This window comes from Pseudarthrobacter ribosi (genome assembly GCF_055412865.1).
In genome coordinates this window covers 1-56835 of record NZ_JBVAYZ010000026.1, presented here as the reverse complement: position 1 = coordinate 56835, position 56835 = coordinate 1, and the positions used below count along the sequence as shown (strand labels likewise).

49 protein-coding genes and 1 pseudogene (1 of these 50 only partly in view) are annotated in these 56835 nt (G+C 62.9%); 25 read left to right on the top strand and 25 right to left on the bottom strand.

Annotation, left to right across the window (positions count from 1 at the left end; all coding sequences use genetic code 11):
• Positions 1–965, bottom strand: partial view of a coiled-coil domain-containing protein gene (locus ACZYZ5_RS18690; protein ID WP_463903749.1) — the 5' portion only. It extends 106 nt beyond the left edge of the window; only the first 965 of its 1071 coding nucleotides appear in the window; it begins with the start codon at positions 963–965; its stop codon lies beyond the left edge, outside the window.
• Between the two features lie 177 nt (positions 966–1142).
• On the opposite strand from ACZYZ5_RS18690, the gene ACZYZ5_RS18685 reads away from it, so the two are divergent.
• Together ACZYZ5_RS18685 and ACZYZ5_RS18680 are read left to right on the top strand one after the other, a co-directional pair.
• On the top strand, positions 1143–1427 hold the full coding sequence (locus ACZYZ5_RS18685) for a hypothetical protein (RefSeq protein WP_463903748.1): 285 nt from the start codon (positions 1143–1145) through the stop codon (positions 1425–1427).
• Complete coding sequence (locus ACZYZ5_RS18680) at positions 1414–2481, top strand: ATP-dependent DNA ligase (protein WP_463903746.1); 1068 nt, start codon at positions 1414–1416, stop codon at positions 2479–2481. The genes ACZYZ5_RS18685 and ACZYZ5_RS18680 overlap by 14 nt, the downstream gene beginning before the upstream one ends.
• On the opposite strand, the gene ACZYZ5_RS18675 is transcribed toward ACZYZ5_RS18680, so the two are convergent.
• Positions 2482–3186: an SOS response-associated peptidase gene (locus ACZYZ5_RS18675; RefSeq protein WP_463903745.1), complete on the bottom strand. Its 705-nt coding sequence runs from the start codon at positions 3184–3186 to the stop codon at positions 2482–2484.
• A 469-nt stretch (positions 3187–3655) separates the two neighbouring features.
• Between ACZYZ5_RS18675 and ACZYZ5_RS18670 the strand changes: the two genes are divergently transcribed.
• Entirely contained in the window at positions 3656–3967 is a 312-nt protein-coding gene (locus ACZYZ5_RS18670; protein WP_463883233.1) for a histone-like nucleoid-structuring protein Lsr2, read from the top strand.
• 134 nt (positions 3968–4101) lie between these two features.
• Here ACZYZ5_RS18670 and ACZYZ5_RS18665 read toward each other — a convergent pair whose 3' ends face one another.
• The 6 genes from ACZYZ5_RS18665 to ACZYZ5_RS18640 form a co-directional block, all read right to left on the bottom strand.
• Complete coding sequence (locus tag ACZYZ5_RS18665; protein ID WP_463883235.1) at positions 4102–4314, bottom strand: ParB family protein; 213 nt, start codon at positions 4312–4314, stop codon at positions 4102–4104.
• 155 nt (positions 4315–4469) lie between these two features.
• A complete protein-coding gene (locus ACZYZ5_RS18660; protein ID WP_463883236.1) occupies positions 4470–5384 on the bottom strand; it encodes a ParA family protein in 915 nt (304 codons plus the stop codon).
• A complete protein-coding gene (locus ACZYZ5_RS18655) occupies positions 5381–5587 on the bottom strand; it encodes a hypothetical protein (protein ID WP_463903743.1) in 207 nt (68 codons plus the stop codon). Before ACZYZ5_RS18655 ends, ACZYZ5_RS18660 begins: the two co-directional genes overlap by 4 nt.
• 40 nt (positions 5588–5627) lie before the next feature.
• A complete protein-coding gene (locus tag ACZYZ5_RS18650; RefSeq protein ID WP_463903742.1) occupies positions 5628–7244 on the bottom strand; it encodes a hypothetical protein in 1617 nt (538 codons plus the stop codon).
• Between the two features lie 375 nt (positions 7245–7619).
• Positions 7620–7847, bottom strand: a complete 228-nt coding sequence (locus tag ACZYZ5_RS18645; RefSeq protein ID WP_226761981.1) for a hypothetical protein — start codon at positions 7845–7847, stop codon at positions 7620–7622.
• An 86-nt stretch (positions 7848–7933) separates the two neighbouring features.
• On the bottom strand, positions 7934–8137 hold the full coding sequence (locus ACZYZ5_RS18640; protein ID WP_282360739.1) for a hypothetical protein: 204 nt from the start codon (positions 8135–8137) through the stop codon (positions 7934–7936).
• A gap of 239 nt (positions 8138–8376) precedes the next feature.
• Here ACZYZ5_RS18640 and ACZYZ5_RS18635 point away from each other — a divergent pair, with 239 nt between their 5' ends.
• Genes ACZYZ5_RS18635 through ACZYZ5_RS18625 form a run of 3 tightly spaced genes read left to right on the top strand, consistent with a single transcriptional unit; the run spans position 8377 to position 10203 of the window.
• On the top strand, positions 8377–8835 hold the full coding sequence (locus ACZYZ5_RS18635; protein WP_463903739.1) for a hypothetical protein: 459 nt from the start codon (positions 8377–8379) through the stop codon (positions 8833–8835).
• Positions 8836–9285, top strand: coding sequence for a hypothetical protein (locus ACZYZ5_RS18630; RefSeq protein WP_282383891.1), 450 nt, complete (start codon positions 8836–8838; stop codon positions 9283–9285).
• A 3-nt stretch (positions 9286–9288) separates the two neighbouring features.
• Positions 9289–10203 carry a hypothetical protein gene (locus ACZYZ5_RS18625; protein WP_463903738.1) on the top strand — a complete coding sequence of 305 codons (915 nt, stop codon included), beginning with the start codon at positions 9289–9291 and terminating at the stop codon, positions 10201–10203.
• On the opposite strand, the gene ACZYZ5_RS18620 is transcribed toward ACZYZ5_RS18625, so the two are convergent.
• The gene (locus ACZYZ5_RS18620) at positions 10200–11351 is read right to left on the bottom strand and encodes an alpha/beta hydrolase family protein (RefSeq protein WP_463903736.1); all 1152 of its coding nucleotides are present in this window, start codon (positions 11349–11351) and stop codon (positions 10200–10202) included. The genes ACZYZ5_RS18625 and ACZYZ5_RS18620 overlap by 4 nt on opposite strands.
• Before the next feature lie 177 nt (positions 11352–11528).
• On the opposite strand from ACZYZ5_RS18620, the gene ACZYZ5_RS18615 reads away from it, so the two are divergent.
• Genes ACZYZ5_RS18615 through ACZYZ5_RS18560 form a run of 12 tightly spaced genes read left to right on the top strand, consistent with a single transcriptional unit; the run spans position 11529 to position 23658 of the window.
• The gene (locus ACZYZ5_RS18615; RefSeq protein ID WP_463903734.1) at positions 11529–12608 is read left to right on the top strand and encodes a CHAP domain-containing protein; all 1080 of its coding nucleotides are present in this window, start codon (positions 11529–11531) and stop codon (positions 12606–12608) included.
• Positions 12605–13120, top strand: coding sequence for a hypothetical protein (locus ACZYZ5_RS18610; RefSeq protein WP_463903733.1), 516 nt, complete (start codon positions 12605–12607; stop codon positions 13118–13120). The genes ACZYZ5_RS18615 and ACZYZ5_RS18610 overlap by 4 nt, the downstream gene beginning before the upstream one ends.
• A 41-nt stretch (positions 13121–13161) precedes the next feature.
• Positions 13162–14640: a MinD/ParA family ATP-binding protein gene (locus ACZYZ5_RS18605; RefSeq protein WP_463903732.1), complete on the top strand. Its 1479-nt coding sequence runs from the start codon at positions 13162–13164 to the stop codon at positions 14638–14640.
• A gap of 33 nt (positions 14641–14673) precedes the next feature.
• On the top strand, positions 14674–15288 hold the full coding sequence (locus ACZYZ5_RS18600) for a DUF6668 family protein (protein WP_463903731.1): 615 nt from the start codon (positions 14674–14676) through the stop codon (positions 15286–15288).
• Positions 15289–15299: 11 nt separating this feature from the next.
• Entirely contained in the window at positions 15300–15569 is a 270-nt protein-coding gene (locus tag ACZYZ5_RS18595) for a hypothetical protein (protein WP_123256262.1), read from the top strand.
• Positions 15570–15599: 30 nt separating this feature from the next.
• Positions 15600–16346, top strand: a complete 747-nt coding sequence (locus ACZYZ5_RS18590; protein ID WP_463903730.1) for a DUF8175 domain-containg protein — start codon at positions 15600–15602, stop codon at positions 16344–16346.
• A gap of 1 nt (position 16347) precedes the next feature.
• Positions 16348–17643, top strand: a complete 1296-nt coding sequence (locus ACZYZ5_RS18585; RefSeq protein WP_463903728.1) for a TrbL/VirB6 family protein — start codon at positions 16348–16350, stop codon at positions 17641–17643.
• Positions 17630–19138, top strand: a complete 1509-nt coding sequence (locus ACZYZ5_RS18580; protein ID WP_463903727.1) for an SCO6880 family protein — start codon at positions 17630–17632, stop codon at positions 19136–19138. Before ACZYZ5_RS18585 ends, ACZYZ5_RS18580 begins: the two co-directional genes overlap by 14 nt.
• Positions 19138–20736, top strand: a complete 1599-nt coding sequence (locus ACZYZ5_RS18575) for a putative type IV secretion/conjugal transfer ATPase (RefSeq protein ID WP_463903726.1) — start codon at positions 19138–19140, stop codon at positions 20734–20736. The genes ACZYZ5_RS18580 and ACZYZ5_RS18575 overlap by 1 nt, the downstream gene beginning before the upstream one ends.
• Positions 20733–22505, top strand: a complete 1773-nt coding sequence (locus ACZYZ5_RS18570; protein ID WP_463903725.1) for a type IV secretory system conjugative DNA transfer family protein — start codon at positions 20733–20735, stop codon at positions 22503–22505. The genes ACZYZ5_RS18575 and ACZYZ5_RS18570 overlap by 4 nt, the downstream gene beginning before the upstream one ends.
• A gap of 14 nt (positions 22506–22519) precedes the next feature.
• Entirely contained in the window at positions 22520–22957 is a 438-nt protein-coding gene (locus ACZYZ5_RS18565) for a DUF4913 domain-containing protein (RefSeq protein ID WP_463903724.1), read from the top strand.
• Positions 22958–22974: 17 nt separating this feature from the next.
• Positions 22975–23658: a hypothetical protein gene (locus ACZYZ5_RS18560; protein ID WP_463903723.1), complete on the top strand. Its 684-nt coding sequence runs from the start codon at positions 22975–22977 to the stop codon at positions 23656–23658.
• A gap of 170 nt (positions 23659–23828) precedes the next feature.
• Here the strand turns inward: ACZYZ5_RS18560 and ACZYZ5_RS18555 are convergent, their stop codons facing one another.
• From ACZYZ5_RS18555 to mobC, 3 genes are read right to left on the bottom strand one after another with little or no spacing between them, the layout of a single operon-like run.
• Complete coding sequence (locus ACZYZ5_RS18555) at positions 23829–25061, bottom strand: hypothetical protein (protein ID WP_463903722.1); 1233 nt, start codon at positions 25059–25061, stop codon at positions 23829–23831.
• Between the two features lie 29 nt (positions 25062–25090).
• Entirely contained in the window at positions 25091–26707 is a 1617-nt protein-coding gene (locus tag ACZYZ5_RS18550) for a relaxase/mobilization nuclease domain-containing protein (RefSeq protein WP_463903721.1), read from the bottom strand.
• A 2-nt stretch (positions 26708–26709) separates the two neighbouring features.
• The gene (mobC, locus tag ACZYZ5_RS18545) at positions 26710–27102 is read right to left on the bottom strand and encodes a plasmid mobilization relaxosome protein MobC (RefSeq protein WP_463903720.1); all 393 of its coding nucleotides are present in this window, start codon (positions 27100–27102) and stop codon (positions 26710–26712) included.
• Between the two features lie 222 nt (positions 27103–27324).
• On the opposite strand from mobC, the gene ACZYZ5_RS18540 reads away from it, so the two are divergent.
• Positions 27325–27624: a hypothetical protein gene (locus tag ACZYZ5_RS18540; protein ID WP_463903717.1), complete on the top strand. Its 300-nt coding sequence runs from the start codon at positions 27325–27327 to the stop codon at positions 27622–27624.
• Positions 27625–27958: 334 nt separating this feature from the next.
• Here ACZYZ5_RS18540 and ACZYZ5_RS18535 read toward each other — a convergent pair whose 3' ends face one another.
• The 11 genes from ACZYZ5_RS18535 to ACZYZ5_RS18485 form a co-directional block, all read right to left on the bottom strand.
• Positions 27959–28249: a helix-turn-helix domain-containing protein gene (locus tag ACZYZ5_RS18535; RefSeq protein WP_083266733.1), complete on the bottom strand. Its 291-nt coding sequence runs from the start codon at positions 28247–28249 to the stop codon at positions 27959–27961.
• Positions 28250–28369: 120 nt separating this feature from the next.
• Positions 28370–33265, bottom strand: coding sequence for a helicase-like domain-containing protein (locus tag ACZYZ5_RS18530; protein WP_463903714.1), 4896 nt, complete (start codon positions 33263–33265; stop codon positions 28370–28372).
• A 203-nt stretch (positions 33266–33468) separates the two neighbouring features.
• Positions 33469–33780: a hypothetical protein gene (locus ACZYZ5_RS18525; RefSeq protein ID WP_463903712.1), complete on the bottom strand. Its 312-nt coding sequence runs from the start codon at positions 33778–33780 to the stop codon at positions 33469–33471.
• A gap of 188 nt (positions 33781–33968) precedes the next feature.
• On the bottom strand, positions 33969–34733 hold the full coding sequence (locus tag ACZYZ5_RS18520; RefSeq protein ID WP_463903710.1) for a YfbU family protein: 765 nt from the start codon (positions 34731–34733) through the stop codon (positions 33969–33971).
• Positions 34734–35682: 949 nt separating this feature from the next.
• On the bottom strand, positions 35683–36414 hold the full coding sequence (locus tag ACZYZ5_RS18515; RefSeq protein ID WP_463903708.1) for a hypothetical protein: 732 nt from the start codon (positions 36412–36414) through the stop codon (positions 35683–35685).
• Between the two features lie 863 nt (positions 36415–37277).
• Complete coding sequence (locus tag ACZYZ5_RS18510) at positions 37278–38288, bottom strand: hypothetical protein (RefSeq protein ID WP_463903706.1); 1011 nt, start codon at positions 38286–38288, stop codon at positions 37278–37280.
• Positions 38285–38896: an RNA polymerase sigma factor gene (locus ACZYZ5_RS18505; protein WP_463903704.1), complete on the bottom strand. Its 612-nt coding sequence runs from the start codon at positions 38894–38896 to the stop codon at positions 38285–38287. The genes ACZYZ5_RS18510 and ACZYZ5_RS18505 overlap by 4 nt, the downstream gene beginning before the upstream one ends.
• Positions 38897–39263: 367 nt before the next feature.
• On the bottom strand, positions 39264–39875 hold the full coding sequence (locus ACZYZ5_RS18500; RefSeq protein WP_463885810.1) for a recombinase family protein: 612 nt from the start codon (positions 39873–39875) through the stop codon (positions 39264–39266).
• 376 nt (positions 39876–40251) lie between these two features.
• Positions 40252–41667 carry a DUF2130 domain-containing protein gene (locus ACZYZ5_RS18495; protein ID WP_463903702.1) on the bottom strand — a complete coding sequence of 472 codons (1416 nt, stop codon included), beginning with the start codon at positions 41665–41667 and terminating at the stop codon, positions 40252–40254.
• A gap of 193 nt (positions 41668–41860) precedes the next feature.
• A complete protein-coding gene (locus ACZYZ5_RS18490; RefSeq protein WP_463903699.1) occupies positions 41861–42514 on the bottom strand; it encodes a DUF4352 domain-containing protein in 654 nt (217 codons plus the stop codon).
• A 42-nt stretch (positions 42515–42556) separates the two neighbouring features.
• Positions 42557–43216, bottom strand: coding sequence for an Rv1352/Rv1906c domain-containing protein (locus tag ACZYZ5_RS18485; protein WP_463903698.1), 660 nt, complete (start codon positions 43214–43216; stop codon positions 42557–42559).
• Positions 43217–43453: 237 nt separating this feature from the next.
• On the opposite strand from ACZYZ5_RS18485, the gene ACZYZ5_RS18480 reads away from it, so the two are divergent.
• From ACZYZ5_RS18480 to ACZYZ5_RS18455, 6 genes and pseudogenes are all read left to right on the top strand, one after another.
• On the top strand, positions 43454–45517 hold the full coding sequence (locus tag ACZYZ5_RS18480; protein ID WP_463903696.1) for a hypothetical protein: 2064 nt from the start codon (positions 43454–43456) through the stop codon (positions 45515–45517).
• On the top strand, positions 45517–47145 hold the full coding sequence (locus ACZYZ5_RS18475; RefSeq protein WP_463903695.1) for a class I SAM-dependent DNA methyltransferase: 1629 nt from the start codon (positions 45517–45519) through the stop codon (positions 47143–47145). The genes ACZYZ5_RS18480 and ACZYZ5_RS18475 overlap by 1 nt, the downstream gene beginning before the upstream one ends.
• Positions 47142–48359 (top strand): restriction endonuclease subunit S, encoded by a 1218-nt coding sequence (locus ACZYZ5_RS18470; protein ID WP_463903694.1) that lies wholly within the window; start codon positions 47142–47144, stop codon positions 48357–48359. The genes ACZYZ5_RS18475 and ACZYZ5_RS18470 overlap by 4 nt, the downstream gene beginning before the upstream one ends.
• 235 nt (positions 48360–48594) lie before the next feature.
• Positions 48595–51804, top strand: a pseudogene (locus ACZYZ5_RS18465) (type I restriction endonuclease subunit R); the annotation flags it as partial.
• Positions 51805–51879: 75 nt separating this feature from the next.
• A complete protein-coding gene (locus tag ACZYZ5_RS18460) occupies positions 51880–52698 on the top strand; it encodes a hypothetical protein (RefSeq protein WP_463903692.1) in 819 nt (272 codons plus the stop codon).
• 112 nt (positions 52699–52810) lie between these two features.
• Entirely contained in the window at positions 52811–53593 is a 783-nt protein-coding gene (locus ACZYZ5_RS18455) for a hypothetical protein (RefSeq protein ID WP_463903690.1), read from the top strand.
• Between the two features lie 682 nt (positions 53594–54275).
• Here the strand turns inward: ACZYZ5_RS18455 and ACZYZ5_RS18450 are convergent.
• Positions 54276–55619 (bottom strand): ParB/RepB/Spo0J family partition protein, encoded by a 1344-nt coding sequence (locus tag ACZYZ5_RS18450; RefSeq protein WP_463903688.1) that lies wholly within the window; start codon positions 55617–55619, stop codon positions 54276–54278.
• 640 nt (positions 55620–56259) lie between these two features.
• Complete coding sequence (locus ACZYZ5_RS18445) at positions 56260–56688, bottom strand: hypothetical protein (RefSeq protein WP_463903687.1); 429 nt, start codon at positions 56686–56688, stop codon at positions 56260–56262.
• Positions 56689–56835 lie beyond the last annotated feature (147 nt).

Below are 56835 nucleotides of genomic sequence, written 5' to 3'. Positions count from 1 at the left end.
AGGTCCTTGACGCGCTGATCGCCATGGATGCGCTCCCGCTCGACGTCTGCCCGTGCTGCTTCACGCTCCGCCGTCAGCGTTGCCACGGTGCTGCGCATATCGGACACCGCCTCGCGGGCGGCCTCAAGGTCGGCACGGACACCCGCCAGCTGACCCCGTACCTCTTCGGCCGCGGACTCCTCGCGGTCAGCGCGCGCAGTTTCCGCCTCAACCCGGCTCTCGGCCGCTCCCGTGCGCCGCTCCGCCGCCACCCGAGCCTGTTCCTCTGTCCCGGCCCGTTCGGCGGCGGCGTCACGTTCGCGTTCGGTCAGTGTCAGTTGCGCACGTACCCCTTCAAGGTCGGCCCGCAGGCCGGCACTCTCGGCTTGCGCCAGCTCCCGTTCGGTAGCGGCCGAGGAATTGGCCTGCTCAAGTTCCATGGTGAGCCGCTCCCCCTCGGCCCGTGCCGCATCCAGCTCCTCCTGGATGCCTGATAGGTTCCGGGCAAGTTCTTCACTCGTTCGCGTTGCTTCTTCAGCTGCCGCGTCGGCCTCAGCCTTCTCGGCCTCAGCCCGGCGCTGGGCCTGCTCGGCGCGGCTTGCCCGCGCGTTCGCACCCGCGACCTGCTCGGCCGCCTCGCTGGCTACCGATTCAATTTGAGCTTCTGCCGCTTCGGGATCACCCACCGTGCGCAGTTCCTCAACCAGGACCGCCAGCTGCTGACCCAGGTGCTCAATCATCCCGCTCACCTGGCCGCTGATCTCACTGGCCCGCTGACGTGCGGAATCCACCGGCCGGGCCTCCGCAACCCGGGCAGCGTTCTCGCTGGTGCGCTGGCGTGCCCGCCACGCCGACGCGCGTGTATGGGCCGGGTCGTCACAGTACTCCGGAGGCCGGCCGGTGCCGGCCTCGGCGGCCATCGCCGGGCGCTGACAGCCCGGGAACCTGCACGTACGCTCATCAACCTCAACGGTGTTCTCGCTCATAGAGTCATCATAGCGTCTTTCGTGTAATAACGAAAGACGTAACGGAATACGTAACGAAATACGGAACTTTTCGGACAAAAAGACGAATCTACTCCCCCCGCTGCGGGCGTTGGAATCCTGCCGGTGGCCGCTAGCGGCTGCTCTTGACCGCGCCAGCGGGGTGCGTAGCGTTGATCCATGGGACTCATCTACGACAACCCGGAGCTGGCAGCCCTGACACTGACGCGGCTCGCCGCGGAAGAATCCGAAGGCCCCGGCGCGCTGGAAGGGCGCATGCTCGACTATCTGAATGGCCTGGGACAGCGCAACGGCACCGCCTACCTCGAGCTGGTGGCCATCACCCTCGCCCGGGTCCACTTCAAATCCCTGGACGACCTGGCCCGGGCCACCGGCGCCGATTCTCATGCGTTGTTGGATGCCGCCGAGGTAGAGGCGCTGGAAGGCCTCGATGGCCGGTGCTAGAACGCCGCCCGGATCGGGGCTGCCGGCGGGCCTTGTCCCGCCGCTGAAGGTGGCGCTGGCCCGGGTCGTCACGAGGCTGCCACGGGCTGGTGCGTTGCCCGGGAGTCTGGTCTATGAGCCCAAGTGGGATGGATACCGCTGCGTCGTGGTCCATGACGATGCCGGGGTGAGCCTGTGGTCCCGGCAGGGCAAGGAGCTCACCGGGTACTTCCCCGAACTCACGGCAGCCCTCGCATCAGAGGTGCCGCCCGGGTGCGTGGTCGACGGCGAAGCCGTGATCTGGGCCGGGGGCAGGCTGGACTTCTCCGCCTTGCAGCAACGCCTGGGCGCCGGCCCGAAGACTCTCCCCGGAATTGTTCGGCAGGCGCCGGCCAGTTACGTCGCCTTCGATGTTCTGGCCGTGGCCGGACAAGATGCAAGGGCACTGCCGCTCAGTCAGCGGCGGGCGCTCCTGGAAGAACTGGCCCGCGGGTGGGCGCCGCCGCTCTCCCTCTCCCCCGCCACCACCGATCCGGACGAGGCAGCCAGGTGGTTTGAAGAGCTGCCCCACACCGGGATCGAGGGACTGGTCATCAAAGGCACCGACCAGCCCTACACCCCAGGTGCCCGTTCCTGGCTGAAACTCAAGCACCGCGAAACCGTGGAAATCATCTGCGGAGCAGTCATCGGCCCGATCACCGAACCCCGAGAGGTCGTGGCCGGGCTGGTTCTGGACGGGGAGCTGCGGATCGTCGGCAGATCCACACCCTTGAAGACGACAGCCGCGCGGGAACTGGCGCGGTGGCTGCAACCGCCCCGCGGCGCCCACCCCTGGCCGGCGACGGTGAAGGGCACCACCCTGGACCGGTTCAACCGCGACAAGGACCCCGTTGCCCTGACGCTGGTCGAACCTGTGGCGGTGGAAGTCTCCGCTGACACGGCCTGGTCCGGCAGGTCCTTCCGTCACCCGCTCCGCGTCCTCCGAGCCAGGCCGGAACTGTCCCCCGCGGACATCACCCTGCCCGACATGCTGCGCCCGGTTGGCCGGGCGCCGGCGAACACAGAAAAGCCGTGATCAGGGGGCCGGCTCGATGAGTTCCGGGCCGTTGTTGCGCACGCTGTTGACCCGGTCGGTGACCACCCTGGGTGTCAGGACCGGTTCAGGAATGGCGTCGAGCATCTCCTGCACCTTTTCCCTGTCCGTGGTGTCCGGGTCCAACCACCGGGCGTACATGCCGGGCGGAATGATGACCGGAGCCCGGTCATGGACGTGGCCCAGGGAATCGTGCGCCGTCGTCGTCAGCACGGTGCAGCTGAGCAGCCACCGGTGGGGGTCATCCTCGGGCAGAGTCGGGTCCGGCCACCACTCGTACAGCCCGGCGAAGGCCAGCACATCATCCATTTCGGAGTAGAGGTAATTCGGGATCTTCTTCCCGTCCTCGGTCTTCTGCCACTCGTAATAACCCTCCGCCGGGACCAGCGCCCGGCGTTTGAAAGCGGCCCTGCGGAACGAGGGCTTGTCCAGGATCGACTCGCTGCGGGCGTTGATCAGCCTCGAACCGATCTTGATGTCCTTGGCCCAGGACGGAACCAGGCCCCACCGGGCAATCAATAGCCGCCGGTCCACTGAGTCCTCGTCCAGGCGCTCCGCGATGATGGGCACGTCCTGGGTCGGAGCGACGTTCCAGCTGGGCGGCGGCGGGCTGCCCTCGACTTCTCTGGCCTCGAACTGGCTGAGGAGATCCCCGGTGGCCTTGGACATCACGTATCTGCCGCACATGGCTTTATTGTGCCCCACGTCGCCTTCACCGGAGGGCGAAACCGGGGGCGGCAAGACACGCTGCACCTCTACTGGACGATCCGCGGATCATTTATTACAGTCTTGCGGTATCGAATGCAGACAGACGGACACGACGTCCGGGAAGGGGGCGCACATCACCGCTGACCAACACCACCGACCCACTGTTTCATCCGCGAAAGCCCCTCTCCCGAGGGGCTTTCCTATGTGCCCGGAGTCCCGCGGCCGGGGCGGCGTGCACAGGCCACCTGACGATGGGTCCCGCGACCCTGGACCAGGGTGATCCAATCACACTGGGGTTCCCCGACCAGGGCCCGGTCCAACTCCGCAAAGGCGCGATGACCGAGGCATCAAGTTCGCCAGCGGAGAACACTGAACTCCTGGAATTCGCCAGCCTTCGTCAACAACGAACTGGCATCCGACACGAGTACGAAAGCCCTAAGCTTTTCTTATGGCACAAAGAGTAGTAACCCTTTTAGAAGATGACTTCGACGGCTCCAAGGCAAGCGAAACACTTTCGTTTGCCCTTGACGGCGTCGAATATGCAATCGATCTCAATGCTGCTCACGCACAAGAAATGCGTGAAGTATTCAGCTACTACACCAAAGCAGCCCGTAAGACCGGCGGGCGAGCTCGGACAGCTCGTCCAGCTCCCTCCAATGCCCGCGAAGTCCGGCTGTGGGCGGCCGACCAAGGCTTGCCAGTCAATACCCGCGGCCGTATCCAGGCTGACATCATGGAAAAGTACGAAGCCGCGCACTAAGGGAAGTACTTTCCAGATTTTAAGTTCAGCCAGCTGATATCGGCTGGGCAAACGCGGAAACCACCATCTGAGCATCGCTCAGGATACGTATCCGAGGCCAGAACTTATTCAAGTTCTGGCCTCGGATTGTTGCTTCAGCTGTCTTTGAGCCGCCGGCCCCCGGGAAGATTTTCACCCCAGGACGGGTACATGGAACCCTCATTGTGTTCGACTTCGCGTCGGGCCGTCTCGGCTTCGATGGCTTTCGCCACGAAGTGACTCCAGGTGATATCCCCTTCGATGTAGCTGGTCGCCCGGTAGGCCGCCCGCGCACGGTTCCGCAGCGCGGCGGGGATACTCACCGTCATATTCGCTGTTTCGGCTTCTTTGGGTTCCGCCTTCTTTGGCGTCTCCGGGCGGTGTCCGGGAAGCATCCGTGCCAGCGGCGCTTCTGCGGCCGGCGCTGCCGTGCGCCGCGGGGGCAATCCAAGTGCGGGGCGACTGCTGGGTGTAGGTTCGGCGCTCACGCGTTGACCTCCAGGGATTCTGCGACGGCAATACGACGTGTCACTTCCATGGCGACCGCGTGGAGGTCTTCAGCCACGCTCGAAGCCGATTTTGGCCCGGCGTTGCCGGCCTTCGCTTCACCGCGCAGGACCTCCCACCATTTCGGCCCCTTGCTGAGCTCCCGCTCAAGCTCGTGGGCCAGCAAACCACGCTCACGACATGCCTGGGCCGTGGCCTCCGCGTGGCGAATGCTCATCGGAAACAACACTTCGTCTGTGCCGAAATCAGCGGTGAGGTGGTCGCGGGTGACCTTGTGAACCTGCTTGGAGTTCGTACCGGTTCCTACGAGTACAACGCCCAGCAGATCCAGCGAGGGGTTGAGACCGACGACGCTGTCCATGCGTGCCGCGACCGCGGCGACACCCTTCCGGCTGGACATGTCGGTCTTCAGAGGCACCAGTGCGTAGCGGGCGGCAGCTACCGCGGCGGCCTGCAGGGGTTCATTTCCGGGCGGGCAGTCCAGCAGGACCAGATCGTACTCCCCCGCAACGCTGGCAAGCAGTTTGGCCAGGGCCAACTGCGCAGCGTCACGGTCCTTCTGGGCCTTGGCTCCAAGGAATGCCGCGGCATCGTCGAGATGGGGTCCGCCGGCAATGACATCTAGGTTGGCTCGGACGCCTGTCAGCAGGTCGGGTTCTCCCCCGAAACACAGCGAAGCCGCCAGACTCCTGCCACCGTCGCCCTGGTCGGCATAGCCGAGATCCTCGGCGAGGTTTCCTTGAGGGTCGAGATCCACGAGGAGCACACGCGATCCGCCTTCGGCGAGGAGTCCGCCTACGTTGGCCACCAGGCTGGTCTTAAATACCCCGCCTTTGCCATTGATTACCGCGATGACGCGGCTTAGGGCACCGCGGTCCAGATCGTGTTTCATCGAATCCCCTTCCAGAGTGATCCAAGCGTAACCAGTAACACTGGTTTTACTTGTGAAGCTTGTTTCCGTGTCTTCGCTTTTTTCACTTGTAAAACCGGCGAAACAAGCAGAACCTTTTTCACATGGTTTCCCGGGTTCACCGGTTTTTCCGTATACGCTTTTTTCACTTGTGAAACCAGCGAAGCAAGCAGAAACTTACTCACTTGATCTGTTGGAGCCATCGTCTACCAACGACGGGGCGCTTTAAGCAGCTCGCCACAGCGTCCCGATCAAGTCCACTTCGGTTTCCGAGGGTGGGATCCAGTAGAGATCAGAGTCAGGTTCGTCCACTTCGTGTTCCGCGAGTTCGGGCGCGAGGTTCCTGTCCAGCCATGCGTGCCAGGCTGCGCGTTGCTTTCGGTGGGTGCTGATCTGCTCAGCGGCATCGTCAAGTGCACCGAGCCGCCGGGCCAGGGCTGTCAGGCTGGTCCCGGCCGTGATGCTCCAGTGCCCGTGCCGGCGTCCGATCATGTTGTAGCTGCTCATGGCGGCCAGCGCCGTTTCAACGGCTGTGCGGCTGAGTCCTGTGGACCGGACAATTGCTGCTGTGGTGGGGGAGAGGCGTCCGCGTTCGATGGATTCGTAAACGAGGGCAGCGACGTCGCCCAGGACCCGGAATACAGGGCGGATGCCGTGGATCTTTCCACTGCGCCAGGACAGTTCCCGGGCAAGTTGTTCAAAGTGCTGGGGGAGTTGGATCACGTACGTGTCAGCATTGCGGCCGCGGGCATCGGCAATTTTGATCAGGATGCCGTCTGAGGCTCGTTCAAGCGTTGGGAGCAACCTGGAGATGGTGCCATGGTGCTTGCCCAGTGCAGTAGCGAAGGTACGGCAGCCTACGTCCAGCACGTCGGTTTCCATGGTTCGCATGTAGCCGAGTACTGCGCGCAGCAGCAGGCGCAGGCTGAGGCCTTCACGGCCGCGTTCTTTGAGTCTGTGATCCAAGACTGCGTAGAGGACATTTTCAAGATCGTTTACGAGCTGGTGTGCACCAGCTTTGCTGCTGGTTCTGCTGGCCCCCCCTGTGGGTATTGGGGGGCTTGTGTCGTTAATACGGGCATTCCTTTGGCCCGTTGCCGGGGTTCCCGGTTTTTGGATCCAGCGGCAGGCCTCGGCCCACTCTTTATCAAGGAGGCGTTCCTGCCGGTCGGTGTTGGTGTAGAGGGCTGCGAGGCCGGGGAACTGGCCGCCCAGCTCGAGGCGGACCTGATCCAGAGTCCAGCCACAGGCCGCGAAGTGGTTCAGTACCGCCATGCGGGCCTCCGACGGGCTGGCGTACCTGGCCGTGTCGTACAGGCCGGTTCGGGCCGCCAGGCGCAGGGGGGACTGGCTCCCGCCAAAGGGAACCGGACTAACACCAGTCGCCGTCGCCTGTACTGCCATCTTGGCGGCGCGGGCCTTTAGCTCGCGTTCACGTTTGAGCTCCGGTGCCAGAGCTCGTCGAAGGGACGCCACAACCTGGACAGGGTTACGGCGGCGCAGCACGTCGTATGCCTCGTTCAGGGGCGTGACGAGTGTCTGGTGGCCACCGCGTTTGTGGGCACTTCCCGGGACCCGAATACAGCCGTCCGTGACGTTCTGGTGCGGGCTGGGGTCAAGGCTGGCTGCTATCCGTGCGAGGGCTTCGACCAGCTCACGAGCCGCTGGTGCTTCCATGCGCTCGGCCAGGGGAATGTAGAGGTGGCGTCCGCCACTGGGGGAGTAGTCCTCGATGTAGCGGACACCGCAGCTTTCCAGAAGGACTCCGAGGCGTCGGGCATCGTCATCGACGACGCCTTGCAGCGCCTTGGACGTGTCAAGGTCAAGGCAGAGAGTCGCCACGGAGCCATCTGCTCCGTGAATGGGAACGGCCGCCGGCTGCCTTGGCACGGAAGCGGTGATCCGGGGCGGGTTTAGCGGCCGGGGGTACTGAAACCGACCTTTTATCCAACGTCCCATGCGATACGTCGGGGCGCCTGCGATCAGCGGGGCCAGGTTCCACGCCATGGACGGCGTGACTTGACACGCGGATGGGGGTGCGTCAGTTATTGACGGCACGGCCGCGACAGGTACCATAGACAACAGCTAGTCCTCTCGGGGTATAGCGAATGGAGCGCCCCTCGCGGGGAGCTTGGATAAGTTCAGATCGCTGATCCGCCAAGAAGAGGATCTGAACGCATACTTTTTGAAGGCCCGCCTAGTGCGGGCCTTCAGTCCTTAACTGGCCTTTGGTATAGGCAAAATCTCCTGGTTGCGCAGTTCATCAAGGTTGATGGAATCTATGTGGGCGGCAACCAGCGGAGTCAGGTAGTCGACTGCGTTCGTACCAAGAATCTCCATGATTGCTCGCAGTTTCTCGGCCCGTGCAAGATCGGGCTTCACCACGAACGTGTGCCGCGGTCCCTTTGACGGGCGGCCCCCTTGAGCAAGCTTCTGAATTGCCATAGTGCCATCTAAGCGGTTTTGATAAACGAAACCGCGCAGGTCATCGCGGCGTGTCGCTCTTTGGCTTTTTGGTGTCCTAAGACTCTTCAATTGCCGATGCCCCCTCGTTGCATCCCATCAAGCTTGTTGGGACGCCCTTCCGCGCGGTCTATCAAAGCGCCCACATACTCACCGAAGGACATGTTGTACCGCTGCATCGCCTTCCAGGCGGTGTAATGCTGATCTGGGAGCACAAGGCAGTTCAGGGGTGCCTTCTTACCGATCAGTTTGGGTGGGCGGTATTCCTCCATGTCGTCACCCTCACTTCGGGTTAAGAGAACCTGTAGGTCTACAGGTCCTGTCGCGGTGGCGCCTAGTGCTCCTTCAAAAAGACCAAGCCAACGAAACACTACATACATGCTCCGCACATGCACAACTCACTGCCTGCACCCTGCGGTAGGCATCGGGTAATATCTCTTGTGTCAGCTGCCCGCCCGCCCTGTGTGGCCGGCCTACACAAGTGGCTGAGCTTGGCTAAGGAGCTGTATAGATGGCAAATGGGGGCCGCAGCGTGTTTCTTACGCAGCAACAGAAGAAAGAGCGGCTAGCGGATCGCATGGGCATCCTGGTGGATATCTGGGAGGCAGATAACAACACTGCGCTCACTTACCCTCATGTCGAAGAAGCACTTTCCGCCCACGGAATCCACCTGTCGCGGACACGGTGGTCCTACTTGATCAATGGCACTGGCAGCCTGGTGACGGATCAGGAACTGCTGAAGGGCATAGCAGAGTTCGTTTTTGCCGTACCACCCAGTTATCTGTGTGATCTCAACAGCGAGACTCCTCCCGAGGTAGAAGCGCGCATGGAATTCCTTGTGCAGATGCGGAAGCTCAAGGTGAAGAACTTTGCCGCGAGAAACCTGGGGGCCACCTCGCCAGAAACACTGAGGACGATCACCAGGATCATAGATGCATCGATGAAAGACGACGAGAAAGACGACAAGTGAATGGCTCTCCCGCCGGTCCCGGAAAAGGTTCGGGAGTTATGCGGAGACGGCACGACATCGATGAAGGAAGTTGTCGACCGCTTGACCGTGATCTGTGAGAAGCCGATCAATCTGATCGAGTACAAGGAGTCCTGGGGTGCGCTGACGGCCTTCAAAGCCGAATTTGAAGATCGCATCAACGTCTATTTCCCCCCGCAGAAGTCGCGGCAATACAAACTTCACTGCATCTATCACGAGCTCGGACACATCTACTTGGAGAGCTTTCGGATTTCCTTGGCTCTGCCGGATCTCTCTGAAGAGATGCTGAGGGAAACCGCGGACGCGATTAGCGTTACCTGCCGGTCCGTTCCGAATCATCCTGTCGAACGGTGGGTGGAGGATTTCGCTTTCGAGATGTCGAAGAAGACCCGTGGACGCGGCTCGTCCGATCCTGATCCTTTCCTCAGCTAGACCATGAAACTTCTGCTCTTTGCGCTCCTGAGTGCCCTGTGCCTCCTTCGGATCCCCTCGGTGGTGAAGGTGGCGGAATCCCGGGCGTCGTGGCTGGCATCGATGTTCGGTCTGACGGCGCTCTATGTCCTGGGGACGGTTACACCGCTAGAGGTCATCGACAGCTACCTCGGTGGCATCAACGTGACGAACCTGCTTCAAGCCATCTTCGCGCTGCTGGCGATCTTCTTCTTCAACGACAGCGTGCGGCGTTTAGCGAACGTACCCATTGTCAGATGGACCTACTACGCCCCGTTGCTGAGTATTCCCATCATGGTTGTCAGCTTCGCCCTGATTAAGGACAAAGCTCCAACATCTGCGGACTTCATTGATACCCGCATGGACCAGCTCGCAACTGCCACGTACAGCGGCACGTACATGCTCGCGTTGTTGTTCACCGTGCTCAGGATCATCTACATGCTTCGGCACAAGGCGCGGGGCCCGTATGCAACATTCTCAGCGGGCCTGCTCGTGGTTGCGGCGGCTTGTTCGTGCCACATTATGTACGTGGTGCTGTTCCATTTCTCGCCCTGGGATGCCTTCGCCCAAGCGATCGGATCCTGGTTTGACCGCCTTTTCTATGTAGGACTCTCGGTGACGGCGGCGGGGTGGCTGATTCTATTCCTGTCCAAGCAGCTCCCGAAATTGCGACTCTGGATGATCGATGCACTCTGGCTTACGGCGTTGAGGATCCGGGTAAATGCAGATCAATCCCGAGTCAGTCCGGCGTGGGACCTTTTCAATGAAACGCTCGAAAACGGGGTCTACAAAAGCCTCATCGTTCTGCACAACTACCAGCGGGGGAACATGACGATGTTCCCGGAGTCTGTTGAGGGCAGAATCAGCAAAATTGAGGCCAAGCTAGACGCACAGACCTAGCCCTGCTCAGCCAAGATCGTCTTGCTGACCCAAGCCGTCAGTTCGTTGGAGAAGGTACAAGGCGAGGCATTCCACTCCTGGGTATGATGCGCCTCAGGTAGGGGAATCAGGGTGACGGTGTCAGGATTCGCGCGTTGGAACGCCGCTGAGATCTCCCAGGGAACCTCTTGATCTGTGTAGGAGTGCAGGACCAGCGTCGGGACTGCCACCCGGTTAGGTACATCGACCCATTCAAGTGCATCGAAATCGATCGGTTCCTCCAACCCGAGCATCCTCGCGAACGGGGGAGCCTGCAACAGGCACATGACAAGGCCGGCACCAATCGCCGGCACGCCAGCCCGCACCGCCCCCGCCGTGATGGTCTTGCGCCAGCTCGTGACCGGCCCTACCAGGACGACTCCGACGATCCGGTCCCGATGGGCGCTGCGCTCCGCTGTCAGCAGCGCAATGGTCCCACCCATTGACCAGCCGGAGAGGATGATGCGTCTGGCTCCACGAGCGACGGCGTAGGACACAGCGCTTTCCACATCACGCCACTCCGTTTGCCCAAGGTGGCTCGATTCGGCCTGTGGTGGGCTGACCTCCGGGTCGCTGCGAAATGTGGGGACCAAGGAGGTGAATCCTAAAGAACTGAATGCGTGGACGTCCCGGAACATGATCGAGCGGTCGGTCCAGCTGCCATGGATATGGATCACCCATACGTCCGTGTTCTCAGCTTCAAATAGCCATGCAGGCGCCGCACCGTACGCGGTGGGGACGTCCACCTCTTCGAACCGTCCGCCGACAGCAGAGGGCTCGAAAAACACGTCCGGAGTCCAATCGACGATTGGCCCCAGACGTCCCGGCGCGGACCCAAGAGGATCAATCCGCCGTTCTACGTACTTTTGATCCTCATTGATCAGCGTGACCTCGCCGACTCTCGTGTACTTCTCTGTCGCGGGGTCGAACACGCCAAAGTCGCCCGGGGCTTTGGTGTAGTCGTCCAAGTCGATGCGGACTCTACGGCCATCATCTGTCAGTTCGGCACGACGGTAGTCCTTTGGTCCCCGTTTAACGATCTTGCGGGCCATGACAACCGCGAATCCAGATAGTGCGGCCGCCGGTACAAGGAACGCGAGGCAGGCCAGGCCGCGCCGTGTCGTCAGCATTAGGTCTCACCCTCCAGCGCCGAACCAGGAAGAGGAACGGCACTCAATCATCGTAACGTCGCCTGAATCCCTCATATCTGAACAATTCATGCCCACTACAGGCGTTGTACATGTTCACTACAGGCGTGTAATCTTTTGGTTGAGCCAGTCGACGTCCAAGGGGGAGGGGCGAATCTAATGCAGCGCACATCGCTTGGTCTAGTGGCCATCATTGCCATCCCCGGGCTGTTCTTCGGACTGATCTTCTCCATGCTTCTGCTTCTCGCCCCCGCGAAGCCAGCTGCCGCCACCTGCGGTCCGGCCGTCTCTGTTGTCATCGATGATGACGCCAAGGTCGAGGGCTACACCGAGGAGCAGTTGAAGAACGCCGCGGCGATCATGGGTGCCGGTAAGGCACTGGACCTGTCCGTGAAAGGGCAGATGATCAGCGTCATGGTTTCCCTGGGGGAGTCGGGGTTGCGGGTCCTGGATACCGGCGACGGCGCCGGCCCGGACTCGCGGGGGTTGTTCCAGCAGCGCGACAACGGCGCGTGGGGTTCCTACGCAGACCGCATGAACCCCACCACGAGCGCAACCAACTTCATCAAAGCCCTGAAAGGCGTGGCCGGCTGGGAGCTGTTGGAACCGACCATTGCCGGCAACAGGGTCCAGCGCAACGCGGACCCGTACCACTACCAGAGGTACTGGCCCGAGGCAGTGAAGCTCGTCCAGGCGCTCTCGAACTCGAAGTTCTCCCTGCAGGGCAGCGACTGCGCCATCCCGGGACAGTCGGGCGCGGGGAATGACTACCCGTGGAAGAACTCCCCGACCTGGTTGCAGGTCGGCGCAAACTCGGCTAGCACCTCACCTCTCGGCATGTACTACCGCGAGTGCGTGGACTTCGCCCTGTGGCGGGTGAACCAGCAGATGGGTTCGACCAGCACACCGTTCAAGTTCCTCAACGGCACCTTCCGTCCCGACGGGCAGGGCCTCGGCTCGGCCCTGACGTGGAAGGCCGGCTGGGATGCCAAGGGCTGGGACTCCGGCAACACACCCCGGGTCGGCGCCGTTGTCTGGTACGCGCCCGGCGCCGGGGGAGCGGACCCGAGCTTCGGCCACGTCGCCGTGGTCAAAGAGGTCAAGGACAACGGGACCTACGTCGAAGAGGGCTACAACGGCAACCCGGCACCGGCGGACCACAGCTACTACACCCGGACAGTGGCCAACACTGTCCCCTCAGCTTTCCTGTACCTGCCCACCCAAGAGGAGAAGAAGTGAAAAAGCCCCTGACCCTGCTCGCCGTGGCACTGTTCTGCGTTTCCTGCGCACCGGTGGCGAACACGACGCCGGCACCGACGGCATCAACCGGCCAGCCCACAGCATCAGCACCCGTCTCACTGAGCGCCAACAGCGGACCCCAGGCGCCAGGGGGAACTGTCCCGGCCACGATCGGCATCACCTGGGATCAGGCCAGCAAGGACAACGCCGTGGAAGTCGCCGGGAAGGCAATGGCGGACTTCGCCCGCCCCACGGTGGAGGAAAAGCAGTGGGCCAATGACCTGGCCCGCTGGCTGACCCCGCAGGCCACAGCCGACTACTCGGCAGTGGACCCGGCCAACATCCCGGCAAGCCGCGTAACCGGCCCCGCCACCCTCAGCGTCGATGAAGCCAACGGCTTCGGCGTCATGGCAGCGGTCCCCACCAACGCCGGGACCTACACGGTGCAGCTGCTCCGCACGGGCAAGGACGCCCCGTGGAAGGTCAACCGGCTCACCCCGCCCTCGTCCTAAGCGCCGCACCCCTCCATCCCACACACGTAAGGAAGAAGCTCATGGGTACTACACCAACCGAAGTCATGGCCTTTCCCAACATCAGGGCCATCGTCCGCGACAACGGCACCGCCGAGGTCGTCGTCGCGGGCAACTCCCGCATCGTCCCTGCCGGAGACTCCGTGCAGGAACTGCGCAACAACGCTCTGGCCCTCATCGTGGGCGAGGCACAGACCCTCCAGCGCCCCGTCCGGGTCCAGATCGAAGACCCCGAAGGCCACGGCGAACTCATCGTCCACCCGGACAACAAGATCGAATCCGTTTCCTATGACCCCCGGCAGACCCGCCGCCGGGCAGAAGCCCTCGAAGCCACACCCAAGACAGTCGCCCCGGCGATCATTGAGACCGTCCCCGCACCCGCACCGGAGCCCTTGGCCACTCCGGCAGAATCCGCTCCAGCTCCTGCCCCTGCAGCACCCGTGGACGCCCAGCCATGGCCACCCGCCACAGTCGCAGCCGATACCGTTCCGGTGCCGGCCACCCCGGAACCGCAGACGGCCGTCGTTGCCGGGGAAGCTGCGCCGACCCGGCGCAGCCTGAAGGAAACTTCGTTCCTGGTCAGCGCCCCGGTGCTGGAACCGGCCACCCAGGGCTGGCGCGGAACCCTCACGCGCCTGGGACTCCGGATGGACCCCTCCGAGGAAGAACTCACCGAACGCGAGGATATCCGCACGGTTAGCCAGCACTGGCCCGGCCCCCGGACCATTGCGGTAGTGAATCGCAAGGGCGGGGCCAACAAGACCCCCACCGTGGTCATGCTCTCGGCCATCCTTGCCCGTTACAGCGGCGCGGCCACGGTCGCGTGGGACAACAACGAGTCCCAGGGCACTCTCGGGTGGCGGACGGAAAAGGGCTCCCACGACCGGAGCGTCCTGGATTTGATCGACGCCTCCACGGAACTGCTGTCCCCGTCAACGAACGCGGCCGAAATCGCGAAGTTCGTTCATCACCAGACCGGCGACAAGTTCGATGTCCTGCGTTCGGATGAAAACGAGGAAGGCGATCACGAAGTCACCGCTGAGGAAGTCGACATCGCCCACCAGGTGCTCACCCGCTATTACCGTCTCGTGGTCATGGACTCCGGCAACACCGCCCGGGCCGCGAACTGGCGCCGGATGATCGACCACACCAACCAGCTCGTCGTCCCGGTCACGGCCATCGAGGACCGCGCCGAAGCTGCACGGCTGACGCTGCAGACCCTGGAGTCCCGGGGCGGCCACGACGCGGAGCTGGCCCGCAACGCCGTCGTGATCGTCTCTGAGTCCACGGACGCCAAGCGCAGCATGAGCGGGGATGCCCTGAAGCGGGCCAAGGACGAGGCCCAGCGGATCGCTGACGGCTTCGCACCCTTCGTCCGCGCGGTCGTCCGGATTCCTTACGACCCTGCCCTGGTCAACGGCCCCATCCGATATGAAGCCCTCCAGCCCGCCACCCAGCGGGCATGGCTGGCAGCCGCGGCCGCCGTCGCTGCCGGCTTCTAAACCACCCACCAAAGGACTCTGAGAGGAGGAACCATGCAGCAGTCCCTGAACCCCTGGATCACCCGCCCGGCCACCGCCGACGGCGCGGAGACAGCAACCCCGGAGGCGCACGTGCCGGCGGGGGCCGTTATTAGTGAGCCGCTGAGGGGAATGGTTGAACCGGACGCCGCAGACCGTCTGGCCAGCCGCACCGTCTCCGGCTCCGCAGCGCTGTGGGTCACCGGTGCTCATGGGGGATCCGGTGAAAGCCGCATCGCTGATCTGATCGACGGGGCACGCATCGCCGATCACTGCTGGCCCGTCCTCCAGGACGGCAGCAAGCCCCGGGTGCTGCTGGTCTGCCGCGCAGACATGCGCGGTCTGACAGCTGCACAGAGCGCACTGACCCAGTGGGCATCAGGCGCGGCACCCGCGGTTGATCTGCTCGGCCTGGCTGTCCTCGCGGACGCACCGGGGAAGACTCCCAAAGCCCTTCGTGATTTCGGCGCCATCGTCGGCGGGGGAGCGCCCCGCTTCTGGACTCTGCCCTGGGTCGAGGCCTGGCGGCACGGGGATTCCACCACCGCGCCGTCGGCCCGTGAATTTCAACGCTTCATCACTGACTTGGCCGTCCTGGCTACCACCACCTCACCCAGCACCACGAACTGAAAGGTCTCATCATGAACTCGTTCTCCGCACTTGCAGCAAGCGTCATCCCCAACCCCACCCCGGTTGTCCCGGCACAGGCAGGTGGCCTGCTCACGATCCTGAACTGGGCCTCCGGCATCGGCCTGGTCCTTGGCGTCCTGGGCGTCATCATCGTCGGCATTGGTATGGTCATCCAGCTCCAGCGCGGCGAGGGCGCCCAAGCAATCGGCAAGCTCGGCTGGGTCCTGATGGGCTGCATCATCATCACGGGTGCCGCCGGCATCGTCCGCGCCTTCGTCTAAACCAGCACCAACAAAAACGGGAGGTTCACCATGAGCCAGTCAACAGAGAGCACCACCGAAAGCAATCCGTTCACCAAACCCGGTTTCATCATTGCTGCCGCGCTGGTGGTCGCGCTGATTGCAGCAGCCGTCGTCATTTTCCTGCTCCCCAAAGGACAGGACACCGCCCAGCCAGCGACGGGAACCGCAGTATCAGCCAACCCGGCCACAGCCAGCCCCAGTGCCACGGCAGGTGCAGGCAAGAGCGTCTGCGGACTGCCTGGGAGCCAAGAAACTGCACTCGGAGCAGCGCCTAAATCCAAATGGGACTTGCTCGGATCCATGGCCGTTCCCAACGATCCATCGACGGCCGGCCCCGGCACTGTAGGAAAAGACGGTTTGAGGTCGTGCTTTGCTCAATCCCCCACCGGCGCCCTGTACGCAACGGCAAATATCTGGGCAGCGTCGTTTAACGGCTATGCAAAACAGGTTTACCTGGAGCTTGCAGCTGATAGCCCTTCGCGGGACAAGGCCGTACAGGCCATAAAGGAAGGGAAAGAAGTCGGCAGTGCAACCTCACCGAAGGTTCAGATCGCCGGCTTCATCATTCATTCGTACACGCCCGGAACGGCCGTCGTAGAACTGGCCATCAAGAGCGCCGACGGAGGATACGGTGCCTTTTCAACGTCGCTGCTCTGGGAGGACGGCGACTGGAAACTGGATATGCCGGCCGCTGGCGGAGGCGCAGTGCGCCAGATCAGTGACCTGAGTTCATTCATCCCCTGGGCCGGCGTCTGACATGGCAGATAAGGCATGTGAAGTCTGGGACGGGGCCTGCTGGGCCGCAGCAGGTGCCAGCAATATCGCGGCGGGAATTGCAGACGACGCCATCCATAATCTCGCCAAGGCCATCATGGAGGGCATGAGCCAGATGGTGACGACGCTGTCGACCTTTTGGGTGTCCATGCCCACGGTGAACCTGGCCAGCTCCGACGGCGCAACGCCAAGTCCCATCGTCTCCATGGTGAACAGCGAATTGATGCTCTGGACTCTGACGCTGGCTGTCCTCGCGGTCATTCTCGGTGGCATCCGAATGATCTGGGAACAACGCGGAGCACCACTAAAGGATCTACTCCGGTCCCTCATTACGCTGGCCCTGGTCTCGGGCCTTGGTCTGGGCGTCATCTCGATCCTGGTGATCGCTGCTGATGCTTTCTCGGCCGCCATCATCGACCGATCCACGGACGGTAAGGGCTTTGCCGAGTCGATGAGCCTCCTGGTCGTGACCGGCCAGACAGGGATCGGCGTGTTCATCCTCATCGTTCTGGGACTGATCGGTCTGATTGCCTCCCTCGTCCAGGTCGTTCTGATGGTGGTCCGCAGCGGCATGTTGGTGATCCTGGCGGGCATCCTGCCCACCACCGCGGCCTTCACCAACACCGAGATGGGGAGGCAGTGGTTCCAGAAAGCAGTTGGCTGGACTATCGCGTTCATCCTCTACAAACCTGCGGCAGCCATCGTTTACTCGGTCGCATTCCTCCTCATGGGTAACAACAGTGGGAAGGATTCATTGATCACTTCCATCACCGGCTTCACGTTGATGATCGTCGCGCTGTTCGCTTTGCCGGCGCTGATGCGCTTCGTGACGCCGATGGTCGGGGCCGTCGCCTCCGGCGGGGGAGCGGGAGCAGGAGCCGCCGTGGGGGCCATGGCAACCGGCGCCGTATCCATGGGCCGCAGCGGCAGCGGTAAGGGCAACGCCGCCCCGACACCGGCAAGTACACAAAGCAACCAGTCAGGCGCATCCCCGAAGGGCAGCAATGGAACGCCTGGCCCGAAGGGAAATGGCGGCCAGCCGACGCCCGGGGCTACCGGTCCGGGCGGGGCCACCAGCGCCATGGCCGGCGCAGCAGGCACTACCGGAGCTGGGGCAGGAGCTGCTGCCGGTGGCGGTGCCGCGGCGGGTGCGGCGAAGGCCGCCGGCCCGGCTGGCATGGCCGTCGCCGTAGGAGCACAAGCAGCATCCAAGGTTTCTCAGGCCGCACAACAGACCGCGCAGGATTCAACCGGGGAGGGCCCCAGTGGCAGCAATTAATACCGAATACAAGGAACCGTCCTACGGCAACTGGCGCGTCCCGCGCTCTGCCGGGCTGGGCAACCTCGGAGCTATCGGCACCGGCATTGTCATGGCCGGCTTGTTGCTGGGCATCATCAGCTTCGCAATCTGGGGCCTGTTCCCGGGCCTTGCAGTCCTGGCCGTGGCCGGGGCCAGTGCCCTGTTGCTGACGGTCAAGGACAAGCACGGCCAGTCCGTTGTTGACCGTTTCGGAACACGGATGAGCTTCCGGCTCTCCAAGTCCTCCGGAACGAATCTCTACCGTTCCGGCCCCCTCGGTGTCACGGAGTGGGGCATGTACCAGCTGCCCGGCCTCGCGGCGAAGTCCACCCTGTACGAATTCACCGACTCCTACAAGCGCCCGTTCGCACTGCTGCATGTGCCTTCCACCAGCCACTACACCGTGATTTTCTCCACCGAACCCGACGGTGCCTCCCTGGTGGACCCGGAACAGGTCGATGCGTGGGTGGCGAACTGGGGCGGCTGGCTCGCCGGCCTCGGAGACGAAGCGGGCCTGGACGCCGCCGCCGTAACGGTCGAGACCGCACCGGATTCCGGCTACCGGCTCCGCAATGAGGTCACCATGAACATCGACCCGAACGCACCGGATTTTGCCAAGAATGTCCTCAACGAGGTCATCGACACGTATCCGGAAGGTTCGGCCACGGTCCGGGCCTGGGTCTCCCTGTCCTTCAACGCCTCCCTGCGGGCCGGATCGAAGAAGCGCACACCTGAAGATGTAGCCCGCGACCTCGCCTCCCGGATCCCCGGGCTGTCGGCCCGGCTGCAGTCCACCGGCGCCGGGATCGCCCGGCCCATGTCCGCGCAGGAACTCTGCGAGGTCGTCCGGATCGCCTACGATCCGCCCGCTGCCCTGATCATTGACGAAGCGCACGCCGCCGGCTCCCCGGTATCCCTGACCTGGGGCGAAGTTGGACCCTCCGCGACGCAGGCGAGCTGGGATGACTACCGGCACGACAGCGCCTTCTCAGTCTCATGGACCATGACAGGTGCCCCGCGCGGTTCGGTGAACTCCTCGGTCCTGTCCCGGCTGCTGGCCCCGCACGGGGACATTGACCGCAAGCGGATCTCGCTGCTGTACCGACCGATGGATTCGGCCCGTGCCGCGGCCGTGGTGGAGCGGGACCAGAACAACGCCAACGTCCGCATCACCTCCGGAAACCGCCCGTCCGCCCGGGCCCTGGTCGATGCCCGCTCCGCCGTGCAGACCGCGCAGGAAGAAGCTCAGGGCGCCGGACTGGTGAACTTCGGCATGGTCGTCACGGCCACCGTGACCGACAAGGAACGCCTCGCCGATGCCGTGGCCGCCGTGGAACAGACCTCCGGCACAGCCCGGGTGCTGCTGCGCCGGGCCTATGGCACCCAGGACACCGCGTTCGCCGCGTCCCTGCCCCTCGGGCTGGTCCTTCCCAAGCACAGCCTCCTGCCCTCCGAAATCAAGGACGCCCTGTAATGGCCCGCATGAAACTCTTCACCCGCCCTGCCAGGAAAACTGCAGCACCGGTGAAGGCCGCGCCGAAGAAGAAGGCTGAGAAGGAAGCCCGCCAGCCCGGGCCATCTGCCCGGGGCTGGACCGGACGCGGCGGCGGCATGGCCCAGCTCGTCCCGTCCGTGAAGGAATACCGGGGAACCACGGTCCAGGTCTGCGGGCTATGGCCGTTTTCCTCGGGGGCGTCCTCTCCCATGATCGGCGTCCCTCTCGGACGCCATGAGGAAACCCAAGCCACGGTCTGCTGCGACCCCATCAGCTGGTTCCAGCGGGCACGCCTGATTTCCAACCCTTCCGCGTTCATCCTGGGCAAGCCGGGGCTGGGAAAGTCCACCGTAGTACGCCGGATGTTCATCGGACTCTCCGCACAGGGCGTCCACCCGCTGATCCTGGGGGACCTCAAAGGCGAGCACGTCAAAGCAGTCCAGGCACTCGGCGGCCAGGTCATCAAGCTCGGCCGCGGCGTCGGCTACCTGAACATCCTCGATCCCGGCCAGGCCGTCGAAGCCGCGCAGCTGCTCGAAGACAGCGGCCACCACGAGGACGCCGCCCGGGTCCGCGCCGACGCCCACGGCCGGCGCCTGACCATGGTCGTCTCCCTGATCACCATCAGCCGGAACAACCCGCCCACCGATCAGGAACAGACCATCCTGGACCGTGCCCTGCGGGTCCTCGATGACCGGTTCGACGGCGTCCCGGTCCTGACAGACCTGCTCGACGTGATCATCTCCGCACCCGATGAACTGCGCCAGGTTGCACTGGACCGCGGCGACATGAACGTCTACCTGCAGGAAACCCGGGCGCTGGAAGCAACCCTGTTGGGCCTAACCGGAGGCGGAAAGCTCGGAGAAATCTTTTCCCGGCACACCACCAACCCCATGATGCGCGACCGCGCCGTGGTCTTCGATGTCTCCAGCATTGACGAAACCGAAACCGACCTCCAAGCTGCCATTCTGCTCGCGTGCTGGTCCTACGGCTTCGGCACCGTCAACGTCGCCAACGCCCTCGCGGACGCCGGGCTGGAACCGCGCCGGAACTACTTCGTCGTCCTGGATGAGCTGTGGCGGGCGCTGCGCGCCGGTAAAGGCATGGTGGACCGGGTGGACGCCCTGACCCGGTTGAACCGATCCGTCGGTGTCGGGCAGATCATGATTTCCCACACCATGTCCGACCTGCTGGCGCTGCCGGCGGAAGAAGACCGGATGAAGGCCCGCGGCTTCGTGGAACGCTCCGGCATGGTGATCTGCGGTGGCCTCCCGGCCTCCGAGATGCCGTTGCTGACCTCGGCCATTCCGCTGTCCCGGCAGGAGCAGCAGAAGCTCATCTCCTGGCAGGACCCGCCCGCTTGGGACTCCCGCGGGCTCGACGTCGAACCTCCCGGACGTGGGAAGTTCCTGATCAAGGTCGGCGGCCGGCCCGGGATCCCGGTCCTGGTGGGACTGACATCTTTGGAGCAAGGCCCGGATGGAGTCAACGACACCGAGGGGAAGTGGCGTGAAACCCCGGAAACCCTCCTCGAGCCCATGACCCCTGACGTACCCCTTGAAGGAGGCACGCTGTGAGCGCACCGAACCGTAAAGGAATGGGCCTCGGGGATGCCCTGCTGGTCTGGTTCGCCATCGGCTTCATCGTCATCTTCGGTGGCGGGACCTACGCGGCCGCCCACCTGGGATCCTGGATGGCCGGCATCGACTCACCCCCCAAGCATCCAATTGATCTGATCGCCGGGCTGGTCAAGGGCCGCGTGCCGTGGCCCGTCCAGTCCACCGTCGCGGCCGCCGTCATGGCCGGAGTGGTTCTGGTCCTGGCCGTCGTCGTGCTCGTGGCTTGGAGGAAGGGTGCGTCCAAGCGTGCCCGGGTAGATAAGGCCGCCCGGCACCTGGGTCGAGGGAAGTCCTTGGCTGCGTTCTCCGAGAAGGGCGCGAAAGCGACGGCGGATCGGCTGGGCGTGACAGGAACGCCGGGCATCGTGGTGGGCAAGGTTGTCTCCACCGGCCAGACGTTCATTCAGTCCTGGGAAGACCTCAGCCTCGATATCTGGGGTCCCCGGACCGGTAAGTCCACCTCACGGGTGATGCCCGCGATCCTGGACGCGCCGGGTGCTGTGGTGTCGACCTCGAACAAGCGCGACGTGGTGGACGGCACCCGGGGCGTCCGCGAGGCAACCGGCCCGGTGTGGGTGTTCGATCCGCAGAAGATCGCGCAGGAAGAAGCACAGTGGTGGTGGAACCCACTCTCCTATGTCACGGACGAAGAGAAGGCGTACAAGCTCACGCAGCACTTTTCAGTCGGTTCGCGTGTTCCGGGGTCCAAGCCGGATGCCTACTTCGACCCTAAAGCCGAGGACATTCTCTCCTCGTACTTCCTCGCGGCCGCGCTGGGTGGGCTTCCCATCACGCAGGTTTACCTGTGGGTGACTGAGCAGGTGAACCGGGAACCGATCAACATCCTGAAAGAGCATGACTACGAGCTGCAGTACAAGGGCCTGGAGTCCACGCTGGAACTCGCCGACAAACAGCGCGACGGTATCTTCGGCACCGCCGAGAAGATGATCCAGTGCCTCAAGTCCAGGAACACGCTGCGATGGGTCGCTCCGATGGGTGGCGCGACGGTGGCCACGGATGCTCGCCGGCAGTTCAACCCGCACGCTTTCGCTGCCTCCCAGGAGACGATTTACATCCTCTCCAAGGAAGGGGCCGGCTCCGCTTCCCCGCTCACCACAGCGTTGACGGTGGCGATCGCTGAGGCGATGGAGGAACGGGCCGAACGCAGTGGCGGCCGTCTGCCCAAACCTGCGCTGTTCGCCCTCGATGAGTTGGCCAACGTCGTCCGTTGGGCAGCCCTGCCGGATCAGTTCAGCCACTACGGGTCCAAGGGCCTGATCGTCATGGGCATCCTGCAGTCCTGGTCCCAGGGCGTCGAGCTCTGGGGCGAGGCGAACATGCGGAAGATCTGGTCGGCCGCGAACGTCAAGGTCTACGGCGGCGGCGTCGCTGAGGAAGGTTTCCTCCGGGCGCTCTCGGACCTGATCGGGGACTACAGCTACACCAACGTCTCCGTCTCCTCCGGCAAGTCCGGCTCCAGCCGCTCCCGGCAGGAAGGCAAGGAACGCATCTTCGATGTCTCCAACCTCGCGGAACTGGACCGCGGCCGCGCCGTGGTCCTCGCCTCCGGTGCACCGGCCACACTGGTCCGGACCATGCCCTGGTACACCGGCCGGCACAAGGACGCCGTGGAGGCCTCCATCAAGAAGTACAGCCCCCGCCCGGAGGAACCGGAGGCCGTCCTGGTGCCCTCCGCTCCGGTCGCTAATCCCTGGGTCACCGGGTAAGGAAGCAATCAGCCATGGCAGATGATTTCGGACTGTTCGATACGAACACGCCCGCCCCCAACCCCGGCACAGGCGAAGACGGCAAACCGGAAAAGGCACCGGAGCTCGTCTACGGCACGGCCGAAGAGTTCCTTCACGAGCAGCTGCTGCCCACCTACGTCCGCAGCGTCACCGGCAAGACCGCGAAGTGGTGCATCGAGTGGTACTTCCACCCCGAAGCCGTCTCCCGCGTAGCGGCCTTGTGGCGTTCCTGGGAGCACCTGCGCCTCGACCCGGCAACCGGCATGAGCGTCTGGTGGCGGGACCATGCAGACCACCACATGGGCGTCCTGCTGAATCCACAAGGGCCGTTCTTCAACTGCGACATGAAAGAACACCGAGAACCTGACCACCTGGAGCCCAAAAAAGCCCCTGCGGGTTGGTTCCCAGACGTACGAAATCATCCCGCGTAAGCGCATAGGCTTGCCGAGTGCGTAAAGATATTGGTAAACGGCTGACTAACGGGATCGCGGCTCGGCTGGAATACGAATACGCTTGCCAAAAAGCGGGCGACTTTGAAGAGAGCTACCTTCACTCCGTCATGTCCCAGATAGTCTCTGCCAATATCGACTCAACACATTCAATGAAGCAGGGCTATCCTCATCCAGCCATCGCTGCGATTCCCCAGGTTGGGCAGAAGCTCCGTGGCCGGCCGCGCGAAGTCGATTTTTTCGTCCAACCTTGGAAGGCTGCTGCAGGCCAAAGCCTCTGTATTGAAGCAAAGTGGGCTGATTCTGCCCACGCTTCTACGGACAATATCTTTTACGATCTCTGCAGGTTGATGCTAGTCAAGGAGCAATCTGAGTCAGCGGAGTGCTTATTCGTGCTAGCGGGCACAGCATCATGGGTCGCCAAACGCATCAACGACTTGCCCCTCGCAAGTCTCCGAGGGCGACAGGTACGACTTCTGCAACCGCCGAACGAACGTAAGTACTCAAGACCCCGCACTTATCCAGTCGTAGACAAAGCTGGAAATTACCAAGGTCCCAAGAGTCTGGCGAAGCTACTACCAACGCCGCCGGAGAAAATCGCTAGTACCCTGATCCCGTCTAGCCTGCAGCTCCAGCGCTATCGATCGATCGTGTGGCGTATCGGCAAACCTCCCGGCCATTAAGCGGCTGACCTGAATCAACAACCAGGAGGACCATCCGGATAGCGAAAGCGGCGGCGGTCCGCCCTGTTGGAGGGCAGCTACCTCGGCAGGCGTATGAACCAGCCAAGGACATAGACAACACGAAAAAGGGAGACCGCCACCAGGCGGTCTCCCTTTTCGCATCCCGGACCTTACCGGGCAGGGCCACTCTTGGCCCGTTCAGCGCCTACGGCTGCCCCTGTGCGGGTCTTCTTGGCTTTGGCTGCGCCCTTGCCCATGGTGACGGCTGCGCGGGGGTGTGTGCCTTCGCTGCGTTCTGCGGCGGCGCGTCCCCGGACTTGGGTTGCGTTCGCACCTGTGCCGGCGAGGGATGCGGCGAAGGCTTCCTGGCGTTCCGCTGAGCCGTAGTCGTTTGCTGACGTGCTTTCCGTTTTAAGCCCCTGGTCTTTGAACCGGCGGCTGAGGTTGCCGGTGACGCGGTTCTCGATCTCGCGGCCGACGCTTTCCATGCGGGCGAAGAGTTCCTTTTCGGCTTGCTCGTACCGCTGTTCCACGGGCGTCCTTTCGGACCCTGTGAAGCCTCCCTCTGCCAGGAGTTTGGCTTCGTGCATGTCCTTGGCGGCTTTCACGAACGCGGGATCCTCGAAGTGCGAATCTGCGGCGCCGTTGATGTTCGAGGTGGTTTCTTTGCGGAGCTGGTCGATGTCGGGACCGTTGATGCCGTCCTTGCCGATGAGGAACAGGCGTTCCTGCACCGTGGCGTCCGCGGCCGCCACTGCTGCAGGGGTCTTAGCAGTGTGAGCGGTCTGCAGCGCCTGGGCCAGCTCGGGGTTGGCAAGGTATTCGGCTGGCACCTGGTGGCGTTCCATTTCCGGGGCAAGCGTCACGGCCTGGGCGCGGAGTTCTTCGGCGCGGGCGGCAGCGAGCAGGCCCATGGCCTTCTCGTGTTCGGCGGCCGCCGTACGTGTCTCTTCCTGGCTGCGTTCCAGTGCGTCCTGACGGGCCTTGTCCGTCGCGGCATTCTGGATATCTGACTCCAGGTATCCAGAGTCCTTGCCGGCCTCGCGGGTGTCGATGCCGTAGCGCGTGAAGACTTCCTGTCGGATCTTTTCCGAGGCCGCGAGGGCGGTCGGATCGTGGTCCTTCCAGCCTTCAGCGATGGCGTGCGCCGTGGCGATGTCGTGGGGCTGGGCCTTGTCCCACCACTGGTCCTTATTTACCTGTGCCAGCGCCGCACGCGCTGCGCTTCGGTCTGCCGTGAGGCGGGCCTGCGCTTCGTGCGCTGTCTGGGCATCCTGGTGTTCCTGCTGCCGTTGGGACTCCTGCCGGCGACGGGCCAGCGTCTCGGCAATGCGGGACGCGATCATGAGGGACTGCCGCATTCCGCCGTCCAGCAATTCGTCCATTCCGTCAGATTCACTCATCGTGCTCCCCTTGCAGTTGGTGGTGGTCGTTATCGGTCCAGTACGGGGCCGGACTCCCGGCCCGTGCGCTGGTGGGTTTTGGCCGGCGTTGGTGTGATCGGTACCGCTGACCCTGGACGGATGGGCGCCATGCCGCGCAGTCCAAGTTCTACGGAGTTCGTTGCCGCTGCCTGTTCCGGGGCACCGACGGAGACCGGGCGGGGCATGGTGGCCGCGAACGGTTTCAGCTGCTCTGTGACGACGGCCCGGAGCCGCTGCGCTTCACGGGTTCGTCCGGACTGTTGGTGCATTTCGTGGATGGCGAAGGCAGTGTTCACCAGCTGCAGCATGAGCGCCGATTGTGCGGCCGTCTTGCTCTTGCTGGACGCGGCCATGAACAACATGGCAGTGCCGGCAATGGACGGCAGAGCGACAGGCTTGCTGTGCTGCCGTGGTGCCCGGAGCTGGGCGGTGCGGGACAGCTCGGCGGCGGTGGCCGCCAGCGGACCCGGCGTCGGCTCGAGCCGGTGGGACCATGCCGCGAACGCGCCGGATACCTCTCGCGCTGCTTTAGCCCAGGTGGCGTGATCATCCCGGGGCAGTGTGCGCAGCTGCTCAACGAGTGCGGTCGCGTTCCGGGTGTACTCGACCCACATTTCCGCCGGGGGTGTTCCGTTCTCGGGGCCGGTCCTGGACACGGTGCGCCTGTTGCGGGCCGCTGCGTTCCACTCCGCTGCGGCCTCGGTTGCCAGCTGCGGTGAGTCCATCCACTCTTCACGCAAAGCACCGAGCTTCAGGTCGGAGGCGAGGGTGCCGCCGCCGAACCAGATAGGACGTTCACCCTGCTTCGGGCGTTCGGCCACGGAGTACCCGACGATGACGTCGGTGGTGTTCTTCGCATAGCGCGGACGAACCAGCATCCCGGTGTCACGGGCACGCCTGACGAACTCACCTTCGGTCGCCGAGGAGCTGGCGCTGGCGCGGACTTTCCGGGCCAAAGAGGAGCGGTGCATTTCCCGCTCGTCCCGGACAGCAGTGGCCTTCTCGGCCCGGTCGTAACCTCGGGTGGCGTGCACGGTGGAGAGCTGTTCCAGCCCGTACTTAACTTCCAGCTCACGGCACGATTCCTGAGCCCTCTTGTAGTCGCCGTGGGTGGATGCCTTGGTGCCGTCTTCGCGGACCAGGGAGACGGCCAAGTGGATGTGGTGGTTGCCGTTCTCACTCGTGCCGTGGTTGACCGCGACCCACCGGCAGCGCGCCTTGCCGCTGGTTTCGGTGAAGCCCATGGAGTCCACGAAATCGTTGGCGATATCGCCCCACTGCTGATCCGTCAGGGCGCCTTCTTCGGCGCGCAGGCTCAGCGAGCAGTGCCACACGCTGGCGTCCTTGTATCCGACGTGGACGCGCTCTTTCTTGGCCGCGTCCCACTGCATGTCTTTGATCTGAACCGATACGCCATAAGCCTTGCGCGGACGGTCCAGATGCTTGGCGATTGCCAGGGCATCATCACGGTCCAGGACGCCGTCGTCGTACCACGCCATGATCGCAGCGTCACCGGCTACCAGGCGCGGATCGGAGTGTGCGTTCTTGGTCTTGTTCGCATCCGTGGAAGCGAGGTAAACCATGAGCCCGCCCATGCGCGAACCGCGGGTGATGTTCGGAATCATCCCTACATCAGCCCGTCTATGGCGTCGTCGATGCGCATGGCAACGGAGCGGATATGTTTCAGGGCTTGGTGCGCCTCGGCGGGGAACTCGCTCGTGGCGTTGGCCTGGCGTGCGAGCTGGTTGATGTTGTTGGAGGAACGGGCCAGCAGATTGTGCAGGGACATCAGTTCCGCGATGGCGGCACGCCGTTCGGTAGTCGTCTCCTGCACCTCGGACAATGCCGATGTCAGCAGCAGGTTTGGGACAGTGACTTTCTCCCGTTCAGCCCTCGCGACAAGCGCGGCTTCCTCTTCAACAGTGACCCACAGGTCACGGCGCTTCTTGCTGCCGGCGGGAGAGTTCTCCCGGCGTCGGCGCGACAGATTGAAACGGTGAGTGAATCCCTCATCCGACATTCAATCCATCCCTTCAAAGGCCAGCGCAGCGACCCCGGAACCGGGGACCACACTGACCAGTGTGCCGCACTCGACCGCCAGTGTCGAGCCCGACAAGCCACTTACACCCGTGTAAGTGTATAGCTTGCTCCGGACGGCCATCTTTAGGGGTTTTTTCGCCTTTCGCGCTTGGTCCCCGAAAACCTCCTCCCGGGTGTCAGCGATGGCCGGTAGGGTTTGGGTATGGATATCAACGACATTGCCGCTAAGGCCACCGCGAAGATCGACGCCGCCAGGGACACCAAAGTGAACGCCGTCAAGAGGGCCGCCGCCAGCGGAGTTGAGGTCCAGGAGGCTGCCCAGCTGCTTGCCGCAGCAGAGCAGAAGTACGCCAAGGACTATCAGGCAGCGTTGCGCGCAGACTGGACCGAATCCGACCTGCGGGGCTTCGGTCTGGACGCTCCGGCCAAGAAGGCCGGCGGGCGTCCGCGTGGTCGGAAGGCCATGCAGGAGTCCGTTCCGGCTGCCGGCGGACCTGAGTAGTAGCCCCTCGCCCCCAGGGGCACGGCAAAAGCCCAATCGCTCCGCTGCTTTTCCCGCACACATGGGGACGACGGGACCCAGCTGACCGGCTGTACACAACCGCCAGGAAACCACTGACTCGCACCTCACCAGCGAGACCGGCGGCCATGCACAGCCTGGAAACGGGCCGGTCACCAACGGCAACGTTTCCCATGGTCCAAGACATTCCGCTTCCGACGTCGGCAGAGCGTTGTGGCTGGCTCTTTTCAGCCATAGACCAGATGCGGCTCCGGTGGGCAGATACGACGAAGGCCGGCACCTTCGGGGAACCGGCCTTCGTCGTAACCGTGTTCTTTTAGTCTTCCGCGGTGACGTCGTCATCCTTGATCTGACCGGCCGCGATGCGCTCTGCGGTCTTCGCGAACGCGGCCTCGATGTACGCCGCGAGGTCACTTTCCCGGACCCTCCACACACCCCGTCCACCGAACTGCCCGGCGGGGAGCTCACCGCTGCGAACGAGCGAATAGACCAGTGCACTTTTGACGTTCAGGACCTCCTGAACTTGTTCCAGGGTCAGCATCCTGGGGAACACCGGTACCGTCGTCGACGCAGGTTCCTCGGTCACGTCCTCTGTCCGTTTCGGCATTCTCAGTCCACCTCGTTCCGGTGTTGCAGTTCGTCCCTGGCGCGATGTCCGCGGCAGAGGGATCCGGCCGCCGTGGAGCTTCCGGAGTCATTCCAGCCCAGCTCTTGACGGAAGGATGATCTATCGTTCCAGCCCTCCGCTTCTCTCGTGGTGTGGATGTCTGGTTGAAGGCGCCTGGGTTGACGCCGGCGATGGCCGGCTGGGGCTGGGGCCTGTAGGGAAGCTGGCGTCGTGAAGCTTTCTAAAGCGTGCCAGTGCAGGATCGACGACATCCGCAACGTCAGGCGCGTCGGCGGAGTTCTGCTTCGGTGGCTCAATGGAGGCCCTGAGCTGCCCGTCCAATTCCGCGCACTTCGCGCGGGCGGTGACAAGTTTGGCCTCGTACTTGAACGGTTTCCCGGCCTGGCTCTCGACGTCGGCAAGCACCGCCTGTTTGTCCGTGATGGTTTGGCGCAGCTGGGCTTCGTAATCGGGAAGCCCCGCTACTTTGTTTTCCAGCCGGGTGATGATCCCGGCACTTCCTTCCAACAGCTCAAGTCGGGTAAAGACAAGCGGTGGTGCCGGCACGTCTTTGAGGGTGACAGCGAGGTCCTGGTAAGAGCCGAGCCGGGAGTCGTCGGCCGCGTTTCGGACCTGCAGCTCGTGGCCGCCGAGGGTGGCCATCGTGCCGTGGTCCTGTTTTTGGCGGTAGTAATTTCCGTACTCCGGTGTGTGGGTACGGACCCATTCAGAGATAGCCGTGACGGCCTCCGGACGTTTGGTGTAGCTCTTGCCGCCGATGGTCGCGGTGAAGGCATCCCCGGCCGTCGGGGTGATGCGCGGGAGAGCGGCCTGCAATGCGGGCAGCTTGCTTTCGGCTTTGGTGATGCTGGTTTCGGCGGCGGCCCGTGTCCAGGAGAGGGTGCTCTGTCCTTTCTCGTGGGCTCGTTTGAGCCGTTCGAGTTTGGTCCGGGCGGCGTCGGCCTCGATCTTCTCCATCACCAGCGGGTTGCCGCTGGTCGCTGCCTTGATCTGGGCAGCGTTCAGGGCAAGGTCTCCAACGTCCTCGATCTCGCGGATATCGAGTCGTCCGCGAAGGACCTGCTGGATCATGGTGGCCTTGCGCTGGATCCCATCCCAGGCGGCACTGTCGTAGCTGCCGACGGTGGCGTACTGGAAGTTGTGGACCTCCGCGTTGGCGTTCCGTTGACGGATGATGCGCCCGTCGCGCTGGGTCAGGTCAGCGGGCCGCCAGGGACACGTGACGTGGTGGATCGCTTTGGCGCGGAGCTGGACGTTGGCGCCGGTCCCCATCATGGCGGTGGAGCCGATCAGCACGGCTACTTCGCCGGTGCGGCATTGGGCGAAGAGCTGGGCTTTCTGCTCGGGCTTGGGCGCGTCCTGGATGAACCGGATCTGCTCTGCCTGGATGCCGCCGGCAACGAGCTGGTCCTTGATCTGCTGGTAGGCGGTCCAGACCGGTTTGCCGTCGGTACCGGTGTTCTTGGATGGTGTGCTGAGGTCGCAGAAGATGATCTGCAGCGCACCCTTGTTCGCCGAAGGGATCCCGGATTCGAAGCTGGTTTCGTACTCGTTCTCCCGGTTCTCCTCCCAGACTTTCAGGGTCTTGGCGACCACGTGGTCCAGCTTCGTCCCGGATTCGGGTTCGATGCCGACCATGCGCAGGTCCAGGGCGGCTTTGCGGCCGTCGTTGTAGACACTTAGGGCGTTGTCCGCGCCTTTCTCAGCCCAGCCGGAGAGGGAATCCAGCCGGTCCGCGAGGCCCTTCATGTATTCGGCCAGTTCGGGCGGTTGCGGGATCAGCACCAGTTCCGGCTGCCGTTCCCCGTCTCCGGGCCGGCGGGCGAGGTCCGGCTTTTCGAGGTAGGTCAGGTCTTCGGAGAGCTTCACGTCGGCGAAGACGTGGAAGGACCGCAGCATCTCGGGGACGTTCTTGAATTTCGCGAAGCGCGGCTTGTTCTTCAGCCGGCCTCCGGCGTCCATCTCGATGGCGGTGACGGTTTCCCCGAATGTCGCTCCCCAGACGTCGAAGTTCTCCACACCGGCAGCCTGAAGCAGGTCCGGGCGCAGGTAGCGCTGCATGACGTGGGCTTCGGTGATGGAGTTGGCAATCGGTGTGCCGGTCGCCATCGTAACGACGCGTTCCCCGTGGGTGCTGCGCAGGTATTCGAGCTTCAGGTGCATGTCCGTGGCCCGGATGGACCCGGCGATTTCTGCGCCCTTGATGTTGGTGACCGTGCGCAGGTTCTTATAGTCGTGGGCTTCGTCCACGAACAGGTAGTCCACCCCGGTGTCCTCGAAAGTCAGTCCAAGGTCCGGCGCGGTGTCCATGAGCTTCTTCATGCGCTCTTCTTCGGCCTGGAGCTTCGTTTCAAGCTTCTTCACCGTCGTCCGGTCTTCGCCTTCGGCCCGGGCGTTGACGATGGTCTGCCGGACGTCGGCGATGATCGACTCCTGGTAGGCCTCAATGGTTTCGGCTTTCACGCCGATGCTCTTGAAGGCCTGCTGGGTCATGATGATGCCGTCCCAGTCGTTCGCCGCGGCGCGGGCCACGAACTGCCGGCGCGCGGACAGGTCTCCGCTCTTGGTCTTGATGTCATCGGACCCTGCCGAGAGCAGGCGGGCCTGCGGGTACAGTTCCAGCCACTCGCGGGTGAACTGCTCCAGCATGTGGTTCGGGACGACAACCATGGGCTTGGAGGCCATGCCCAGGCGTTTGAGTTCCATCGCTCCAATCACCATTTCGGCGGTCTTGCCGGCCCCGACTTCGTGGAAGAGGCCCACAGCCGGTTCGGAGATGATGCGAGCCACCGCGGTGCGCTGGTGCGGGTGCGGGGTGAAGGACTTAGCGAGCCCCGGAAGGGTCAGGCGGCCGCCTTCCTTGGTGTAGTCGCGCAGGGCCAAAGAGTTGAAGCGGCGGTTGTATTCGTCAATGAGCCGGCTGGCGCGTTCGGGGTCTTCCCAGACCCACTCGGCGAAGCGTTCCTGCAGGGCCTCGGCCTTTTCCTGGGCCGCTTCGGTTTCTTCGAGATTGGCGACGGGTTTGCCGTCCTCGTTCTTGTCTTCGACCTGAATGCTCTTTTGTTCCAAGATACTTTGCAGCAGGTCCGGGGCCGGCCGGCGGCCCGTTCCCCACTCGTTCGTGGAACGGACTGTTCCCCGGTTGGCTTTGACCCGCCAGATGCCGCTGCCGACGCTGGTCACGCTGGCGTTGGGATCGGCCAGGATGTCCTGGACGAAGCGTTGGTGTTCCTCGGGGGAGATCCAGACCGCACCGATGCGCGCCTCGACGTCTTCCATGCCGACCCTCGGCGGTTGGACTTCCTCCAGTGCGGTGACGTTCACGCTCAGGCGCTCGTCCTCGGCCGCTGCCGCACGGGCAGCTTCGAGCTTGGTCCGGACGTTCCCGGACAGGTATTCCGGTGCTGTGACGAGCTCGCCGGTTTCCGGGTCATCGAACACGAGCGTGCCCAGCTTCTCGCGGGCTTCCTCTTCCGTGACGCCCAGCAGGTCCGCGATCTGTTCCAGCTCTGGGGCGCCGTAGGTGTCCAGGGCGATGGCGAGGGCTTCGTCAACGGTGTCCGCGCCCATGAGCGGCTTGCGGGCCACCACCTGCCGGTGCTGAAGCAGGCCAGCCGGTGTCGCCGTCTGCGTTTCGTCATTGAATTTTTCCAGAGCACCGGGAAGCGCCCCGAAAGGGTCCTCGGACATCAGCAGCCGGAATGCAGGCGCTATGCGACGGGTGACAATGTCATCGCCGGTCTCTTTATCCGTGCGAACCGATTCGGTGTAGCGGTTCACCGGCCCGTACTTGCCCACATAGGTGGCATAGCGGGCGGTCAGATTAGCCCGCAGGGTTTCCAGCTCGGGGGTGTCCTCGTTGTCCGATGCTTCCATTTCCAACAGCGACCGTGCACCGTCGCGCAGTCCCAGCAGGTCCCGCATCTCTGCAGCATGCTTCTTGGGCACGGGGAGATCTTCTTGTTCCCCGCTGCGGGTGATGGTGAAGGTTCCGTCGGGTTGGGCGGTGATGGTGCCGTCCCATTGCTGCCCGGCGACCGGCAGCAGAGCCACCGGGGTTTTCCCCGGGGCCGGCTCGGCAGGGGCGTGGTTCAGGCCGCGGTCCAGTGCTTCCTGGACAACGACGTCGAGCCGCTGGGCGAGCAGCTGCGGGACAGCAGCGAGGTCGTCGGCTTTGACGCTGACGGTTTCCTCCCCGTACATGCCGTTCCCGACGGTGATCTGGCCCAGGATGTTTTGCGGGTTCAGATCAAAGTAGTTGTTGATCTTCACGTTGCGGCCGTCGATGATGACGGGGCCGACAGATTCCCAGTCTGTGTTGGCAGGCTCCCGGCCCGGCTCGCGCTTGCGCAGCAGCAGCAGGTCAGTGAGTGCTTCGGTGCCGGCAGCTCGCCGGTGGGCGCCGGTGGGCAGACGCACGGCTCCCACCAGATCCGCCATGGCACTCATCTCCCGCCTCGAGGTGGGGTTGGTTGCGTCCATGGTGAAGCTGGAGGTCAGCACGGCGACGTAGCCGCCCGGTTTCACAGCGGCCAGGCTCTTGAGGATGAAGTGGTTGTGCATGGAGTGCCGGGAGTCGGCGTTGTGGGTCTTGTCGTAAAGCGTGTTCTTGCTGAACGGGACGTTGCCGACGGCGAGGTCAAAGGAGTTGGTCTTGATCGGGGTGTCCGCGAAGGACTCGCTGCGGATCGTCGCGTCAGGGTAGAGGCCCCGGGAAATTGAGGCTGTCAGCGGATCAAGCTCCACGCCGGTCATCCGGGCGCTTTCCGGGGCGAAACCAATGAACGTTCCCGCGCCGGATCCGGGTTCCAGCACCTCTCCCCCGGTGAAGCCGAGCCGGTCAACGGCGGACCAGATTTCCTTCACTAGGGCGGCATCGGTGTAATACGCGTTCGTCGTGGTCCGCGACGCTGCGGCGTACTCGCGCTCGCTCAGGACTTCCTGCAGCTGGGCGCGCTCGGCCGCCCATTCGGTCTTATCGAACAGCTGGGGCACCGCTCCCCAGCTGGACCACCGCGCCAGGGAACGCTGCTCTACCTCGGTGGCCGGCCTCTGCTGGTCTTCCAGCTCCCGGACGATGCGGATTGCTTCAACGTTTGCTGCGAAGCGGGCCTTCTGTCCCGATGGCGCAAGGTCGGCCTGGGATGCTGGGCGGAACCGTCCAGCCGTCGCAACCGCTGCCGGCTGAGGTTCGGTGTCTAGCTCTCCTCGTCCTCCTGGGCCCCGTAGGCCGGCTCCATCTCCTCCGGCTCCGCGGGAAGGCTGGCGTAGATCATCTCCTGATACACCATCTCGCGTGCCCGCAGCTTGGCCATGTTCACCATCCCGATGAACTCCATTGGCTCTTCCTGGCCGCGCATGGGTATCAGTTCTGCGCTCAGAGCCACGATCGCTTCCTGGATCTCCCTGCCCAAGGTCGAAAAGTGTGTCTCGGGGTCCGCTATCTGTGCGAAGCTCTCCGGGTCGTGATTCTTCATAGTTTCCATGGCGTGTCTGCCGTGCTCGTTCATTTACTACCTCTTCCGGTTCGGCCCACAAAGACTCCAGACTCAGCTGACCCTCAATGTGGTTCTTAGATTTCCTCGGTGCCATGCGCGCCGTCCCCTCCGTTTGCCTCCACGCTAGCGAAGGCCCCGATGGATTAACAGCCGCACCCCCACTTACTGGGGCCGCTGCTGCGCTTCAAAGACGCCGGCGGCTAGCGACGTGAGGGGTGAACCCGGGAAGCCGCAATCCTCCGGAGCTCTTCTTCGGTTAGGAGATAACTCTTCCTGCCCGTCTTTCGGGACTTGTTTTGCTTCACTTCGCGGTACTCGGTCAACATCCGAGAGTAAATGGGAACCGACTGGTGATGAGAGTTCCCGCGATCCGGGCCGAGTACGAAAGCTTCCTGTTCGGTCCATTTATCGTCCTGCACAAGGAAGCGCACGTAGTCGGACATCTGGCCTTCCAGGGCGTCATTGTGATCGAAACCGTCGAATGTCAGAGCTCGCTGAAGTGATTCATCAATCACTACCCCCTGCTCCTGCAGATCGTTGATGCTGTAGAGCGCTATCCGGAACATTTCGAGAACGTCCATGACGAACTCGCTGTTGCGAGGGCTCAGCTCGGGGCGAAGGCCGGCGAACTCCATCCAGTACTCCTTGGTGAAGCCACGTTCAAGAACTTTCGCCCGCTCAAGCTGGTACTCCCTGTCACCATCCACGTCGTTCGCGTCCTCGGGCAAAACCCGACCGAGAATCCGATGCAACAGTGACAGCGTGTGTCGGTCGAGAGCTGACAGCGTGTCCGGTTCCAAGTCCTTATCCCTCTCGCTCTTACCCCGTTCATCTTCTCGGAATGCAAACACTGCGTCCTGGAGACGATCTCGAACAAAGTCGCTCAGCGTCTGGCGTTCCTCCTCCGCTTTAGCCTGCAAGGCATCCCTTATTGCGTCGTCAATGCGTACCGTGATCGTTGCCATCAATTTTCCTTCCCAGTCGTCATGTCTTACAAAACCTACTACATGTAAGACAGGAACGGGGCTGCAGGACGGAGGGCTTACTTGCGAGGATGCAGCCTCCTAGAGATCAGAGCGCAAAACAATGACGCCGTCCTCACACCAAGCCGAGATACTCAGGCTCATTGCGGAGCGCTCAAGCGTGAGGCCAACGCTTGCAGTCATTGCTTGTATTGCCCGTCTCCCCAGGAATGCGGGTTTACGTCGACCAGATCGCTAGGCTTATCTTGTAGCCAAAAGAGGACGCCCTATGAAGACCTGCTGCGCGACCTCCTGGCAGCTGATGCTTAAATGGCTGAAGCCCGCGGGAACGGGCTTCAGTAATCGGTATCAGTCAAACTGAACCGGGGTGTATACCACTACACACTCTCTAGGTTATGCCCCTTGGGCACTCGGTATCCAGTCCGGTGACCAGCTCGCGGGCGTAGCCCGGTTCCTTCGTGTTTTGAAAGGAGCCGCTTTCAATGACTAAACACGCCAAGCGTCAGCCCCCTTGGGCCATGTTCAGCTTTTTCGTGAATGTCCTGCGGTTGATCCTCACCGCCTGGCATTGTCACTGGCTTTAGCCATGCAGGACTGCCGGGGCCGCACAACAGCCCCGGCAGTTTCGCCAGGGCTCGGGCAGCTCGACATCACCGTGCATCAGGTCCGGTGTCAGTTTTCGAAGTCGGCTGCACGGAATGTCCACCCTCGTCTGCACGTCCCACTACATGTCCGTATGGGGATCCTTGAACGGGCGCTACTGATAGGTTTGCTCGGACCAGCTGGGCCAAGCAGCTGATCCAGAATCAAGGTCCATGCCCTGCAGACTTTCTGGACCTGACCTGGATGCCGGGGACTCCGGCACCTAGACCGCAACGTCGTGAGTTTTGCACCGTCAACGACAAACTTCGGGTTTCCGTCGCCAGCGGATTTATTTGGCCATTTCGAAGGGGGCGGCCGGCTTGGACTGGAAGGGAGCACCTACGAGCCATGATCCGCTTTCCTGCACCAGGGGGAACCAGGTCTTCATCTGCCCCTTAAGCTTGCCGCCCTCCTTGCAATGAACGATGACGTCCACAGAGGACTCGAAGCCCGGAACTTCGACCTGGTTCTCGTCGGTCAGAGTGAACAAAACATTAGCGACCGGCTCGACCTCATACGGCTTGTCGGAGTCCGTGCAGTGTTCCCCGGCCTCGGTTATGTAGGTGTGGCTGCGGTTCCCTTCTTTGTCTGTGCGGCCGCTGCTCAGAACAGGGAGGGACTTGTTGTTAGCCCAATCCGATTCCAGGTACTGGACACCCCCGGCAGTTATGAAGGGCTTCAGCGCGTTGGAAACTTCGATGAAGTTTTCTTCTTTGGGAACGAAGCCTTCCACGGTGTATTGGGGGAACTGATCGAACGTGACGTTCAAAAACTTGTTCCCGGCCTCGGCTGCGGCCGCGGCGATGGCCCGGTCCTCACCGAACATCAGCACCCACGTCTCCCCGAGCATGACGGTCGCTGGATCGAGGCTTGAAGCGGGAGTCTTGGCTGCCTCCACCGCAGGAACGGGCGACTGTGTACCGTTCGAATTCGGTGCCACTTGGCAACCCGCGACGGTCAGCGCCAGCATAGTCAGGATTACGGAAAGCGTTATTGCTTTGGTGCGTCGTGTGATATTCAAGTAAGTCCCCAATAGGTGTGCAGGTGAGGGTGGGCGCCGAACAGCAGCCCACCTGAGTTTGGTGTTGCTCCGGGTTGCGTCAGAGACCAGTGAACCCATAACCACATCCGCGCTGCGTGCGCACCGCGGATGGGCATAGCAGCATGCTCTCAGATTTTCGGCGGCCTTCGCCTACTGGGGTCGTCCCGTCCCGTAGATCAGCAGCCCCAAGTCCTCTTTTATTGGAGGACGTTTAGCGAGCGTCACCGATCCAGAGCAAACGATCAGGGCCACCGTAAGCCGGTCGATCTACGGCCACCAATCCAGCATCCAGCAACGGCGGTAGCGAGAGCGATTGTGATGTCCGGGCGGGAACCCTCCCCGGGACATGTCCATGCGTATGGCTCTGTTAAGCGCTACGGTCGTGGCGGGCTGCTAACTTCTCGTGCTGCTGGTTCTTCCGTGGTGGTGACGGAGCGCGATTATCAGTGTCCCAATGCTTGCAATGGTTGGAACTGTCAGGAAGGGCTGCGCTCCGCTGCCCCCTGTGTTGACGAGACCGGTGATGCCTATCCACCACAATATGGCGGTCGTAAATGCGCACAGGATCACAACCGAATAAGGGGCGCCGGGCAGTGGCGCGTTCCTGTGTCTGCGTCGTCGTTGCGCCGTGGGGATTGGCCAGTGGCGTCCGTGTCGATGTCCGATCATGATGGCTCCGATGGTGGCCAGGGCTGGGACGGTGAGGAATATTGCTCCGCCGCCTCCAGTGGTTATGGTGCCGACGATGCCGATCCACCAGAGCATGGCGGCTGTGAACGCAGCCAAGAGAGCAAGGAGTGTCCGGCTGTCAGATCCTGCCGAGCTGACAGCGTTTCGGTGGGTCATTTCTCTGGCCCTCCGGCCTCCATGGCTGGCTGGTTCGCCGGCGGGACGGATCCAACGATGCTGTAGTCAATGGCGGTATGAGCGGTGAGATTATTGGCTCCCAGTCCGAAGAGTGCGTAAGTCATAACGGTGCGTTCACCGATGACCAGGCCAGTGGCCGGGTCAATGATGATTTCATCGCGTTGTCCTGCCCGGAGCGCCTCTGATCGACCGATGGAGATCCCTGGTTTCCCATCAAAGTTGGTTTGCTCACTGGCGTTCACGCCCGGGATCAGTGCCAGCGCCTCGTAGAGGCCTGCGCGCAGGTCTGCCGGGACAAGACCGGTCCGCAACAGATCCGTAATGCGCACGAAGTTATCCTCGTCCCGCGACGCGGACCCTCCTTGGTACTGGGCATTAAAGTGCTCGATCAAGGCCTTGCCTTCGCGGGGCAGGCCCATGAGTTCCTGCTGATCGATCACGGTCCAGGGGATCCCGTAGAACTCGCCACCGGGTGCGTGGATGGTGTCCTTCTGACCGGGGCGCGGGGCGATGGCGCCCCAGTCCCGGTCTAGTACCCAATCGCGTGAGGGGTCCCCGGGAACGTAGACGTCAATGGTCTGGGCGTTCATGCTGAACATGTCATTTCCAGCAGTACCGCTTCGGCCCACGAGCCAGTTGGCGTGGGTGTGGACGCGCAGGTATTCCCCTGGACCCGGCGTGGGGTCTGAAAAGGCCATAGTTTGTTCCGCTGCTGACCGCAGGAGACCGGCCGCGTGGGCGCTCTGGACCGACATATTGGTCTGACCCAGAACGATCACGCCGACACTGGCTGCGGCCATCGTCAGCACCACGCGGCGCGTGCGTTGTGGTCTGTGGAGAGGACCATGATCAGTGGACGCCAGGTTGGCGGCAGGAACCTGCGAGTTTCCTGTCGGCCGTCTCCTGGGGAGCTCTTGTGCCGACATGTCCACGAGCTGGCGGCGAAGCGCGTCGCTCCTGTCGGGCTGGAACTGATGTGTTTTCATTGTGGCCTCCGTTCAAGCGCGGCCTGACGGTCGATCGCATAAGTGCTGGAAACTTCGTCATAGAGTTGTCCGAGCTTTGTTTTGGCCCGGTTTAGTCTCGATTTCACGGTGCCTTCGGGGATACCGAGCGCGGTCGCAGCGTCTCGAATGCTCATTTCTTCAACCACGCAAAGCGTCAGCACATTACGGTCCACTTGGCGCAAGCGTCCGAAGGCCCGGTCTAGCGTCGCGGCCTCAAAGTCCTGTTGGTCCTCGTCGGCGAACGCCTCTGCAATATCGGGGCTATGTGCCGGTGGAGGGAGGCGGTTTAGAAAGTTCTTGAACCGCCGGCGTTGGCGCAGATCGTTGCGGATGGTGTTGTTCGCGGTGACCAGCAGCCAGGCAACGATGGAGCCGTTGACCATGCGCACGTATTCACGGCGCCGCCACGCCTCATAAAACACCATTGCAGTGACGTCTTCGGCGGCATGAGCGGAGCCGACGAGCCTCAGGGCGTGGCGCAGAACCCGATCGCGGTGGCGATCAAACAGTGCGCCAAAGGCGTCACCGTCCCCATTAACGACGAGCTTCCAAAGAACCTCGTCTGTCCCTTCCTCATCTCCGCCCATACCCCATAGTGTCCGCACACATCGAAAGGTTCCATGTTTTGCCCGACAACTTTTCGGGCGCCAACATAGAGCGGCGTTTATCGTCCAAAGGACGAATCAGGTAGAGCACTCTTTTGGCCACCCAATTAGTGGCGTTGTCCCGTAAGGGGTCTGTCCGGATTGACACTTGGGCCCGTCCCGGAAGCCGGTCCCCCACCGGTCGCACACACCGCTGAACTGCATCATTGCGAGCTGGAGCCCATTGGCGTCCCGTAACCCCCGTCCGGTGAAGCGACCGGTAACGGGGCGTGAAAGGGAACGCCGGCGAGGCCGGATGCGCTGGCCAGGGCGGTGGTGCCGACCGCTGATGGCACGGGTGGGTCTTCTGCTATCGCGAGAGTAGTTTCTCACCGTCGGGCCGCAGCTCCCCTGTGGGTGAGACGTGCCGGTAAAGCGTCTGTCGGGTAATCCCGAGTTCGGTGCAGAGGTCGCTGACTTTGGTTCCTTGCTTGCCCATGGACGCCATGGCGAGCCGGAGTTTCGCCGGGGTCATCTTGTAGGGGCGTCCGCCGTTGCGGCCGCGGGCGCGGGCGGCGGCCAGCCCTGCTGTCGTCCGTTCGGAGATGAGTTCGCGCTCGAACTCGGCGAGGGCAGCGAAGATTCCGAAAACGAGCTTTCCGGAGGCGGTGGTGGTGTCGATGGCGGCGCCCTGCCCGGTGAGGACTTTCAACCCGATTCCGCGTTCGGTGAGGTCATGGACGATGTTGACCAGGTGCCGCAGGTCCCGGCCGAGCCGGTCGAGCTTCCAGACCATGAGGGTGTCGCCGTGGCGTAGAGCTTTGAGGCAGGCAGCCAACTGGGGCCGGTCGTCCTTTTTCCCGGAGGCACGGTCTTCATAGAGAGATTCCGCGCCGATGCCGGCGGCCAGGAGCGCGTCGCGCTGCAGGTCCGTGGTCTGGGAGCCATCCGCCTTGGAGACACGCATATATCCGACCAGCACGGAGGTTCTCCTTCGTCATTTATACGTTCGTTTAAGTGACAATGTGATTCCGGATCCGACCGAAATCATGCGATGTCACTTAACCAGTTATTTATTCTAAGTCATGCAAAGGGTGGGTGATCTTCTGTTTGTGACAGAAAGTCGAGGGGTATCCGAAGTTCGGCGAAGGTCTCCCTGAGCCGGCGAAAAGAATTTGGGCGGGTATCTTCAGCCGTGGAGACCAGGGATTGAGGGCACGCAGAGACAGCGAAGGCCGGCACCTTTTCGAGTGCCAGCCTTCACTGTTTCAGGAGCCGTTGATCAGTCTTTCGCGGCTACGGCGACGTCCCGGGTCTGTGCTGAAGCAAGGCATTCAGCGGCTCCTGCAAAAGGCGCGTCAGTTGACTTCCCACTCGGTCGTCTTAGGCTGTTCCAGCTCGACGAATCTGGCGGCCATTGTCGCGTTGCCTCGTGTGAGCTTCCTAATTGTGAGGTCTTCGGCCTTGGCGTTTGCAAGCCGCAGGTTGTTGGCCGACTTGTGCAGGGCCTCTTTCGTCTTCTCCAAGTCTTTGATCGCTTCGTCGATGCGCTTGATTGCCTCCACGAAACCGTCGGAGGCGAGCCGCCAGTTGCGGCCGAACGCGTCCTTGAAATCATCGATCTGCTGCTCGAAGTTCGTGATGTCGAGGTTCTGCGCCTTGACCAGCGCGAGCTCGGTTTTGTACTTGAGCGAGTTCATCGCGGCGTTCCGCAGCAGTGCGATCAACTGGATGAAGAACTGTGGCCGGATGACGTACATTTTCGGATAGCGGTGAGAGACGTCAACAATCCCAGTGTTGTACAGCTCGCTGTCGGGCTCGAGCAGGGATACCAGCACGGCGTACTCGCACCCCTTCTCGGTGCGGTCTTTGTCCAGCTCCTTCAGGAAGTCTTCATTCTTGTGCTTTGTCGCGGTGCCGTCGTTCTCGTTCTTCATCTCGAACATGACCGAGACAATCTCAGTACCAGCACTATCGGAGTCGCGGAATATATAGTCGCCCTTGCTACCGCCCCGGGCATCGTTGTCCTTCTCGAAATAGGAGAGCGGAAAGGCTGTGGCACGGATGCGGTTGAACTCGATCTCGCAGTGCTGTTCAAGAGTTTCACCGACCATCTTGGTCGACAGCTTCGCCTTCAGGTCCCGCAGTCGCTCAATCTGTTCTTCACGGTCCTTGATCTGGGTTTCGTACTTGTCCTTCAGGGACGCCTCCCCGAGCTGCTTCGCAAGCTCGGCTCGCTCGAGACCACTCTTGAACTCGTCCCGCTCCTTTTCGACAGTGCCGACTGCCTCGGTGATCGCAAGTCGCTGCACGATCTCAACAGCCTCGAGCTTCGCCGTGAGGTCTTGGATCACGGTGTCCTTCGTCGAGGCGGCCTTCTGAAGTTCGTTGACGAGCTTTGCTTCGGCCAGCTCCGCCGATGACTGTTTCTCCTGCTTCGTCTGTTCGAGCTCGTTCACGAGCGCGTCGCGCTCCTTTTCGACGGCGCTAAGGGCCTCTGCTACAGCGAGCTTCTGGGTGACCTCATGGGCATCGAGCTTCGCCTTCAGCTCCTGGATCGCGGCATCCTTGGCCGCTGCAGTCTTCTGAAGTTCACTGGCGGCCTTCGTCTCCGCGAGTTCGAGAGCCGTGGCCTTGTCTTGCTCGGCCAGCTCGAGCCGCTCGTGGAGCTGCTGTTCGAACTCGGCATCGCGAACCTGCTTGACGATGTCGGCGTAGCCAGCCTCATCGATGGTGAATGTTTGTCCGCAGTGCGGGCACTTGATTTCATGCATAGCTGGAACCCCAATCAGGCTATGTCGGCCTCGAACGGCCGCACTTGTGTGACCCTCTGGTCTTCAGAGGGGAGACGAATTGTCGATATACGCCGGTCTCCGGCCTGCACAAGCCGACGTTCGGCGCAGATATTGGTGATGCCTCGAGGCTGCTGAAGGCTTGTCAAGCAAAACTCCAGCAGTCCCATCTGGTTTACCCGGGGATCTGGATCCGTGCGGTTTCCTGCATCAGCGGGGTGGAGATCATCACGGTCGAAGCACCAGGCGCAATATCGAAAGCAATGAATCCGCGAGTCTTGTCCCCCGGCAGAACGTCGCCAGAGCCAAGCTGGTTGTCCGCGAAGAGGCTCAGATCGGCTTTTCGCCCATCAGCATCCTTGGCCGAGAAGTAGAACGGGTTGGAGCTGGTCTTACCCGATTCTGTTTCCCAGAGGACGTCCAGCAGCAAGTAGCTGCCGTTCTTCGCCGCGGTGGCGAATGCCGTCGTGGAAACAGCGTCCGTCCGCACGGCAGAGACGATCGTGATCTTCGCGATGTCGCCGTTGCCCATCTTGACGCTGAACGGTGCACCAATCGACGGGCCGGCAGGAACTGTAGGTGCCGGCGCAGGAGCGGCAACTGCCGGCGCAGCAGTAGCAGCCGCTGTAGCAGCTGCAGCTGCTGCGGACGACGGCGCCGCTGTCGGACCAACGTCGCTGGCCTTAGTGGTGCCGCCGGAGCAGGAGCCAAGGGCAATGCCGAGCACCAGGACGCCGGCAGGGATGAGGAAGCGCTTCTTCTTGAAGAACGGTCGCGGCTGAGCAACTGCCATCGCGGCGGTCAGCTGTTCGGAATTCTCGTGGGACATGTCGTGCCTTTCTAGGTGAATGAATGATGGGAGTGCGGGAAGTTACTGCTTTTCCCATTTGCCGCAGCGGGTTGAATTGAAGTCCTGGCCGACCGAGAGGGCCACGACAGGGCGCCCTCCCCCGGGAATGTCGTTCTCGATGATGTCGCCGCCGTTGCTGCCGCTCCGGTAGATGCCCCAGTAGCAGGACGACCCCACGGCCTCGACCGCGCGGTAGGTGCCCGGCTCGATATCGGATCCGACTGTCCAGGTACCGTCGCTGACGGTGTTGGCCGCTTTGGCCTTCTCGGCGCCAGTGACGGCCTCCTCGCGAACCTTGACGGCGGCGTCCGCTGTCTTCACAGCAGCATCGGCTTTGCCCACCTCGGCCTCCCGAGTAGTCACCTTGGCTTCACGGGCGGCGATGCCGTTCTGCAGTGTGTCGTACTTGGACTTCATCGAGGCGTAGCTGGACTTAGCCGAGTCGCGCTCGGACTCCACTGATGCCTTCTCCGCCGCAAGCGCCGCATAAGCGTCGCTGGACTTCGGATCCGGCAGCGTGGTGCCGATGGTGGTGGCACCCGCCAGTAGGGCGACGACGGCGACGGCAGCGAAGATCCGTCGTTTCCGTGCCGGCTTTGCCTGGCCAGAAGGAGTCTTCCCTTCGTGCAGCACGTCTTTGATGTGCGTTTCCGCTGGCTCGTTCGTCTCAGTGTTCAACATGCTCTCTTCCTCTGATCTCGGGTAGCTGCTGAACGGCGGCGGGATACCGATCCCCCAATGCGTGGTTCCCCGCCGCCGTCGCAGCCCCGGAGGATTCCCTGGCAGCTGCAGAATCGAAACTAAGGTGGCCCGGCTTCGGCATCACCGAAGATCGTTGATAACCCCAGTTATCAGCAATTCCAACGTGGGATTCGCCCGTCCGGTTAGGCTGGGGGTCGACGTCGTAAGGAGGCGGAAATGAATGAAGCAGAAGCCCTGCACATGACGCTCTCGGACGTGGCTGCCTTGGCGCAGGTCCAGCGCCCAGTCGTGTCGATGTGGCGCAAACGCAGCGCCGGGTCAGCTCATCCGTTTCCCGAGCCCGCCGCACAGGAGGGTGGCCGTGAACTGTTCGACGCCGACCAGGTCGCCGGCTGGTTGGCGGCAACGGGACGGGGGAACAACCCGGAAGCCGTGAGCGACGCCGCCGCTTTCGCCCGGGTGCCCGGGGCAGCAGCCGGCAGCGCCCAGGGAACCACGCTGGACGCCCTGACCGCCCTGCTGACGCTCAAGGCAATGACCGGCCAAGCTCTGGGGACATTGAGCATAGCTGAACTGCTGGATCTGGCGGACGAATGCGACCCCGACGACTGGTTCCTCTATTCGGAACTGGAGGCCAAGGGCGCGTCGCTCTCCTCCACGGCAGCGTTCGCGGACCGGCTGGTGGACAGTGCTTACAACGCGCCCGCTGCCTTCGAGCAAATCTTGACGGCGCGGTTCCGGACGGGGCAACGGGAGCACTCGGATACCGCCCTCACGGACTCTGCCGTGGGGCTGGTTGCCGCTGCTGCCGTCGAACTGGCTGCAAACCTGGGCGGGAGCCATGTCTTTGCCGACGCCACGCTTGGCGGCAGCGACCTCCTAATGGGCGTGGTGCACGCCGCAGGCGAGAGCTCACCCGTCACCTTTCTGACACCGGACAACGACGGCGGCGCAGGCCGCCTGGTGCGTCGCCGCCTGCGGGTGCACGGCGTGGAGGCCGGACAGACCCGTGTCGATCCCGGCGGCGAGTTCGCCGTTCACGGACCTGTAGTACACGTGGCGCAGTACCCGTCCCCCGGTGAATCCGGCATGGATGCGGCGCAGATTCTCACGGCGGTGGAACACCTTCTCCTGCAGATGGACGATCAGCAACGGGCTGTCATCATCGCCCCGGCACGGGTTCTCTGCGATCAGCCGCTGGACAGCGGCCCTGCCGGGCTCCGGGCGGGGCTGCTGCGGATCGGCCGGGTGCGCGCCATCGTGCGCCTGCCCCAGGGCCTGCTGCGCGCCAAGCCCCGCGAAGCCCAGGCACTCTGGGTGCTGGGACCGTCGTTCGCTGAGGTTCCCATTGCCGAACGCTGGACCATGGTGGCGGACCTCAGCACCCAAGACCTCACAGAAGACGTCAAGCAGGACCTGGTCAGCGACATCGTTGCCTCCATGGGAAACGGCGCCACTGTGCGCGCCCACTCCTTCCGCTTCGCCCGGCTGGTGCAGACCCGTCTGCTGCTGGCCAGCAGGAAGTCCTTGGTGGTAGCACCACCCCAAGGTTCGGCTCGGAGGCCCCGTACTGCCGAGGCAGCACTCCGGGTGGATGAACTCGTGCGTCTGCTGCAGTCCAGCGACTCCGGAGAGTCGGTGGCCGTGAATGTCCTGCCCGCAGATCCGAACGGGAAAGCCCAGTCCGCGCCTGTTCAGGAACTCATCGCCGCCGGCACCCTCAAGTACATCAAGGGGAACCGGGTGGAAGATGCGGACCTGGCTGCACAGGAGGGGAACCGGGTCGTGGGTCCGGCTGAGCTGCTTGACCCGCACAGCGCACCGCCCAGGCACATAGGCTTACTGGACCTTGCAGCAAACTATCCCGCAAGCCGGCTGACCCGGCCCGGCGACGTCATCTTCTGCACCAGTCCCCGGCCCGCTGCCATGGTGGACACGCACGGCGGTTCCGCCGTCGTCTTCCCTGCCCGGGTGCTGCGGATCGACGCCGGTGACCCCGGCGGGCTGTTGCCCGACGTCGTTGCCTCCGACATCAACGGCCTTTCCGCAGCGGACAAGTCCTGGCGCCATTGGCGCCTTCGCCGCACACCGGATGCCCAGCGGAAGAAGCTGGGCGAAACCCTCGCCCGGCTGCAACACGAGCAGCAACAAGCCCGCGAACGCCTCGGGCGGCTCGATGAACTCGCTACCCTGATTACGGACGGCGTAGCGGGCGGAAGCCTCACCCTGACAGACCCCAGCAGTAAGCTCGCCGAACCACAGACCGAAGGAACCCAGTAATGCCCCCGAAATTGAAGGTGGACCTCGCCCCGTCCACCATGAAAGAACTCAAGGACACGCTCTGGAAAGCCGCGGACAAGCTGCGCGGCTCCATGGATGCCTCCCAGTACAAGGACGTGATCCTCGGCCTGGTGTTCCTGAAGTACGTGTCGGACGCCTTCGAAGAGCGCCGCGGGCAGATCCAGGCCGAGCTGGAAGCGGACGGGCTCAACGAAGAGCAGATCGCCCAGCTTATCGACGACGTCGACGAGTACACCGGCCGCGGCGTGTTCTGGGTCTCCGAACGGTCCCGCTGGACCTACCTGGCGGAGAACGCCAAGGGCCTCCCGCCGATGGACGGCGCAGAGCCCAAATCGATCGGGCAGCTCATCGACGAAGCCATGGACTTCATCATGGTCGACAACAAGAGCCTCGCCGCCACCCTCCCCCGGATCTACAACCGGGACAACGTGGACCAGCGCCGCCTCGGCGAGCTGCTGGACCTCTTCAACTCTGCCCGGTTTACCGGCCAAGGCACCAGTAAGGCCCGCGACCTGCTCGGCGAGGTGTACGAGTACTTCCTGGAGAAGTTCGCCAAGGCCGAGGGCAAGCGCGGCGGCGAGTTCTACACCCCGTCCGGCGTGGTCCGCGTCCTGGTAGAGGTTCTCGAACCCCACCGCGGCCGCGTCTACGATCCCTGCTGCGGCTCCGGCGGCATGTTCGTCCAGGCCGAAAAGTTCCTCGCAGCCCACAACATGGAGGGCTCGGACATCTCCGTCTACGGCCAGGAGCTCAACGAGCGCACCTGGCGGATGGCCAAGATGAACCTCGCCATCCACGGCCTCAACGCCAACCTCGCGTCCCGCTGGGGCGACACCTTCGCCCGGGACCAGCACCCGGAACTCACGGGCAGCAACGGCGCGGACTTCATCATGGCGAACCCGCCCTTCAACATCAAGGACTGGGCGCGCTCCGAGTCCGACCCGCGATGGAAGTACGGCGTGCCGCCGGCCGGCAACGCCAACTACGCCTGGATCCAGCACATCATCTCCAAACTGGCCCCTGGCGGCAGCGCGGGCGTGGTCATGGCCAACGGCTCCATGTCCTCCAACTCCGGCGGCGAGGGCGAGATCCGCGCCCAGCTCGTCGAGGCCGACCTCGTCTCCTGCATGGTGGCCCTGCCCACCCAGCTGTTCCGCAGCACGGGCATCCCGGTCTGTACCTGGTTCTTCGCCAAGGACAAAACCGCAGGCAAGAACGGCTCCGTGGACCGCACCGGGCAGGTGCTCTTCATCGACGCCCGCAACCTCGGCTACATGGTCGACCGCGCCGAGCGAGCCCTGTCCGACGAGGACATCGCCAAAATCGCCAACACCTACCACTCCTGGCGCGGCACCGCTTCGGCGGTCGAGTCAGGTTTGACGTACGACGACGAATCCGGCTTCTGCTATTCGGCCAGCCTCGCAGAGGTTAAGGCAGCAGACTACGCGCTGACTCCCGGCCGGTACGTCGGAGCGGCGGATGTGGAGGACGACGGCGAGCCGATCGAGGAGAAGATCGCCAGGCTGTCCAAGGAACTGTTTGAGCAGTTCCAGGAATCCGAACGGCTGGCCGGGGTTGTGCGCGAGCAACTGGGGAGGGTTTCATGAGCAACACAGAAACTCTTGGAGAGCTCATACAGGAAAAGGGTGGCTCAATAAAGACCGGCCCTTTCGGCACGACGCTTAAGGCGAATGAGTATTCCGAAACGGGCGTCCCGATTATTTCAGTGGGTGAAGTCGGTTACGGATCACTGAGTCTGAGAAGAGATACTCCGTGTGCCCCCGTGGAAGTGACCGAGCGCCTGCCCGAATATCTGCTCGAAGCGGGTGACATCGTATTCGGCCGAAAGGGCGCCGTTGACCGAAGTGCGTGGGTCAAGGAATCGGAAAAGGGCTGGTTCTTGGGATCTGACGGAATTCGGGTCCGGCTGCCGTCCACTGTGGACTCCCGCTATGTCGGATACCAATTTCAAAGCGAGGCCACAAGGTCCTGGCTGCTGCAGCATGCTTCGGGATCCACCATGCTTTCCCTTAACCAGAAGGTGTTGGAACGGGTTCCGCTTCAGCTCCCAACGCTTGATCAGCAGCGAGCCATCGCAGAAGTGCTTGGGGCGCTCGACGACAAAATCGCTGCCAACAACGTCGTGGCGGGCACAGCCGAGCGACTAGTCGCGTCTGAGTACCAGCGGATAAGCCGGCACCTGCCTTTTTCAGAAAGAACTTTTGGCGACGCTGCGAAAGTAAGTGGCGGCGGAACTCCGAGTACAGCCATCGCGGAGTACTGGAACGGCGAGGTGCTGTGGGCAACCCCGACTGACGTGACCGGGCTTCAAGGCCCTTACCTTTCCGCCACGTCACGCCGGATCACCGACGCTGGTCTCAATGCTTGCGGTTCCGAGCTGTATCCAGCCGGCTCGATTCTCATGACCTCAAGGGCGACCATTGGGGCGTTCGCTCTGGCCCAGGAACCTATGGCCGTCAATCAGGGCTTCATCGTAGTGCAGCCTCACGACCCGGGCCTTCGTTTCTGGTTCTTCCACGAAATGCAAAGCCGTGTAGACGAGTTTGTTTCGTTGGCGAACGGAGCCACATTCCTCGAGCTGAGCCGCGGCAATTTCAAGAAGTTCAAAGTGCGGCTTGCCGAGCCGATCGTCATGAAGGAGTTTGTCGCCCTGGCGGAGCCGCTTCATGCGGCAGCCGCCAATGCGCTATCGGAAAACACCAAATTGGCCACCACTCGCGACGTGCTCCTTCCCCAACTCATGTCGGGCAAGCTGCGGGTCAAGGATGCAGAGAAGGTCTTGGAGACTGCAGGCGTATGAAACGGAACGGGGGCGCGTTTCAGCGGGGAGTAAGCAAGCGCGTCGGCGATGAGTCGTTCCCGGGCACCGCGACATTCAGCTTGTTGCAGCATTTATCGGTTCACCTGAGCTCTTGCGAAAGCTCGCCCGGGACGTTCGGTCTCACTGGCTAGCCGCAGGCGCCTTGGTCAGATCACCGCGCTCATCCAGCCCAGCATCAGCGAATTCGGATCCGAATCTTCACACGACATTTAACATGACCGGTCCATCAGGGGGAACCACCGTGACAGCAGCACCCGCAGTAGCCTTTTCTGAAGCCGATTGGGAAGGCATGGCCTTAGAGCTGTTGGCCGAACCGCTGGGCTGGCGGCCCTTGTCCGGGCAGGACATCGCGCCCGGCCGGGGTGAGCGGGATTCGTGGGACGAGCTGCTGATGCGGCCCCGGCTGCTCGCGGCCCTTCAGCGGTTCAACCCAGCCGTTCCGGCCCAGTACCTGCAGCAGGCCCTCGCCGAGATCGCCTCGGCCAAGTCCAACGACGCCATCACAGAAAACCACCGCATCCACAACTACTTGGTGGACGGCTACCGACTCAGCTACATAGACTCAGACGGAAACGAGGCCAACCCCACCATTCACCTGCTCAGCTCGGACCCGGACCAGAACGACTGGCTCGCCGTCAACCAGGTCACCCTCGTGCAGGGCGACTACAAGCGCCGCTTCGACATCGTGCTCTACTGCAACGGCATGCCGGTGAGCATCATCGAACTGAAAAAGGCCGGCAGCGCCACGGCCGATGTTGCCTCGGCGCACGCCCAGCTGCAGACCTACTTGCGCGAGTTCCCCATGGCGTTCCGCTTCTGTGTGTTCACGCTCGCCTCGGACGGGATCCAGGCCAAGTACGGCACGCCGTTCACTCCCCTCAACCACTTCTCACCGTGGAACGTCGACGATGACGGCGAGCCGGTTGCCCCGGGGTTCATGGAAGACGGGGAAGCCGTGACGGCGCTGGACACGGCGCTCCAAGGTCTCTACAACCAGGAGCGGTTCCTGCAGCTAATCCGCAACTTCACCGCCTTTGATGGTGGATCGGACGGGCTGAGCAAGCGCATTGCTAAGCCTCACCAATACTTTGCCGTGACCAAAGCGGTGGGCAGCACCGTTCAGGCTGTGGAAAGCAACGGCAAGGCCGGAGTCGTCTGGCACACGCAGGGTTCGGGCAAGTCGATGGAAATGGAGCTCTACGCCAACCTGGTGGCGCGGCACCCCAAACTCAGGAACCCGACCGTTGTGGTCATCACGGACCGCAACGAACTCGACGGCCAGCTGTTCGAGGGCTTCGACCGCAGCCTGCTGCTGGCAGAGTCCCCCAAGCAGATCAAAAAACGCTCCGAGCTCCGGGAGGAACTGAGCAACCGAACCACCGGCGGCATCTACTTCACGACCCTGCAGAAGTTCGGCCGCAGCAAGTCCGAGAAGGACGCAGGCGCCGATCACCCACTGCTGTCCGATCGCCGCAACATCATCGTAGTGGTGGACGAGGCCCACCGTTCCCACTACGACGACCTTGACGGCTACGCCCGGCACCTCCGCGACGCCCTGCCGCACGCGACGCTGATCGCGTTCACCGGCACGCCGATCTCCTTCGATGACCGCAACACCCAGGACGTGTTCGGTGAGTACATTGACGTCTACGATCTCTCCCGGGCGGTGGAGGACGGCGCCACGGTGCCGGTGTACTTCGAACCGCGGCTGATCAAGGTAGGGCTTGCCGCCGACCTTACAGAGGAGATTCTGGACCAGGCAGCCGACGAAGCCACGCTGGGCCTGGACGACACCGAGCGGGCGCGCATCGAGGCGAGCGTCGCCGTCGTGAATGCCGTGTACGGTGCGCCGAAGCGGATCGCGGCGCTGGCCGCGGATCTGGTGGCGCACTGGGAGAACCGCAGCGCCAGAATGGGCAAATTCATCGAGGCGCCGGGTAAGGCGATGATCGTAGGCGGCACGCGGGAAATCTGCGCGAAGCTCTACACTGCGATCGTGGAGCTGCGGCCCGCGTGGCATTCCGACGATCTCGCCAAGGGCAAGATCAAGGTGGTCTACTCCGGGACCGCGTCCGACGTGCCGCCGGTCTCCGACCACGTCCGCCGCGACTCCCTGAATGCGACCGTGAAGGAACGGCTCAAGGACGTGGACGACGAGCTGGAACTGGTAATCGTCAAGGACATGATGCTCACCGGCTACGACTCACCGCCGCTCCACACCCTGTACCTGGACCGGCCGCTCAAAGGCGCGCTGCTGATGCAGACCCTGGCACGAGTGAACCGCACCTTCCGCGGCAAACAGGACGGGCTGCTGGTGGCGTACGCGCCGCTGGCAGAGAACCTTGCCAAGGCGCTGGGCGAGTACACGCAGTCCGACCGGACGAATAAGCCGGTAGGTAAGAACATCGATGAGGCCGTTGGCGTGACCCTTTCGCTGGTGGAGTCGCTGCGGGAGTTGCTTGCAGGCTACGACTGGAAGGCCGTGCTGCAAAAGGGCGGCCCGAAGGCGTTCCTGAACACCGTCACCGGTGCAGTCAGTTACCTGCGGAGCCCAGGCACGCCCGGCAACCAGCCCGCCGAGGGCGAAGAGTCGCGGGCCGCGAAGTACCGCAGGTTCTCAAGCCAGTTGTCCCGGGCGTGGGCTTTGTGCTCAGGGTCCGAGACGCTGGCCGAGCTCCGGCCCGAGATTCAGGTGTACGAGGAGATCCGCGTTTGGATGGCAAAGTACGACGCCGCCGATCGGCAGGCCAGCGGCGAGCCGGTGCCGGAGGAAATCCAGCGGTTGCTGGGAGAGCTCATTGCATCCGCAACTTCGTCCGGTGACGTGCTGGATATCTATGAGGCCGCCGGCATGCCCAAGCCTTCGCTGGATGACCTGACGCCGGAGTTCATCGCCAAGACCCAGCAAGCACGAAATCCGCAGCTGGCCATCGAGGCGCTGCGGAAGCTAATCGCCGACGAGTCCGCCAAGACGACACGGAATAACGTGATCCGCCAGCGGGCGTTTTCCGAGCGGATCAGTGAGCTGATGAAAAAATACACGAACCAGCAGCTCACGTCCGCAGAAGTCATCGCCGAGCTTGTGGAACTGGCCCGCGAAGTGGCGGCCGAGGGGCAGCGCGGTGCCCATTTCACTCCCCCACTAGACTCCGATGAACTGGCGTTTTACGACGCGGTGGCCCAGAACGAATCCGCGGTTGAGGTCCAGGGAGAAGGGAAGCTGGCCGAGATCGCTCGGCAGCTCGTTGGCGTCATGCAGCGCGATGTGCGCACCGACTGGACGGTTCGGGACGACGTCCGGGCGAAACTTCGCTCATCCATCAAACGGCTCCTGGTGATCAACGGTTATCCACCGGACAAGCAGCCCGAGGCAATCAAGCTGGTCATGGAGCAAATGGAATCTATGGCGCCGCGGTTTGCGGAGGCAAGGCTCAGGGTGCCGACCGAGGCGGGCCTAGCGGCATCGGCTTCGACGCTGCCTTTCGCGAAGGGCTAGGACATGCTGATCAAGCCCGTGTCGCTCCCCCGTGACCTACATCTACTGGACACCCCAGCGGCCTACATTCGCCGATCCGATGTCCATCTGCTCACCGCCAGGCGGAACGCCTGGCACAGCACGACGCTTAATCACTACAGCACCACCGCACCGGCTTTCTCCACAGTAACGTCGGCATGCGAATCAGCGGAGCTGCGACGGAGGCCCGGGACTTATTTTGTGATCGACGAAAAACCATCGCTGGTTTTCGATCTCGCCGGACTTAGCCTAGTTGTGATCCACCTCAATGCTTCTCCACGGTTCAGGTCCTGGAAGATTCCTGCGGAAATGACCGCCCGTAATTCCACAATCTCCGGACTTGAAGTCTTCAACATGTTTGCTGGCAGTAATTACAGGCAAGCAACTTCAGGTTGGCATATTTCCGACGGAAAACCCGACGTCATCCTTGGAATCGCGGAAAGCGCCGCATTGGCCACTGCCGATGACCAGAGACAGATTCAGTTGAGGCGCTCATCAATTAAGTCCGGCGGAAGAATGACTTTCAACATTGAGCAAAGGACTGACGCCAATGCTGCGCATTTAGAACGCATAATCGAAGAACTTGTTTGCCTGACTCAACAGAAATATCCCGTACACGAAATCCACCAGTGGGGCGGCGAGTACTTCTGCGAAAAGGACACTAGGAAGCTCTATTACTCAGAACCGCAGCGCCTGAGCGACTATGGATTTCCGGTCAGACTCACCGCAGCCCCCGAGCCTTCGACGTTCTGCTCGGTTTGCTTCCGCTGGTTTAGCGGCGCACGCCCCGATGATGTCGCGTAACGCTTCTCATATTTCTGGTTCGCCCGTCTCCCGAGCCAGCTGTCTCCTTCAATGTCTGATCGCTGGCGTAAAGTCGTGTAGATACTTTCCGTTTGAAACACTGGGGGACTTCTTGGCAGCACAGCAGCGAGGGCCATCGCCTGATGCTGCGGCTCAGATTAAGGCTCTTGCAAATGCCTACGCCAACAGCGGTGATCGACCGGTGGCTTTCGTAGATGAGACAACGATGCCTGAGGCAATGTTGAAGGCATTCAAACCGGACCACCCGGCCTACGTCGCCCCGTTTTATGCGGCAACCGCGTTCGTCGTTCCTGCCGAGGACCTGGAGAACATCCGACGTGATCTGTTGGAGATTGTTGGTGCGCCCTACTGGCATTCCACGAAAGCGAACCAGACAGAAGAGGGCCGGGAAAAACTCAAGGAACTTGCCGCATACATTGCCGAGGGCACAGAACCGCTCATCATCTCCTCCCAGACCCCAGTGGAGGCGGATGACGTCGGATCAGAGAAGGCGAGAGCAGCATGCCTGACAACACTTGCTTCGTCTCTGCATGACGGTAGGCACTGCGATCCTGTAAGGCTCTTCGTTATAGAACGCCGCCAAGACCAGAAGCGCAGAAATCGCGACAGATATACCTTCACACAGGCACGCAAGAGCGGACTGCTCTCCGAGGGCACCGAGGCGCTGCAGGTATCTCCTACGCACGAGCGGCTCCTATGGGTGCCGGACATCGTTTCGTATGCCTATTACCGGAAGGTTGGAGCTGGCCAGCCCGGGCTCTATCGTCATGTGGAAAGCATGGTCACGCATCTAGCCGCGAAAGAGGCAGTTGTGTTGGAGGCTGAAAAACTTCTTGCCACTGCGGCGGAGCCGACTGCGGCCCCCCGAGGCTGACACAACTGGTTTGCCCGTTAAATGAAGCAGCCCCAGGTGGCCGTAGCAATCAAACCTGGGGCCAGGCCGACCCCCGCCTTCCTGAGAAGACAAGTGCCGACGCCTTGCTTGTCTCTGACAATACGGGGTTTATTACGATGATTCAACTGGGGTTAGGTTTGAGTCGATATTCGGGCGGGGAGGATTTCAGACCCGTTCCGTGCAGATGCTCGGCCTAGGGTGCCGGACTACCGATTCCCTCCCTGCGGGCGAACCATTGACTCTCGTTTTTGATTTCTTGCGCGATCCACCAAAGATCAAGGAAATCGTTGACGGCACCATGCTTTAGCGCGGGCTGGGACCCCGAGCAGCGCCATCGGTGATGCCCCCAGACAGAGGCAGGGCCGACAGTTTATAACTGCCGGCCCTGCCTGGTTTTCCCTCTGCAAAGGAAATATGTGGTTCAGCTTAACTGAATGGTTTGTGGTCCTGCCGCGGGCTGGTACCTCGTTGTTCCTGGTCCCGCGGGGGTGGTGGTGCGCTGGTGCGTGGTCGCGGTTAATGGCGATCCGTCGCTGGTGAGTGGCTGCTGTGGTTCGCTCTGGGCGGCGGACCGCCCCACTTCTGGGAGGTTCCTGGCCCTGCTGGGGTGAGTGGGCCGGGCGGCTGCCTCGGGGGTACAGCCGCCCGGCTCACTGTCCGGTTACTCGGTGTCGGCGGTGTGCTTGTCGATGATGATCTGCTCCACGGCGCTGGCGGTGTAACCCCAAACGGTGAGCTGGTTCAGGTAGTGGAAGTGCCGCTTCTCGGCGGACCGCCAAGAGTCCTTCTGGATGGTCTTTTCATACCCGGCGCAGATCAGGGCGATCAGGGAGAACTCGGGCCGTGCGGTGGTCTTAGCAGTGTGGTCCCGCAACGGGTTCCAGCCCCACCGGTCGGTGTCCTCCCCGGTCTTGGCCCCGATCATTTCGGTGGCGACCTTGCCGTCGTAGCCGCTGGCGGTTTCGGGGTCGTGGGTGATGGCGTGGACGGTGAAGTACTGCCAGCCCTTCGGCGCGGTCTTGCGCGACAGCAGGGTCTTCACGAACTCGCGCCTGACCTTCGTGGCGCTTTCCATCTCGCGGTTATTGGCTATCAGGGTCTTCCGCTCGGCTTTCTGTTCCTCGGTCATCGGGCCTTTCTGGGCCTGCGTGCCGCCGTCGTAGCGTTCGTACTTCGGGGTGAAGCCGAGGTCCTTCCAGCCGGTGATGACGGGGTTGGCGTTGTGCTGGCCCCGGTAGTCGGTGCTGATCAGGTAGGCGTTCGCGTCCTCATCGGTGGCCGGTTCCCCGTCGGCGCGCTTCGCGGCCGAGACGTACAGGTTCTCTTCGTTGGCGTAGTGCCCTGCGTCCTCCACGACGGTCTTACCCTCGGCCTCGAGTTCATCGATGAGGGCGGCGAGGGCGGCGGCGCGGTCGCGGCGGTCCCGGAGCATCTGCGCGACGTGCAGGAGCTGATCGGGTTCGTCCGCGATCACGGACTCCAATTCCTCCGTGGCGTCCTGGTTCCCTTCAAACTCGGCCATGATGAGCGCTTCATCGATGGTGTAGCCCTTGCCCAGGGCGGCGGATCCGGCGTTCGAAGACTTGGCTTTCAGCGCCCCTTCCACGGTGGTCTTGGTGCGCCCGGTCTTCTTCGCGATCGCGGCGGCTGAGACGCCAATCAGGGACAGCTGTTGGTAGGCGTCTGCCTCGTCCGCTTCGGTCAGTTCGGCGCGCTGGATGTTCTCCACGACCTGCGTCACGATCCGTTCGGCTTCCTCGGGGGACTCGATGATCATCACCGGGATGCTGGCGCGCCCGGCTTCAACGGCGGCGAGGGTGCGGCGCTGGCCCATCAGGACGTGCACCACGCCGTCGTCCTTGCGGTGGGCGATGACGGGTTCCATCACGCCGTGCTCTTTGATGCTGGCAATGAAATCCGGGGTCAGGGCGGCGTCTTTGCGGACGTTGATGTCCACGGTCAGCGTGGCCGGGTCGAGCATTTCGAGGGTGGGCGTGGTGTTCATGGTGTTGCTCCTTTTGCAGAGGATTCGGTGGGTGGGGCGGCTCAGGTGACCGGCCAGCTTCCCCTTCTCCCCCCGTTGTTTTTTGGTTGCTGGCAAGCTCGCTTGCTCGGCGGCCGACGGAGCCCTGTCTACCCGCAGGGCAAGGGGCGGGAAATTCCTGGAGGGAATCAGCGACGCAGGAGCGCCGGAGGGACATTTCCTGCACCGCAGGCCCCGGTGGAGCTTGCGGAACCGGGGCTAGACGGGGTGGAGCGGACGCCTAGAATCCGAAGGACAGCAACCAAAAGACGTCGAAGACGTAAGTCAGGGCCAGGGGCGGGCCGGAGCTCTGCGACGGCGCACCCTGGACCCAACAGCCGGCCGCGCCAGCGGACGCCCGAATGGGTGCGAGCCCTGCGAGCATGCCCCTGGCCTCGTCTCCCCTGGATCCGCCCATGCCGGCCCCGCTCTTAGCCTGGCCGGCCCCCTGGCTGTTCACCTACGGTCCGTCCCGGAAATGGCGGTCCGCCGCCGGTGACCAGCGACGGCAGCCAACCACCGGCGGCGGACCGCCCGAACCTTTCGGCCGGTCCTGGTTCTTTGGTGAGGAGGGCGGGACCTTGCCGGGCGGTGGTTCCGCCCGGCAAGGTCTCAAACCCGTTTAGGCGACGTTGGCCATGTACGGCATCCGGTAGCGGGACGGGAGTTCCGCGGCGGCTTCGGGCAGGTCGTCCGGGCCGTGGGCCTGTCCGTTCCTCCAGTGGAAGAACGCCTGTTCGCTGATCGCGTCCCATTGGCGGGCCTTGGTGCGGTAGAACGTGCAGGTCACGTCTCCCTCGCAGTACGTGGCGACGCCGAACAGGTTCCCGATGCTGTCAGCGGTGCGGGTCGCGGCGACCATGACGTAGGGCCAATTGCCAAGGTCCCAGCCGTCACTGCCCCAGCTGGGGATGACGGCCCAGCCGTGTTCACCGATAAGTTCCATCCAGTCGTAGCCGCCGTTCTCGTGGTAATCGCCCAGCACGGTCACGCCGTCGATGGTTTCCCCGGTGTCCTGGGTGGTCACCGTCTTAGTCGTTATTGCGTTCATGGTGTTGCTCCTTTTGCAGAGGATTTCGGTGGGTGGGGCGGCTCAGGTGACCGGCCAGCTTCCCCTCTCCCCCCGTTGTTTTTTGGTTGCTGGCAAGCTCGCTTGCTCGGCGGCCGACGGAGCCCTGTCTACCCGCAGGGCAAGGGG

Excerpts from the sequence above, each read along its gene's own strand:
- ACZYZ5_RS18450 (WP_463903688.1), bottom strand. The coding sequence starts at position 55,619 with ATGAACACCACGCCCACCCTCGAAATGCTCGACCCGGCCACGCTGACC.
- ACZYZ5_RS18520 (WP_463903710.1), bottom strand. The coding sequence starts at position 34,733 with ATGGCAACGATCACGGTACGCATTGACGACGCAATAAGGGATGCCTTG.
- ACZYZ5_RS18680 (WP_463903746.1), top strand. The coding sequence starts at position 1,414 with ATGGCCGGTGCTAGAACGCCGCCCGGATCGGGGCTGCCGGCGGGCCTT.
- ACZYZ5_RS18505 (WP_463903704.1), bottom strand. The coding sequence starts at position 38,896 with ATGGGCGGAGATGAGGAAGGGACAGACGAGGTTCTTTGGAAGCTCGTC.
- ACZYZ5_RS18510 (WP_463903706.1), bottom strand. The coding sequence starts at position 38,288 with ATGAAAACACATCAGTTCCAGCCCGACAGGAGCGACGCGCTTCGCCGC.
- ACZYZ5_RS18550 (WP_463903721.1), bottom strand. The coding sequence starts at position 26,707 with ATGATTCCGAACATCACCCGCGGTTCGCGCATGGGCGGGCTCATGGTT.
- ACZYZ5_RS18485 (WP_463903698.1), bottom strand. The coding sequence starts at position 43,216 with ATGTTGAACACTGAGACGAACGAGCCAGCGGAAACGCACATCAAAGAC.
- ACZYZ5_RS18595 (WP_123256262.1), top strand. The coding sequence starts at position 15,300 with ATGAACTCGTTCTCCGCACTTGCAGCAAGCGTCATCCCCAACCCCACC.
- ACZYZ5_RS18670 (WP_463883233.1), top strand. The coding sequence starts at position 3,656 with ATGGCACAAAGAGTAGTAACCCTTTTAGAAGATGACTTCGACGGCTCC.
- ACZYZ5_RS18555 (WP_463903722.1), bottom strand. The coding sequence starts at position 25,061 with ATGAGTGAATCTGACGGAATGGACGAATTGCTGGACGGCGGAATGCGG.
- ACZYZ5_RS18495 (WP_463903702.1), bottom strand. The coding sequence starts at position 41,667 with ATGCATGAAATCAAGTGCCCGCACTGCGGACAAACATTCACCATCGAT.
- ACZYZ5_RS18475 (WP_463903695.1), top strand. The coding sequence starts at position 45,517 with ATGCCCCCGAAATTGAAGGTGGACCTCGCCCCGTCCACCATGAAAGAA.
- mobC (WP_463903720.1), bottom strand. The coding sequence starts at position 27,102 with ATGTCGGATGAGGGATTCACTCACCGTTTCAATCTGTCGCGCCGACGC.
- ACZYZ5_RS18585 (WP_463903728.1), top strand. The coding sequence starts at position 16,348 with ATGGCAGATAAGGCATGTGAAGTCTGGGACGGGGCCTGCTGGGCCGCA.
- ACZYZ5_RS18640 (WP_282360739.1), bottom strand. The coding sequence starts at position 8,137 with ATGGAGGAATACCGCCCACCCAAACTGATCGGTAAGAAGGCACCCCTG.
- ACZYZ5_RS18615 (WP_463903734.1), top strand. The coding sequence starts at position 11,529 with ATGCAGCGCACATCGCTTGGTCTAGTGGCCATCATTGCCATCCCCGGG.
- ACZYZ5_RS18665 (WP_463883235.1), bottom strand. The coding sequence starts at position 4,314 with ATGACGGTGAGTATCCCCGCCGCGCTGCGGAACCGTGCGCGGGCGGCC.
- ACZYZ5_RS18660 (WP_463883236.1), bottom strand. The coding sequence starts at position 5,384 with ATGAAACACGATCTGGACCGCGGTGCCCTAAGCCGCGTCATCGCGGTA.
- ACZYZ5_RS18460 (WP_463903692.1), top strand. The coding sequence starts at position 51,880 with ATGCTGATCAAGCCCGTGTCGCTCCCCCGTGACCTACATCTACTGGAC.
- ACZYZ5_RS18675 (WP_463903745.1), bottom strand. The coding sequence starts at position 3,186 with ATGTGCGGCAGATACGTGATGTCCAAGGCCACCGGGGATCTCCTCAGC.
- ACZYZ5_RS18535 (WP_083266733.1), bottom strand. The coding sequence starts at position 28,249 with ATGCCGAAACGGACAGAGGACGTGACCGAGGAACCTGCGTCGACGACG.
- ACZYZ5_RS18480 (WP_463903696.1), top strand. The coding sequence starts at position 43,454 with ATGAATGAAGCAGAAGCCCTGCACATGACGCTCTCGGACGTGGCTGCC.
- ACZYZ5_RS18685 (WP_463903748.1), top strand. The coding sequence starts at position 1,143 with ATGGGACTCATCTACGACAACCCGGAGCTGGCAGCCCTGACACTGACG.
- ACZYZ5_RS18605 (WP_463903732.1), top strand. The coding sequence starts at position 13,162 with ATGGGTACTACACCAACCGAAGTCATGGCCTTTCCCAACATCAGGGCC.
- ACZYZ5_RS18625 (WP_463903738.1), top strand. The coding sequence starts at position 9,289 with ATGAAACTTCTGCTCTTTGCGCTCCTGAGTGCCCTGTGCCTCCTTCGG.
- ACZYZ5_RS18565 (WP_463903724.1), top strand. The coding sequence starts at position 22,520 with ATGGCAGATGATTTCGGACTGTTCGATACGAACACGCCCGCCCCCAAC.
- ACZYZ5_RS18600 (WP_463903731.1), top strand. The coding sequence starts at position 14,674 with ATGCAGCAGTCCCTGAACCCCTGGATCACCCGCCCGGCCACCGCCGAC.
- ACZYZ5_RS18490 (WP_463903699.1), bottom strand. The coding sequence starts at position 42,514 with ATGTCCCACGAGAATTCCGAACAGCTGACCGCCGCGATGGCAGTTGCT.
- ACZYZ5_RS18445 (WP_463903687.1), bottom strand. The coding sequence starts at position 56,688 with ATGAACGCAATAACGACTAAGACGGTGACCACCCAGGACACCGGGGAA.
- ACZYZ5_RS18540 (WP_463903717.1), top strand. The coding sequence starts at position 27,325 with ATGGATATCAACGACATTGCCGCTAAGGCCACCGCGAAGATCGACGCC.
- ACZYZ5_RS18630 (WP_282383891.1), top strand. The coding sequence starts at position 8,836 with ATGGCTCTCCCGCCGGTCCCGGAAAAGGTTCGGGAGTTATGCGGAGAC.
- ACZYZ5_RS18590 (WP_463903730.1), top strand. The coding sequence starts at position 15,600 with ATGAGCCAGTCAACAGAGAGCACCACCGAAAGCAATCCGTTCACCAAA.
- ACZYZ5_RS18645 (WP_226761981.1), bottom strand. The coding sequence starts at position 7,847 with ATGGCAATTCAGAAGCTTGCTCAAGGGGGCCGCCCGTCAAAGGGACCG.
- ACZYZ5_RS18620 (WP_463903736.1), bottom strand. The coding sequence starts at position 11,351 with ATGCTGACGACACGGCGCGGCCTGGCCTGCCTCGCGTTCCTTGTACCG.
- ACZYZ5_RS18635 (WP_463903739.1), top strand. The coding sequence starts at position 8,377 with ATGGCAAATGGGGGCCGCAGCGTGTTTCTTACGCAGCAACAGAAGAAA.
- ACZYZ5_RS18575 (WP_463903726.1), top strand. The coding sequence starts at position 19,138 with ATGGCCCGCATGAAACTCTTCACCCGCCCTGCCAGGAAAACTGCAGCA.
- ACZYZ5_RS18470 (WP_463903694.1), top strand. The coding sequence starts at position 47,142 with ATGAGCAACACAGAAACTCTTGGAGAGCTCATACAGGAAAAGGGTGGC.
- ACZYZ5_RS18525 (WP_463903712.1), bottom strand. The coding sequence starts at position 33,780 with ATGAACGAGCACGGCAGACACGCCATGGAAACTATGAAGAATCACGAC.